General features: G+C 51.8%; 54 protein-coding genes and 1 pseudogene (1 of these 55 running past the window's edge). 33 read left to right on the top strand and 22 right to left on the bottom strand.

The genetic code is table 11. The features are described from left to right. From JK216_RS11510 to flgL, 5 genes are all read left to right on the top strand, one after another. Positions 1–502: the 3' portion of a flagellar basal body L-ring protein FlgH gene (locus JK216_RS11510; protein WP_212711649.1), read on the top strand. 197 nt of this gene lie to the left of the window's left edge; 502 of the gene's 699 nt are visible here — the last part of the coding sequence; the start codon falls outside the window, past its left edge; the stop codon is at positions 500–502. Between the two features lie 12 nt (positions 503–514). Next, the gene (locus tag JK216_RS11505; RefSeq protein ID WP_249213102.1) at positions 515–1,624 is read left to right on the top strand and encodes a flagellar basal body P-ring protein FlgI; all 1,110 of its coding nucleotides are present in this window, start codon (positions 515–517) and stop codon (positions 1,622–1,624) included. Beyond that, complete coding sequence (flgJ, locus tag JK216_RS11500; protein ID WP_212708721.1) at positions 1,624–2,544, top strand: flagellar assembly peptidoglycan hydrolase FlgJ; 921 nt, start codon at positions 1,624–1,626, stop codon at positions 2,542–2,544. The genes JK216_RS11505 and flgJ overlap by 1 nt, the downstream gene beginning before the upstream one ends. A gap of 101 nt (positions 2,545–2,645) precedes the next feature. Beyond that, positions 2,646–4,286, top strand: a complete 1,641-nt coding sequence (gene flgK, locus JK216_RS11495; RefSeq protein WP_212711648.1) for a flagellar hook-associated protein FlgK — start codon at positions 2,646–2,648, stop codon at positions 4,284–4,286. 30 nt (positions 4,287–4,316) lie between these two features. Further along, positions 4,317–5,279: a flagellar hook-associated protein FlgL gene (flgL, locus tag JK216_RS11490; RefSeq protein ID WP_212708723.1), complete on the top strand. Its 963-nt coding sequence runs from the start codon at positions 4,317–4,319 to the stop codon at positions 5,277–5,279. A gap of 114 nt (positions 5,280–5,393) precedes the next feature. On the opposite strand, the gene rne is transcribed toward flgL, so the two are convergent. Further along, on the bottom strand, positions 5,394–8,795 hold the full coding sequence (gene rne, locus JK216_RS11485) for a ribonuclease E (protein ID WP_212715381.1): 3,402 nt from the start codon (positions 8,793–8,795) through the stop codon (positions 5,394–5,396). Between the two features lie 562 nt (positions 8,796–9,357). Here rne and rluC point away from each other — a divergent pair. Continuing rightward, a complete protein-coding gene (rluC, locus tag JK216_RS11480) occupies positions 9,358–10,314 on the top strand; it encodes a 23S rRNA pseudouridine(955/2504/2580) synthase RluC (RefSeq protein WP_212711646.1) in 957 nt (318 codons plus the stop codon). A 77-nt stretch (positions 10,315–10,391) separates the two neighbouring features. Here rluC and JK216_RS11475 read toward each other — a convergent pair whose 3' ends face one another. Continuing rightward, a complete protein-coding gene (locus tag JK216_RS11475; protein WP_212711645.1) occupies positions 10,392–10,982 on the bottom strand; it encodes a nucleoside triphosphate pyrophosphatase in 591 nt (196 codons plus the stop codon). A gap of 141 nt (positions 10,983–11,123) precedes the next feature. Between JK216_RS11475 and yceD the strand changes: the two genes are divergently transcribed. The 20 genes from yceD to JK216_RS11375 all read left to right on the top strand — a co-directional run bounded on the left by yceD (position 11,124) and on the right by JK216_RS11375 (position 27,578). Continuing rightward, entirely contained in the window at positions 11,124–11,645 is a 522-nt protein-coding gene (gene yceD, locus JK216_RS11470; RefSeq protein WP_212708727.1) for a 23S rRNA accumulation protein YceD, read from the top strand. 14 nt (positions 11,646–11,659) lie between these two features. Beyond that, positions 11,660–11,830 carry a 50S ribosomal protein L32 gene (gene rpmF / locus JK216_RS11465; RefSeq protein WP_025901766.1) on the top strand — a complete coding sequence of 57 codons (171 nt, stop codon included), beginning with the start codon at positions 11,660–11,662 and terminating at the stop codon, positions 11,828–11,830. A gap of 27 nt (positions 11,831–11,857) precedes the next feature. Further along, entirely contained in the window at positions 11,858–12,898 is a 1,041-nt protein-coding gene (plsX, locus tag JK216_RS11460) for a phosphate acyltransferase PlsX (protein WP_212708728.1), read from the top strand. Next, on the top strand, positions 12,899–13,852 hold the full coding sequence (locus JK216_RS11455) for a beta-ketoacyl-ACP synthase III (protein WP_212708729.1): 954 nt from the start codon (positions 12,899–12,901) through the stop codon (positions 13,850–13,852). It begins immediately after the preceding gene. A gap of 16 nt (positions 13,853–13,868) precedes the next feature. Then, complete coding sequence (gene fabD / locus JK216_RS11450) at positions 13,869–14,801, top strand: ACP S-malonyltransferase (protein ID WP_212711644.1); 933 nt, start codon at positions 13,869–13,871, stop codon at positions 14,799–14,801. A gap of 10 nt (positions 14,802–14,811) precedes the next feature. Beyond that, positions 14,812–15,546 carry a 3-oxoacyl-ACP reductase FabG gene (fabG, locus tag JK216_RS11445; protein ID WP_212708731.1) on the top strand — a complete coding sequence of 245 codons (735 nt, stop codon included), beginning with the start codon at positions 14,812–14,814 and terminating at the stop codon, positions 15,544–15,546. 153 nt (positions 15,547–15,699) lie between these two features. Continuing rightward, positions 15,700–15,936 (top strand): acyl carrier protein, encoded by a 237-nt coding sequence (gene acpP / locus JK216_RS11440; RefSeq protein ID WP_028685983.1) that lies wholly within the window; start codon positions 15,700–15,702, stop codon positions 15,934–15,936. 88 nt (positions 15,937–16,024) lie between these two features. Beyond that, positions 16,025–17,266: a beta-ketoacyl-ACP synthase II gene (gene fabF / locus JK216_RS11435; RefSeq protein WP_212708732.1), complete on the top strand. Its 1,242-nt coding sequence runs from the start codon at positions 16,025–16,027 to the stop codon at positions 17,264–17,266. Positions 17,267–17,376: 110 nt separating this feature from the next. Beyond that, positions 17,377–18,186, top strand: coding sequence for an aminodeoxychorismate lyase (gene pabC / locus JK216_RS11430; RefSeq protein WP_212711643.1), 810 nt, complete (start codon positions 17,377–17,379; stop codon positions 18,184–18,186). 2 nt (positions 18,187–18,188) lie between these two features. Further along, on the top strand, positions 18,189–19,253 hold the full coding sequence (gene mltG / locus JK216_RS11425) for an endolytic transglycosylase MltG (RefSeq protein ID WP_212711642.1): 1,065 nt from the start codon (positions 18,189–18,191) through the stop codon (positions 19,251–19,253). Continuing rightward, positions 19,243–19,875: a dTMP kinase gene (tmk, locus tag JK216_RS11420; protein ID WP_212708735.1), complete on the top strand. Its 633-nt coding sequence runs from the start codon at positions 19,243–19,245 to the stop codon at positions 19,873–19,875. The genes mltG and tmk overlap by 11 nt, the downstream gene beginning before the upstream one ends. Next, on the top strand, positions 19,875–20,855 hold the full coding sequence (gene holB / locus JK216_RS11415) for a DNA polymerase III subunit delta' (RefSeq protein WP_212711641.1): 981 nt from the start codon (positions 19,875–19,877) through the stop codon (positions 20,853–20,855). Before tmk ends, holB begins: the two co-directional genes overlap by 1 nt. Before the next feature lie 29 nt (positions 20,856–20,884). Then, complete coding sequence (locus JK216_RS11410; RefSeq protein WP_212708737.1) at positions 20,885–21,682, top strand: metal-dependent hydrolase; 798 nt, start codon at positions 20,885–20,887, stop codon at positions 21,680–21,682. Between the two features lie 292 nt (positions 21,683–21,974). Beyond that, complete coding sequence (hinT, locus tag JK216_RS11405; protein ID WP_212708738.1) at positions 21,975–22,325, top strand: purine nucleoside phosphoramidase; 351 nt, start codon at positions 21,975–21,977, stop codon at positions 22,323–22,325. A gap of 17 nt (positions 22,326–22,342) precedes the next feature. After that, positions 22,343–22,711: a DUF1425 domain-containing protein gene (locus JK216_RS11400; RefSeq protein WP_212708739.1), complete on the top strand. Its 369-nt coding sequence runs from the start codon at positions 22,343–22,345 to the stop codon at positions 22,709–22,711. Positions 22,712–22,721: 10 nt separating this feature from the next. After that, the gene (gene lpoB / locus JK216_RS11395; RefSeq protein ID WP_212710621.1) at positions 22,722–23,333 is read left to right on the top strand and encodes a penicillin-binding protein activator LpoB; all 612 of its coding nucleotides are present in this window, start codon (positions 22,722–22,724) and stop codon (positions 23,331–23,333) included. Beyond that, on the top strand, positions 23,314–24,135 hold the full coding sequence (gene thiK, locus JK216_RS11390) for a thiamine kinase (RefSeq protein WP_343876814.1): 822 nt from the start codon (positions 23,314–23,316) through the stop codon (positions 24,133–24,135). Before lpoB ends, thiK begins: the two co-directional genes overlap by 20 nt. A gap of 43 nt (positions 24,136–24,178) precedes the next feature. Then, complete coding sequence (gene nagZ / locus JK216_RS11385; RefSeq protein WP_212711640.1) at positions 24,179–25,222, top strand: beta-N-acetylhexosaminidase; 1,044 nt, start codon at positions 24,179–24,181, stop codon at positions 25,220–25,222. Between the two features lie 286 nt (positions 25,223–25,508). After that, positions 25,509–26,813 (top strand): NAD(P)/FAD-dependent oxidoreductase, encoded by a 1,305-nt coding sequence (locus JK216_RS11380; RefSeq protein WP_212708742.1) that lies wholly within the window; start codon positions 25,509–25,511, stop codon positions 26,811–26,813. Between the two features lie 222 nt (positions 26,814–27,035). Next, entirely contained in the window at positions 27,036–27,578 is a 543-nt protein-coding gene (locus tag JK216_RS11375) for a glycine zipper 2TM domain-containing protein (protein WP_212708743.1), read from the top strand. 41 nt (positions 27,579–27,619) lie between these two features. Here JK216_RS11375 and mfd read toward each other — a convergent pair whose 3' ends face one another. Next, a complete protein-coding gene (gene mfd, locus JK216_RS11370; protein ID WP_212711639.1) occupies positions 27,620–31,063 on the bottom strand; it encodes a transcription-repair coupling factor in 3,444 nt (1,147 codons plus the stop codon). Positions 31,064–31,361: 298 nt separating this feature from the next. On the opposite strand from mfd, the gene lolC reads away from it, so the two are divergent. The 4 genes from lolC (at position 31,362) to cobB (ending at position 35,713) form a co-directional block, all read left to right on the top strand. Further along, positions 31,362–32,561, top strand: coding sequence for a lipoprotein-releasing ABC transporter permease subunit LolC (lolC, locus tag JK216_RS11365; protein ID WP_212711638.1), 1,200 nt, complete (start codon positions 31,362–31,364; stop codon positions 32,559–32,561). Beyond that, positions 32,554–33,258 (top strand): lipoprotein-releasing ABC transporter ATP-binding protein LolD, encoded by a 705-nt coding sequence (gene lolD / locus JK216_RS11360; protein ID WP_212708746.1) that lies wholly within the window; start codon positions 32,554–32,556, stop codon positions 33,256–33,258. Before lolC ends, lolD begins: the two co-directional genes overlap by 8 nt. Further along, positions 33,258–34,502: a lipoprotein-releasing ABC transporter permease subunit LolE gene (gene lolE / locus JK216_RS11355; RefSeq protein WP_212711637.1), complete on the top strand. Its 1,245-nt coding sequence runs from the start codon at positions 33,258–33,260 to the stop codon at positions 34,500–34,502. Before lolD ends, lolE begins: the two co-directional genes overlap by 1 nt. Before the next feature lie 374 nt (positions 34,503–34,876). After that, the gene (gene cobB, locus JK216_RS11350; protein ID WP_212708748.1) at positions 34,877–35,713 is read left to right on the top strand and encodes a Sir2 family NAD+-dependent deacetylase; all 837 of its coding nucleotides are present in this window, start codon (positions 34,877–34,879) and stop codon (positions 35,711–35,713) included. 32 nt (positions 35,714–35,745) lie between these two features. Here the strand turns inward: cobB and potD are convergent, their stop codons facing one another. From potD to potA, 5 genes are all read right to left on the bottom strand, one after another. Then, on the bottom strand, positions 35,746–36,789 hold the full coding sequence (potD, locus tag JK216_RS11345) for a spermidine/putrescine ABC transporter substrate-binding protein PotD (protein WP_212708749.1): 1,044 nt from the start codon (positions 36,787–36,789) through the stop codon (positions 35,746–35,748). A gap of 18 nt (positions 36,790–36,807) precedes the next feature. After that, entirely contained in the window at positions 36,808–37,578 is a 771-nt protein-coding gene (gene potC / locus JK216_RS11340; protein ID WP_212708750.1) for a spermidine/putrescine ABC transporter permease PotC, read from the bottom strand. A gap of 222 nt (positions 37,579–37,800) precedes the next feature. Beyond that, on the bottom strand, positions 37,801–38,475 hold the full coding sequence (locus tag JK216_RS11335) for a class I SAM-dependent methyltransferase (RefSeq protein ID WP_212710624.1): 675 nt from the start codon (positions 38,473–38,475) through the stop codon (positions 37,801–37,803). Between the two features lie 113 nt (positions 38,476–38,588). Next, a complete protein-coding gene (potB, locus tag JK216_RS11330; protein WP_212708752.1) occupies positions 38,589–39,455 on the bottom strand; it encodes a spermidine/putrescine ABC transporter permease PotB in 867 nt (288 codons plus the stop codon). Next, positions 39,439–40,554 carry a spermidine/putrescine ABC transporter ATP-binding protein PotA gene (potA, locus tag JK216_RS11325; protein ID WP_212711636.1) on the bottom strand — a complete coding sequence of 372 codons (1,116 nt, stop codon included), beginning with the start codon at positions 40,552–40,554 and terminating at the stop codon, positions 39,439–39,441. The genes potB and potA overlap by 17 nt, the downstream gene beginning before the upstream one ends. 290 nt (positions 40,555–40,844) lie before the next feature. On the opposite strand from potA, the gene pepT reads away from it, so the two are divergent. Further along, positions 40,845–42,083, top strand: coding sequence for a peptidase T (gene pepT, locus JK216_RS11320; RefSeq protein ID WP_212711635.1), 1,239 nt, complete (start codon positions 40,845–40,847; stop codon positions 42,081–42,083). 53 nt (positions 42,084–42,136) lie between these two features. On the opposite strand, the gene JK216_RS11315 is transcribed toward pepT, so the two are convergent. From JK216_RS11315 to rluE, 8 genes are all read right to left on the bottom strand, one after another. Next, positions 42,137–43,264 carry a cupin domain-containing protein gene (locus JK216_RS11315; RefSeq protein ID WP_212710627.1) on the bottom strand — a complete coding sequence of 376 codons (1,128 nt, stop codon included), beginning with the start codon at positions 43,262–43,264 and terminating at the stop codon, positions 42,137–42,139. Positions 43,265–43,334: 70 nt separating this feature from the next. After that, on the bottom strand, positions 43,335–44,795 hold the full coding sequence (phoQ, locus tag JK216_RS11310; protein WP_283092719.1) for a two-component system sensor histidine kinase PhoQ: 1,461 nt from the start codon (positions 44,793–44,795) through the stop codon (positions 43,335–43,337). Further along, the gene (gene phoP, locus JK216_RS11305; RefSeq protein WP_212708756.1) at positions 44,782–45,453 is read right to left on the bottom strand and encodes a two-component system response regulator PhoP; all 672 of its coding nucleotides are present in this window, start codon (positions 45,451–45,453) and stop codon (positions 44,782–44,784) included. The genes phoQ and phoP overlap by 14 nt, the downstream gene beginning before the upstream one ends. A 106-nt stretch (positions 45,454–45,559) precedes the next feature. Then, entirely contained in the window at positions 45,560–46,930 is a 1,371-nt protein-coding gene (gene purB / locus JK216_RS11300) for an adenylosuccinate lyase (protein ID WP_212708757.1), read from the bottom strand. Positions 46,931–46,976: 46 nt separating this feature from the next. Beyond that, complete coding sequence (gene hflD, locus JK216_RS11295; protein WP_212711634.1) at positions 46,977–47,618, bottom strand: high frequency lysogenization protein HflD; 642 nt, start codon at positions 47,616–47,618, stop codon at positions 46,977–46,979. Between the two features lie 13 nt (positions 47,619–47,631). Beyond that, a complete protein-coding gene (mnmA, locus tag JK216_RS11290; RefSeq protein ID WP_212711633.1) occupies positions 47,632–48,747 on the bottom strand; it encodes a tRNA 2-thiouridine(34) synthase MnmA in 1,116 nt (371 codons plus the stop codon). 63 nt (positions 48,748–48,810) lie between these two features. After that, complete coding sequence (locus JK216_RS11285) at positions 48,811–49,269, bottom strand: NUDIX hydrolase (protein ID WP_212711632.1); 459 nt, start codon at positions 49,267–49,269, stop codon at positions 48,811–48,813. Positions 49,270–49,302: 33 nt separating this feature from the next. After that, entirely contained in the window at positions 49,303–49,911 is a 609-nt protein-coding gene (gene rluE, locus JK216_RS11280) for a 23S rRNA pseudouridine(2457) synthase RluE (protein WP_212711631.1), read from the bottom strand. Positions 49,912–50,244: 333 nt separating this feature from the next. On the opposite strand from rluE, the gene icd reads away from it, so the two are divergent. Continuing rightward, positions 50,245–51,495 carry an NADP-dependent isocitrate dehydrogenase gene (gene icd, locus JK216_RS11275; protein WP_212711630.1) on the top strand — a complete coding sequence of 417 codons (1,251 nt, stop codon included), beginning with the start codon at positions 50,245–50,247 and terminating at the stop codon, positions 51,493–51,495. A gap of 123 nt (positions 51,496–51,618) precedes the next feature. Here icd and JK216_RS11270 read toward each other — a convergent pair whose 3' ends face one another. From JK216_RS11270 to JK216_RS11250, 6 genes are all read right to left on the bottom strand, one after another. Continuing rightward, complete coding sequence (locus JK216_RS11270; RefSeq protein ID WP_212711629.1) at positions 51,619–52,743, bottom strand: site-specific integrase; 1,125 nt, start codon at positions 52,741–52,743, stop codon at positions 51,619–51,621. After that, complete coding sequence (locus tag JK216_RS11265) at positions 52,715–52,966, bottom strand: excisionase (RefSeq protein WP_212711628.1); 252 nt, start codon at positions 52,964–52,966, stop codon at positions 52,715–52,717. The genes JK216_RS11270 and JK216_RS11265 overlap by 29 nt, the downstream gene beginning before the upstream one ends. A gap of 66 nt (positions 52,967–53,032) precedes the next feature. After that, positions 53,033–54,142, bottom strand: a complete 1,110-nt coding sequence (locus JK216_RS11260; protein ID WP_212711627.1) for a RecT family recombinase — start codon at positions 54,140–54,142, stop codon at positions 53,033–53,035. Positions 54,143–54,153: 11 nt separating this feature from the next. Then, positions 54,154–56,571, bottom strand: a complete 2,418-nt coding sequence (locus tag JK216_RS11255; RefSeq protein WP_212711626.1) for a RecE family exodeoxyribonuclease — start codon at positions 56,569–56,571, stop codon at positions 54,154–54,156. 136 nt (positions 56,572–56,707) lie between these two features. Continuing rightward, positions 56,708–56,809, bottom strand: coding sequence for a hypothetical protein (locus JK216_RS17155; RefSeq protein ID WP_283092854.1), 102 nt, complete (start codon positions 56,807–56,809; stop codon positions 56,708–56,710). Positions 56,810–56,880: 71 nt separating this feature from the next. Next, positions 56,881–57,075, bottom strand: a complete 195-nt coding sequence (locus JK216_RS11250) for a hypothetical protein (protein ID WP_212711625.1) — start codon at positions 57,073–57,075, stop codon at positions 56,881–56,883. A gap of 321 nt (positions 57,076–57,396) precedes the next feature. Here JK216_RS11250 and JK216_RS11245 point away from each other — a divergent pair. Continuing rightward, a pseudogene (locus JK216_RS11245) lies at positions 57,397–57,657 on the top strand (transposase); the annotation flags it as partial. Positions 57,658–57,671: the final 14 nt, after the last annotated feature.

The following is a 57,671-nucleotide window of genomic DNA, read 5'->3' as shown; positions in this document are numbered from 1 at the left end:
TGAAGACCGGCGGCCGCGCAATATTGGCGATACCCTGACCATTGTGTTGCAGGAAAACGTCAGTGCCAGCAAAAGTTCGTCCAGCAATGCCAGCCGTAAAGCGAGCAGTAACTTTGGTCTGGCGACCACTCCGCGTTTTCTTAACGGATTACTGGGCGGCGATAAAACCAGCTTTGATGGCACCGGTGGCAATGATTTTAACGGTAAAGGCGGAGCCAGCGCGAATAACACCTTTACGGGCACCATCACTGTGACGGTGGATAAGGTGCTGACCAATGGCAACCTTAAAGTGGTGGGTGAAAAACAAATTGCGATTAATCAGGGGACCGAATTTATCCGTTTCTCCGGAGTGGTTAATCCCCGCACAATCAATGCCAGTAACTCCGTTATCTCCACCTCGGTGGCTGATGCCCGTATTGAGTATGTCGGAAACGGTTATATCAACGAAACACAGCAAATGGGCTGGTTACAACGGTTCTTTCTGAATATTTCCCCTATGTAAGAGGCAAGACAAATGTCAGTCATATTTCGCTGGATCAGCGGCGGGTTAATTCTGGTCGCGCTTTGCCTGCCCGCCAGTGCGGAAAGGATACGTGACCTGACCTCAGTGCAGGGTGTGCGGGCGAACCAGCTGATTGGTTACGGGCTGGCCGTCGGACTGGATGGCACAGGGGACCAGACCACGCAGACGCCGTTTACCACCCAGACCATGAGCAATATGTTGTCACAGCTGGGGATCACTGTGCCCGGCGGAACCAATATTCAGCTAAAAAATGTCGCGGCGGTAATGGTGACCGCGACCCTGCCGCCTTTTGCCCGCCAGGGGAAAACCATTGATGTGGTGGTTTCGTCAATGGGGAATGCCAAAAGCCTGCGGGGCGGGACCTTATTACTGACCCCCCTGAAAGGCGCTGACAATCAGGTGTATGCCCTGGCCCAGGGGAATATTCTGGTTGGCGGCGCGGGGGCCCAGGCCGGGGGCAGCAGTGTACAGGTCAATCAGCTGAACGGCGGGCGCATCAGTGGCGGGGGGATTGTCGAACGTGAGTTACCGGATGATTTTGGTACCCGCAATCAGCTGGTATTGCAGCTTAATCAGCAGGACTTTACCACCGCTCAGCGTATTGCCGATGCGATTAACCGCTTTACGGGTTACCCGGCCGCCGCACCTCAGGACAGCAGCTCGGTCCGGATAAAAGTTTCCCCGTCCCAGACATCACAGGTACAGCTGCTGGCGGCGATCCAGAATCTGGATGTGACCGTGCCTGTCGAAGATGCGCGGGTAATTATTAATTCGCGTACCGGTTCGGTAGTGATGAACCGTGAGGTTGAACTGAGTACCTGTGCAGTGGCTCAGGGGAGTTTGTCGGTCACTATTAATCAACAGCAACAGGTCAGTCAGCCAAATACGCCACTGACTGGCGGACAAACGGTGGTTACTAACCAGACACAGATTGATATGCGGCAACAGGGGGGGGCACTACAGCATGTACAGGCCAGTGCCAGCCTGAACAGTGTGATCCACGCACTGAACACCCTCGGGGCGAGGCCCACCGAACTGATGTCGATACTGCAGGCGATGCAGTCTGCCGGTTGTTTACGGGCACGGCTGGAGATTATCTGATGCGGGTCAGGGATCCTCTGAACGAACTGGCCTATGACAGCAATGCGCTGGATAAGCTAAAACGTGCCGCCGCCGCCCACCCCCGCCAGCAGGCGATGGCAGTTGCCCGCCAGGTGGAAAGTCTGTTTATGCAACTGATGCTGAAAAGCATGCGTGAGGCTTTACCAAAAGATCCGTTATTTGGCAGTGAACAGAGCCGGTTATTTACGTCTTTATACGATCAGCAAATCGCCCAAATGGCGGGAAACCGTGGTCTGGGCATGGCTGAACTTATCGCACAACAAATACAGCCAGCACCTGCGGTGGATCAGCGGGCGGGAACGGTCCCTATGCCTCTGGGGAGCGAACGGGTGGCTGCGCTGCTCCGGGGGACGGCACTCCGGCAGCAGGCAGGTCAGGCACTTGCCGTATTGCCTGCACCTTCGGCATCGATGGGGGCGTTTTTACAACGCTTATCACAGCCTGCCAGTCAGGTGAGCCTGCGCAGCGGTATACCGCATCATCTGATTCTTGCCCAGGCGGCTCTGGAAACCGGCTGGGGACGGCGAGAGATACTGCGCAGTAACGGGCTGCCGAGTTTTAATCTGTTCGGTATTAAAGCGGGGGCTGACTGGGGCGGTGAAACGACGCCGGTGGTGACCACCGAATACCAGCAGGGACGTGCCGAAAGGCGCACTGATAACTTCAGGGTATATCACTCTTACCGGGAAGCCCTGGAAGACTATGCACGGTTACTGACGGAAAACCCGCGTTATCGCCAGGTCACGGCCGCGCCTTCGGCAGAATCAGGCGCACAGGCTTTACAGACAGCGGGTTATGCCACAGACCCGGCTTATGCCGCGAAACTGATTACCGTAATCCGTCAGTTGAAAGAGATTGCTGATAAAACAGCCGCTCACGATCTGAGTCATTTATTTTAAATCATCGTCAAGTTCCCCGCCGGATAACCGATAACTCAGACAGATACTCACAGATAAGGCCGGTTAACGGCCTGAGATGAAACCAGCTTGCGGAGAGAAATATGTCAGCTCTGATTAATTCAGCCATGAGCGGACTGAGTGCTGCTCAGTCTGCGCTCAATATAACCAGTGTCAATATCAGTAACTACACGGTACCCGGCTATAACCGGCAACAGGTGTTACTGGCGCAGGCAAACAGTACGCTGAGTGGTAATGGCTGGTATGGGAATGGTGTCAGGGTGGATGGTGTGCAACGACAATATGATGAGCTGGTCAGCCAGCAGTTACGTCAGGCCAGTGCGCAAAACAGTGCGGCTAACAGCCAGTTTACTCAGATCTCCGGGATCGATAATTTAATGACGATGGATGGTAACGATCTGTCTGACTCATTTCAGGCTTTTTTTAAAAACGTCCAGAATGTTATCGACAGTGCCGAAGATCCTGCGGCACGCCAGGCAATGTTCAGCGGTGCACAGTCACTGGCCGGACAACTGAGAACCCTGCAACAATATCTGGATAATCTGCAATCGGCGACCAATAACCAGATCAGTGATTCGATCAGTGCCATTAACAATGATGCCCGCCAGATTGCGGCACTGAATAAACAAATTGGCCGCCTTTCTGCCAGCGGAGAAGCACCGAATAATTTACTTGATCAGCGCGATCAACTGGTCAGTGATCTGAATAATATCACTGCGGTAAATGTATCAATGCAGGACGGCAATATGGTGGTCTCGCTGCCGAACGGACTGAGCCTGGTGAATGGTGATCAGTCCACGGAGATGAAAGCCATAGCTTCGGCCGCCGATCCTACACTGCGGGTGCCGGGATATACGGATAAAATGGCGGGAGATGTTGAACTGCCGGATAAACTTTTTACCGGCGGGTCGCTGGCCGGGCTGCTGAAATTTCGCAGTGAAGACCTGGAAACAGTTAAGAACCGGTTAGGACAGATCAGTGTCACCTTTGCCAGCCGAATGAATCAGGTACAGCATCAGGGATTCGATAGTGAAGGTAATGAAGGCGGTGACTTTTTTTCCGTCGGTTCACCGGTGGTATTCAGTAACAGTAAAAATACGTCACAGGCGACACTCAGCGCCAGCTATTCGGACACTACTGCGCTGCAGGCCTCCGATTATCGTGTCGCTTATTCGCGGGGACAATGGACCGTCACCCGGTTGTCGGACAACCAGGTCATAACGCCGAAAGTCAGCACTGACAACGGGACGCAGCATCTGTCATTCGACGGGCTGGATGTTGCGGTCAGCGGCTCTCCGGCAGAAAAAGACAGTTTTTTGCTCAAACCGGTCAGTGAAGCGACCCATGACTTTGCGGTGGCTATTGATGACGGTTCGCAGATAGCGGCAGCCTCAGAGCCCGGAGGGGCCAGTGATAACCGGAATGCCAGTGCCATGCTGGCACTGCAGGATGAACAAATGGTCGGAGGCAGAGAAACGCTGACCCGGGCGTACGCATCGATGGTCAGCTATGTGGGCAATAAAACCGGCAGCCTGCAGAGCAGCTGTACAACCCGGCAGCTGGTGGTTGATCAACTGACTCAGCGACAGCAGTCGGTTTCCGGGGTCAATCTTGATGAAGAATACGCCATGCTGACCCAGTACCAGCAATACTACATTGCTAATACCAAAGTACTGCAAACGGCCGATACCTTATTTAATTCATTAATGAGTATTACTAACTGATAGCGAATTCAGCGGCGGGGGAGACAGAATATGAGGCTGAGTACCGGTTTAATTTTTTCTCAACAAATTAATGGGATCAGTAATGCTCAGAACCGCTGGCTGGCCAGCGGAATGCGGGTATCCAGCGGAAAACGGGTCACAAGACCGTCTGACGATCCGATTGCAGCAGCACAGGCTGTTAATCTGTCCCAGACACAGAATAAAGATGCCCAGTACGGTCTGGCCCAGTCATTTGCCAGCCAGTCTCTGACGTATGAAGATAATATCCTCGGCAGTGTCAGCAGCAGCATTCAGTCGGCTCTGACTCAGGTGGTGTACGGGTCAACCGGCACCCTGAATGATGATGACCGCGCATCAATTGCCACCCAGTTACAGGGGATTCGTGACCAACTGGTGAATCTGGCGAACAGCCAGGACAGTAACGGGCGTTATATTTTTGCCGGATATAAAACCGGGCAGCCTCCGTTTATCAGTGGCAGTAACGGGGTGCTGTATCAGGGGGGAGAACAGGCAATCAGCCAGCAGGTCAGTGGTCAGCGCACAATGACAATCGCCCATACGGGGGACAGTGTATTTATGTCTCTGACAGATAATGCGACACCGGAACCAGACGGTTCGGCCAGTGAAACCAGTGTGTTCGCTATGCTGGATTCAGCGATCAGTGCACTGAAAGTCCCGCAAAAAGGGGCGGATGACAGCACCATGCAGCAGTTCTCTGACAGTATGGAAAAAGCCAATCGCGGGTTAAATAATGCTCTGAATAATGTCCTGAAGGTACGTTCAGAAACCGGCACAGAACTGGCAGAACTGGATACCCTCAATAACCAGGGACAGGACCGGCAGGTAATACTGAGTGACCAGATGAGCCAGTTAACTGATGCTGATATTACCCGTTCGATTTCTGATTATGTGATGCAGGAAACGGCACTACAGGCCAGTTATAAAGTGTTCAGTGAAATGTCGCAGCTTTCTCTGTTCCGGATGAACAGTTAATCAGCGTCGTGCGGGTATAAAAAAACCTGACCAGAAACGGTCAGGTTTTTTTATGGAGTCTGGTATTGCGGACTATTTCTCCGGGCAATTTATTGCCCGGAAGCAAATGTCAGCTCACAGTTCTGAGGTTTTAGTCACCGGTGCGGTGGCCTGGTGAGTGGCTGTGTGTCCTCCGGCCGCACCTTTACCTGCAAAGACGTAAACATTACGTACCCAGTCACTGTGTCTCACAGGCTCAGAAACCCACTCCGGTGCCGGTGCCCGGGTCATGGGCGCGGTTGCATGGAAGCGCTGGTACGCGGAAGCGGTAGTCACGTTCTCTGCACTGTCTTTAGCCGGGGGTACTGATTCCGTGTCAGACAGAGTGTCTGTTGCAGCCTCAGTTTCCGCGACCGCAGCAACCGGCGCTTCGGCGATGATTTCAGCCGGTGCAACAGCTTCACTGCCCGCAGTCTCTTCTGCAGCGTTGACCGGTTCGGCTGGCTGTGCTTCTGCAACCGTGTCGGTGGTGTCAGCTACTGCTTCTGCAACCGCTTCGGTGGTGTCAGCCACGGTAGTTTGTGGCTCTGCGACAACTGGGGTGTCTGTCGCTACCGGCCCGGCGATAGCCTGCTGAACATGGGTACTCAGAGCGTTTTCGGCCAGCAGTGTATTTTCCGGCTGAGACGGGACTTCCGCAACCGGGGGAACTTCCCGGTGCTCAGCTGGTTCAGCTACAGTCTGTGGCTGCTGTTCGTGGAACTCAGGTTGCTGATATCCGTCTTCCGCACGGGTGACCGGCGCAGGGTAACGGACCCATACTTTACCGGAAGCCATCTCCGGCGAAGCAGCTGCGGTTTCCAGAGGCATCGAGGACTGCTGCGGATAACGTTCGTCACGATAACGACGACGACGCTGTCCGCTAACCCGCAGGTGGCGAGGTGAACGGCGTGAACGGCGCGGGATATTACCGTTACTGTCACGGTTATCCTGATATTCTTCACGGGTTGTTTCACTGACCACCGCTTCATCACGGGCCACCGGAGCTTCTGTAATCGCAGGTTCAGCAGTGATCTGCTCAGCCACAGCCTCTTCACCATAGCGGATTTTTTGTGTCAGAGTCCGCTGTTTACGGCGCACACTGGTGCGGGTCTGTTCTTCTTCTGCTGCAACACTACTGGCTGGTGCTTCCTGTAGCGCGACAGGTTGTTCAGCAACAGTTTCTTCCTGTTGCTGACGACGCTCCTCCTGACGGCGACGCTGACGCTCAGCCCGTTGTTCGCGGCGTTGCTGTTCACGTTGCTGACGGGCTTCCTCGGTCAGAGGCGTATGCTGACGTGTTGCCCGGGTCTCTTCACGGTTTTCCGCACCGGCAGAATTACGGCGATTATTGCGACGATTTTCCTGTGCATTACCATTTTCGGTATTACGCTCGTTACGCTCGTTACGGTCATTACGCTCGTTGCGGTCATTACGCTCGTTGCGGCCATTACGCTCGTTGCGGTCATTACGCTCATTGCGGTCATTACGCTCATTGCGGTCATTACGCTCATTGCGGTCATTACGCTCATTGCGGTCATTACGCTCGTTGCGGTCATTACGCTCGTTACGGTCATTACGCTCGTTGCGGTCATTACGCTCGTTACGGTCATTACGCTCGTTGCGGTTATTACGCTCGTTACGATTATTCCGGCGGTTATTGGAACGTTCATTACGGTTACCCGCCGTCCCGTTTTCCCGTGAACGGGCTGGTGCTTCGGTCTTTTCTGCGGTCTCAGTAACAGCCTGCTGGCTGTTGCTGCCGAACAGATTCTTAATACCGCTGACTAAACGGCTAAAGAAGCAGTTGCCTTTGGCGGCCGGGGCTGTCGCGTCCGCCGGAGTGACAGAAACTGCAGTGGCAGTGGCTTCACTGGTCGCTGGCGGTGCTTCAGCAATCGCAAATGCTGCCAGTGCCGGCTGTTCCGGACGGCGGCGTTCTGCCGGTTCTTCGTCAGAAATCGTCGCCATTTCAATCTCATGCATCTTCGGCAGATGATAGCTGAGTGTCTTGGTTTCTTCGCCTTTGCGCACACGTAATACCGAGTAGTGTGGTGTCTCCATACGATCATCAGGAACGATGATGGCACGCACGCCGCCCTGGCGTGTTTCGATGGCGTTGACGGCTTCACGTTTCTCGTTCAGAAGGTACGAGGCAATCTGCACCGGAACAATGGCATGTACTTCTTTGGTATTTTCTTTCAGCGCTTCTTCTTCAATCAGACGCAGAATCGATAGCGACAGTGATTCATTATCACGGATTGTGCCTGTGCCGCTGCAACGCGGGCAGACATGATGGCTTGACTCGCCAAGGGAAGGGCTGAGGCGCTGACGGGACATTTCCAACAGGCCAAACCGTGAAATATGGCTGATTTGTATCCGCGCACGGTCCTGACGGACGGCTTCACGCAGACGGTTTTCCACCGCACGCTGGTGACGTACCGGAGTCATATCGATAAAGTCGATAACAATCAGGCCACCGAGGTCACGCAGACGTAACTGGCGGGCTATCTCATCGGCCGCTTCCAGGTTGGTATTAAAGGCTGTTTCTTCGATATCACCGCCACGGGTGGCCCGTGCGGAGTTAATATCAATGGCTGTCAGGGCTTCGGTGCTGTCAATAACAATCGAGCCGCCGGATGGCAAACGCACTTCACGCTGGAAGGCAGACTCAATCTGTGACTCAATCTGATAATGGCTGAACAGCGGGATTTCACCGGTGTACAGTTTAATCTTACTGGTAAAGTCAGGGCGTCCCAGGGCAGCAATATGCTGGCGGGCCAGTTCCAGAACTTTCGGGTTATCAATCAGAATTTCGCCAATGTCCTGACGCAGGTAATCGCGGAAAGCGCGGACAATCACATTACTTTCCTGATGGATCAGGAAAGGGGCAGGGCGGTTTTCAGCCGCTTTGCGGATAGCTTCCCAGTGTTTCAGGCGAAAGCTAAGATCCCATTGTAAAGCTTCGGCAGATTTACCTACCCCGGCGGTACGGACAATCAGCCCCATACCTTCCGGTAACTGCAGGGAAGAGAGTGCTTCTTTCAGCTCTGTGCGGTCATCCCCTTCGATGCGGCGTGAAATACCGCCTGCCCGAGGGTTGTTTGGCATTAATACCAGATAGCTGCCGGCCAGGCTGATAAACGTGGTCAGTGCTGCACCTTTATTTCCGCGCTCTTCTTTATCTATCTGTACGATAACTTCCTGACCTTCACGTAATACCTCTTTGATATTAGGGCGGCCATGCATGGAATAATTAGCAGGGAAGTATTCGCGGGAGATTTCTTTCAGAGGGAGGAAACCGTGTCTTTCGGCACCGTAATCAACAAAAGCAGCTTCGAGGCTTGGTTCAATACGGGTGATTTTACCTTTATAAATATTTGCTTTTTTCTGTTCATGACCGGGACTTTCAATATCCAAATCATACAGACGCTGTCCATCTACAAGGGCGACGCGCAACTCTTCCTGCTGAGTTGCGTTAATTAACATTCTTTTCATTTATAGGTACTCGTCATTTTTTCATAAGTGACTCAGCTGCGGGCATCATTGCCCTGGACGACGATTAACCGATGGCTCCGTGGCTTATTGCAATCACGTCAGCCTCACGGCTGTCGATCGCTAAAGGAGCGCAAAAAATGTCGGAGGTGAGATTTCAAAACGAAACCGCGACCAGATGAGGAGAAACCCACTATAAAGGCAGTGATATGAACACCCCACTACGTCCAGGCTACAACCCGCAGCCCGCTATGTGCCTGATATAACATTACGTCTTATGCCATTGCTGCGTGTCTGTTTAATCCGGCAAAAATTCTTGTTACACGATCTTGTCCCGGGCGTTCCCGGCAAAGATACCCGAGCATTATTCCATTGCTCGCCTTAATATAGCAAGGTGACTTTCACTGCTACGATCACTTTATTTGTTATTTATTTGATCTTCCGGATGACCACCACCAGAGATTGTTTAAAAAGACTGCGCTTTGCTGGCTTCGCCACCAGTAAGAGGCAGGGGAAATGACAAATAGGTGGCACCGGGTGATAACTCTCTATTACAATCAGCGCCATGAAAAATGAGAATCCCGGCGTACAGTTTGTCGCCATCACGGCGGAAAACGCCGGACAACGTATTGATAACTTTTTGCGCACCTTCCTGAAAGGTGTGCCGAAGAGCATGATTTACCGTATTTTGCGTAAGGGCGAGGTGCGGGTAAATAAGAAACGCATTAAACCCGAATATAAACTGCTGGACGGCGATGAAATCCGTGTCCCGCCGGTGCGTGTTTCTGAACGTGAAGTGGCAGAAGTTTCACCGAAACTGGACAAAGTGGCTGAACTGGAACGGGCGGTTATCTATGAAGATGATGCCATCCTGGTGCTTAACAAGCCTTCCGGTACCGCGGTGCATGGTGGCAGCGGCCTGAGCTTTGGTGTTATTGAGGGGCTGAGAGCATTACGACCTGAAGCCCGCTTTCTCGAACTGGTACACCGTCTGGACAGGGATACTTCGGGAGTCTTGCTGGTTGCCAAAAAGCGGTCTGCTCTGCGCTCACTGCATGAACAGTTACGTGAAAAAGGGATGCAGAAAGACTATCTGGCTCTGGTCCGGGGCCAGTGGCCATCGCACGTTAAATCAGTCAAAGCACCATTACTGAAAAATATTTTACAAAGCGGTGAGCGGGTAGTGCGGGTCAGTGCCGAGGGTAAGCCATCAGAAACCCGCTTCAAAGTTGAAGAACGCTATGCCTTTGCCAGCCTGGTCAAAGCCAGTCCTGTCACGGGCCGCACCCATCAGATACGTGTGCACACCCTGCATGCCGACCATCCGATTGCTTTTGATGACCGTTATGGTGACAGGGCGTTTGATCAGCAACTGACCGGCAGCGGACTGGACCGGTTATTTCTGCATGCTGCGGCGATCACCTTTACCCATCCCGGCACCGGAGAAACGCTGCGTCTGGAGGCACCGATGGATGAGAAACTGCGTCGTTGCCTGACCCGTCTTCGTCAGCAAAAAAGCTGATCCTGGCGGCTGACAGAAACAGCGCCGGGGGGGAGTGCCGCAGTGACTCCCCCCTTTATCCGCGACTGGCCGGTGATTCAGTCGTCGATCAGCGGGTCAGCACCGGCTTCCCGCAGGAAATCACACAGAGCAATTAACGGCAGACCAACCAGTGTATTCGGGTCACGGCCCTGCAATGATTCAAACAGCGTAATGCCCAGCCCCTCAGATTTAAAACTGCCGGCGCAATTGAGAGGCCGCTCTTTTTCCAGGTATGCGTTGATTTCCTGGTCCGATAAGTGACGAAAGCTGACGTCGAACGTTTCGCAGCAGGACCAGAATTTCTGACGGCGGGCACAGTACAGCGCCAGACCGGTATAAAACACCACCCGGTTGCCACTGGCCGCACGTAACTGCTGTCGCGCGCGCGCCATCGTATGAGGCTTACCTGTTAAGCAGTTGTTCAGTACACATACCTGATCCGAACCGATAATTAAGCTGTGCGGGTACTGTCCGGCCAGTGCCAGTGCTTTCTGTTTTGCCAGTCTGACCACCAGTTGCGCCGCGGTTTCGGCGGGCAGGGCCGATTCATCAATTTCCGGGGCAACCGCATCGAAGGGCAGCTTCAGTCTGGAAAGCAGTGACTGGCGAAACGGAGAAGATGATGCCAGTAGTAAATGTTGTTTCATATTTTTTTCATAATCTATAGCGAATTGAACGCAGTCATTTTAAACTATCCCCCGCTACAGATGCGAATATTGGGTGAAAGATGCCGTAATCCGGCCTTTTTCTTTGACTCTCTGAGATTACAAAGTTAATATGCGCGCCCTATGCAAAAGGTAAAATTACCCCTGACACTGGATCTGCTTCGTTCTGCCCAGAAACGCCTTGATTATCATGGTGTGTATACTCCTGAGCTTACAGAACGGATTGCGGCCTCAGTTGTGAGTGTGGACAGTGATGTAGAATGTGAAATGTCGTTTGCAATTGACAGTCAGCGCCTTGCGGTGCTGAAGGGGACGGCCAGTGTTCAGGTCACCCTGCGCTGTCAGCGTTGCAATCAGCCTTTCCCGCATGCTGTACACGTAAGCTATATCTTCAGTCCTGTGCGTAATGACGAGCAGGCGGAGGCGCTACCGGAAGGTTACGAGCCAGTTGAAGTCGATGAGTATGGCGAAGTTGATTTGCTTGCAGTAATTGAGGATGAAATTATCCTCGCGTTACCTGTCGTTCCGGTGCATGATTCTGAACACTGTGAAGTGTCCGACGCGGATATGGTGTTTGGTGAACTGCCTGCAGAGGCCGAGAAACCAAACCCGTTTGCCGTATTAGCCAGTTTAAAGCGTAAGTAATAGGAGTAAGGTCCATGGCCGTACAACAGAATAAACCCACCCGTTCTAAGCGTGGTATGCGCCGTTCTCACGATGCGCTGACCACGACCACCCTGTCAGTAGATAAAGTTTCTGGTGAAACTCATCTGCGTCACCACATGACTGCCGACGGTTACTACCGTGGTCGTAAGGTCATTACTAAGTAATTTCTTGCTGCGACGCAAGGCGTTACTTTGACACGTTTGACCCTGGCAGTTGATGCTATGGGCGGGGATTTCGGTCCCTCCGTGACGGTGCCTGCTGCATTGCAGGCACTGGCCTCACATTCGCAACTTGAACTTCTTTTAGTCGGCTATCCCGACGAAATTCAGCCATTACTAGCCAGAGCGGACTCCTCATTATATAAGCGGGTAACCATTATTCCTGCTGAGTCAGTTATTGCCAGTGATGCAGTGCCTTCCGGGGCGATTCGTCATAGCCAGGGTTCTTCGATGCGGATTGCCCTCGAACTGTTAAAAGAAGGCCGCGCATCGGCCTGCGTGAGCGCCGGTAATACCGGTGTGCTGATGGGGCTGGCGACATTATTGTTACGACCGCTGGACGGTATTAAACGTCCGGCACTGGTTTCAGCGGTACCCCATATTCATCGCGGGCATACTTTGTTACTTGATTTAGGTGCAAATGCCAGCGCTGACACTACAATGTTAGTGCAGTTTGCGTTAATGGGTGCGGTGATGGCGGAAGAAGTGCTGGGAATATCCGCCCCCCGTGTTGCTTTACTCAACATTGGTCAGGAAGCCTGTAAAGGCCCGGAACATGTTCGTGATGCTGCAAAAATATTGCAATCCACTGAACAGATAAATTACACGGGGTTCCTTGAAGGCAGTGACTTACTGACCGGTAAGACAGATGTATTAGTCTGTGATGGCTTCGCAGGAAATGTCTCATTAAAAACCATGGAAGGCGTTATAAACACATTTCTGAACCTGATGACAGGGCCGGAAAAGACAATGAAGCGATCATGGTGGCGTCACCTGGTTGTTCGCAGTATGAAAGGACGTCTGATGAAGCGTTTTGGCGAAATCGACCCCGATCAGTATAACGGTGCATCCCTGCTGGGATTGCCGGGAATTGTCATTAAGAGTCATGGTGCCGCAAGTGAGCGAGCCTTCGCAGTTGCCATCGAACACGCGATTCAGGCGGTAGTCCGTAATATCCCTGAAAAAATTTCGGTTCGGCTTGATACAGTACTAGCCAGGAGTGACATAGCCTAGATGTTTAGCAAAATAATTGGTACCGGCAGCTATCTGCCTGAACAGATCCGCAGTAATGCCGATCTGGAAAAAATGGTAGACACCTCCGACGAGTGGATTGTCACCCGGACAGGCATTCATCAGCGTCGTATTGCGGCAGCGGATGAAACAGTTGCCACCATGGGATTCACTGCGGCGAAAAATGCACTGGAGATGGCAGGTATTGCGGCGACAGACATCGGTCTGATTATTGTCGCAACGACGTCTTCCTCACATGCGTTCCCAAGCTCAGCCTGTATGATCCAGCAACAGCTGGGTATTAAAGACTGTGCTGCATTTGATCTGGCTGCGGCTTGTGCGGGGTTTACCTACGCACTGAGCGTTGCTGATCAATATGTTAAAAGTGGAGCGGTCAGACATGCGCTGGTGATCGGGTCTGATACCCTGTCTCGCACCCTTGATCCGGAAGACCGCGGCACACTGATTTTATTCGGTGACGGCGCGGGGGCAGTGGTTATCGGACAAAGCGAGCAACCGGGGATTATTTCTACCCATCTGCATGCCGACGGAAGTTATGGACAGTTGCTGAGCCTGCCTTACCAGGATCGTGCTCATCAGGAAAGTGCAGCTTATCTCACCATGGCCGGTAACGAAGTTTTTAAAGTGGCAGTGACTGAACTGGCCCATATTGTTGATGAAACGCTGACGGCGAATAATATTGACCGTCAGGAACTTGACTGGCTGGTGCCACATCAGGCGAATTTACGGATCATCAATGCCACCGCCAGAAAGCTGGGGATGGGTATGGATAAAGTGGTTGTTACGCTGGATCGTCACGGAAATACCTCAGCGGCATCAGTACCGACAGCCCTGGATGAAGCAGTACGTGATGGCCGTATTCAGCCAGGACACTTAGTGCTGCTGGAAGCTTTTGGTGGTGGTTTCACCTGGGGTTCGGCGTTAGTTCGTTTTTGATTGACAGGAACTGGAAATGACACAATTTGCAATTGTATTCCCTGGTCAGGGTTCACAGACCGTTGGCATGCTGGCTGACCTGGCGGAACACTTTCCGTTAGTGCAGGAGACGTTTGCTGAGGCCTCCGCTGCACTGGGTTATGACTTATGGCAATTGGTCCAGCAGGGACCTGCTGAGGAACTGAATAAAACCTGGCAGACACAGCCGGCATTGCTGGCCGCGTCAGTGGCTATTTATCGTGTCTGGATACAGCAGGGCGGTAAAACACCTGAACTGCTGGCAGGACACAGCCTGGGTGAATATTCCGCACTGGTCTGTGCCGGCGTGCTGGATTTTGCTGACGCCGTACGTCTGGTCGAATTACGCGGTAAACTGATGCAGGAAGCCGTTCCTGAGGGAACCGGCGCCATGCAGGCGATCATTGGCCTGGATGATGATGCTATCCGTAAAGCCTGTGAAGAAAGTGCTCAGGGCCAGGTTGTTTCTCCGGTAAACTTTAATTCACCCGGCCAGGTAGTTATTGCCGGTAATAAAGAAGCGGTTGAACGTGCCGGTGCTGCCTGTAAAGCTGCCGGTGCAAAACGTGCACTGCCCCTGCCGGTCAGCGTACCGTCACACTGTGCTCTAATGAAGCCGGCCGCCGATAAACTGGCAGTTGCGCTGGAAGAACTGACATTTAATACCCCGCAACTGCCGGTAGTTAATAATGTCGATGTACAATGTGAACAACAACCAGCGGCTATCCGTGATGCGCTGGTTCGTCAGCTTTACAGCCCGGTCCGCTGGACCGAGAGCGTGCAATTTATTGCTTCCCGTGGCGTCAGCCAGTTGGTGGAAGCGGGGCCTGGTAAAGTACTGACCGGGCTGACTAAGCGCATTGCCGACTCATTGACTGCGGTAGCAGTGAATGATGCAGCGTCGTTAAATGCGGCCCTGACACAAGAATAAGAGGATAATCATGGACTTCAATGGTAAAATTGCGCTGGTCACCGGTGCGAGCCGTGGAATTGGTAAAGCAATCGCTGAGAAACTGGCTGCCCATGGTGCAACAGTTATCGGTACCGCCACCAGTGATAAAGGTGCTGCTGATATCAGTGCTTATCTCGGAACCCACGGTAAGGGTATGGCCCTGAACGTGACTGATGTCGATTCTGTCGAGTCAGTATTAAAAAACATCCGTGCAGAATTTGGCGAAATTGATATTTTGGTGAATAATGCCGGGGTTACCCGTGATAATCTGTTAATGCGTATGAAAGATGACGAATGGCAGGATATCATGGAGACTAATCTGACCTCTGTGTTCAGACTGTCTAAAGCCGTATTGCGTGCTATGATGAAAAAACGCAGCGGAAGGATCATTACCATTGGTTCAGTTGTTGGAACAATGGGTAATGCGGGCCAGGCAAACTACGCGGCAGCAAAAGCGGGTTTGATTGGTTTTAGCAAATCACTGGCGCGCGAAGTTGCGTCACGTGGTATTACGGTAAACGTTGTGGCTCCGGGCTTTATTGAGACGGACATGACGCGAGCACTAAATGAAGAGCAGCGTGCCGGTATATTAGCAGAAGTTCCTGCGGGCCGTCTGGGTGGCCCCGGGGATATTGCTAATGCGGTTGCATTTTTGTCCTCTGATGAGGCGGGTTACATCACTGGTGAAACCCTCCATGTCAATGGCGGAATGTACATGGTCTGATAACTGCGAAATTTATTTGCTTTTTTTGTGCAATAAAATGCAAAATATAGCAAATCGTGGTTAGACCAGACTGGTTTTAGTTGCATCTTTTTCAACATTTTATACACTACGAAAACCGTCGCGAAAGCGAGTTTTGATAGGAAATTAAATAGTATGAGCGATATCGAACAACGCGTTAAGAAAATCATTGCTGAGCAGCTGGGTGTTAAAGAAGATGAAGTGATCAACTCTGCTTCTTTCGTAGAAGACCTGGGTGCCGATTCTCTTGACACCGTTGAGCTGGTGATGGCTCTGGAAGAAGAGTTTGATACTGAGATTCCAGACGAAGAAGCTGAAAAAATCACTACCGTTCAGGCAGCGATCGACTACATCAATAGCCACCAGGGCTAATGAATATTATCAGGCGGTCATTCGACCGCCTGAGTTTTATGTCCGCCCCACTTAGTGTTGTTTTTATCCCCCTCCCTGGAGGAGTAACGTGTCTAAGCGTCGTGTAGTTGTGACTGGTCTTGGCATGCTGTCTCCTGTCGGCAATACCGTAGAGTCTACCTGGAGTGCTCTCCTTGCCGGTCAGAGCGGCATCAGCATGATTGACCACTTTGATGCCAGTGCCTATGCAACACAGTTTGCCGGTCTGGTCAAAGATTTTAATTGTGACGATATCATCTCGCGTAAAGAACAACGCAAAATGGATATCTTCATTCAGTATGGAATAGCGGCGGGCGCTCAGGCGATGCAGGACTCAGGTCTGGTTGTCACTGAAGAAAATGCCCCGCGTATCGGCGCAGCTATCGGTTCCGGTATTGGCGGTCTGGGCTTAATTGAAGACAACTATGCTTCGTTAGCCAAAGGCGGTCCGCGTAAAATTAGTCCTTTTTTCGTCCCGTCGACCATTGTAAATATGGTGGCCGGACATCTGACCATTATGTATGGCCTGAAAGGTCCGAGTATCAGTATTGCCACTGCCTGTACTTCAGGGGTGCACAATATTGGTCATGCGGCCCGAATGATTGCCTATGATGATGCAGATGTCATGCTGGCGGGCGGCGCAGAAAAAGCCAGTACCCCGCTGGGTGTCGGTGGCTTTGGTGCTGCCAGGGCGCTTTCGACCCGTAACGATGACCCGCAGGGTGCAAGCCGCCCGTGGGATAAAGGTCGTGACGGTTTTGTACTGGGTGATGGCGCCGGGATCGTGGTGCTTGAAGAGTACGAACATGCGAAAAAGCGTGGCGCAAAAATCTATGCTGAATTAGTTGGTTTTGGTATGAGCAGCGATGCCTACCACATGACTTCACCACCGGAAAACGGTGCCGGGGCTGCTCAGGCAATGGTTAATGCCTTGCGTGATGCCGGACTGGCAGCAGAGCAGATTAGTTATATCAATGCACACGGTACTTCTACCCCGGCAGGTGATAAAGCTGAAGCTCAGGCTGTGAAGTCAGTGTTTGGTTCCGTGGCTGACAATGTGATGGTAAGTTCCACTAAGTCGATGACTGGTCACCTGTTGGGTGCCGCCGGGGCTGTGGAATCAATTTTCTCGGTCCTTGCTTTGCGGGATCAGGCAATACCACCGACCATCAATCTGGATAATCCGGATGAAGGCTGCGATCTGGACTTCGTGCCTCATACTGCCCGCCAGGTGAAGGGAATGGAATACGTATTATGTAATTCATTCGGTTTCGGTGGCACCAACGGCTCGGTGATTTTCCGTAAAATCTGATCCGTCGGTTATTCAGTCAGGCCCGCTAAGCGGGCCTTTTTTTTACCCGTGTGGGACGGGGTAATCTGTTCAGTCATCCCCCGGCGGCCGCTAAGCATAAGGAGAGGAAGATGATGCTGATTAATGGTACGCAATCTGACAGCGTACCGGCAAATGACCGCGGGCTACAGTTCGGTGACGGCTGTTTTACTACGGCACTGATCAGCCATGGTCAGGTGCTGCGCCTCGGGGATCACCTGCAAAGACTGCGTGAGGCCTGTGAACGGCTGGCTATTCCCTGCACAGACTGGCAGCAAATGGCACAGGAAATGTCGGTGCTGGCGCGGGATAAAAAACGCGCTGTGCTGAAAGTTGTTATCAGCCGGGGGTCGGGCGGGCGGGGGTATTCTGCTGCCGGCTGTCAGCAGCCACGACGTATTATTTCTGTGACTGATTACCCGCTGCATTATGACGACTGGCGTATTAATGGCATTACGCTGGCGACTTCGCCGTTACGTTTAGGACTTAATCCGGCACTGGCTGGTATTAAACATCTTAACCGTCTGGAGCAGGTAATGATCCGCCAGTTTATTGACCGTGCCGGTGTCGATGAAGCACTGGTGCTGGATTATCAGGGAAGGATTGTTGAATGCTGTACGGCCAATATTTTCTGGCGCTGTGGCGAAGAATTATTTACCCCGCGGGTGGACGCTGCCGGTGTGGACGGTACAATGCGGCGTTATCTTATTCGTATTCTGGCAGAGCAGGGATATGCTTGTCAGACGGTAGCCGAAGATACCAGCATATTGCAGGCTGCTGACGAAATATTTATCTGTAATTCGTTAATGCCGGTGGTTCCGGTTATCAGGATTGATGACCGTACTTATCATGCCGGGGCACTGACGCGCAGACTTTCAGACATCTGTAACACACCAGGTTAAGCATGCAGAAAAAAATAAAATTTATACTGTCTTTAGCGGTTATCAGCGCTGCTGTCATTGGCGGAGGGCTCTGGAAGACCCGGCAACTGGCAGAATCACCGCTGCTGATTTCACAGCAAACGATTTATACCCTGCCTGCGGGTACCGGACGGCTGGGGCTGGAACAGCAGTTACAGCAACAACATATTATGCGTGACAGCGTCTGGTTTAGCTGGTTACTGAAAGCCGAACCGCAGCTGGCCAGCTTTAAAGCCGGTACCTACCGGCTGGAACCGGGAATGACGGTCCGCGGATTACTCGAGCTACTGGCCAGCGGTAAGGAAGCACAATTTCCGGTTCGTTTTATTGATGGTCAGCGGCTGAGTGAATGGCTGAACGTGCTGCGCAATGCCCCTTACCTGCGCCATGAACTGACTGATGACCAGCTTTCCAGCGTGGCTGCAGCCCTGAAATTGCCGGAGAAAGATCCTGAAGGCTGGTTTTATCCGGATACTTACCTGTATACCGCCCATATGAGCGATATTTCTTTACTGACCCGTGCTCATCAGCGGATGGTAAAACTGGTTGATCAGGTATGGGAAAGTCGTGCGACGGATCTGCCTTACAAGGACAAGAATCAGCTGCTGACGATGGCTTCAATTATCGAAAAAGAGACAGCATTAAGCGATGAGCGGGAAAAAATCGCGTCTGTGTTCGTTAACCGCCTGCGGCTGGGAATGAAATTACAGACTGACCCGACGGTGATTTATGGTATGGGTGATCTTTATCGCGGAACACTGACTCGCAAGGATCTTGAAACCCCCACGGCTTATAATACATATGTGATCCCGGCACTGCCGCCGGGGCCGATTGCTATCCCCGGTAAAGCATCATTACTGGCTGCCGCGCATCCGGTTACCAGTAACTATTTGTATTTTGTAGCCAATGGCAGTGGCGGGCATACCTTCAGTAGTACGCTGGCTGCCCATAACCGTGCAGTACAGGCGTGGCGCACCCTGCAAGATAAAGCGCCAGACAGCCGTCAGGCCAGGGAAGTACAGGAAAAGAAAACGACCAATGAAAAGTAAATTTATTGTTATTGAAGGGCTGGAAGGAGCGGGGAAAACCACCGCCCGTGAACGACTGCTGGAGGTCCTGCAACAACAGGGGATTACTGATGTCGTATTTACCCGAGAGCCGGGCGGTACGCCGCTGGCTGAAAAACTGCGGACCCTGATAAAACAGGGCGTCAGTGGTGAGCAGGTCACGGACAAAGCCGAATTACTGATGCTGTACGCCGCCAGAGTTCAGTTAGTCGACACAGTGATCAAACCGGCACTCAGCCGCGGGGCATGGGTGATAGGCGACCGGCATGATCTCTCTTCACGCGCTTATCAGGGGGGCGGGCGCGGCTTTGATGACCAGCTGATGAATACGTTACGTCAGGCGGTACTGGGTGATTTTAAACCTGATCTTACCCTGTATCTTGATGTTGCGCCGGAGACGGGTCTGGCCCGTGCCCGCAGTCGTGGCGAGCTTGATCGTATTGAACAGGAGTCACTGGATTTTTTCCATCGTACCCGTGCCCGTTATCTGCAAATTGCCGCTGAAGATTCGACAATCCTGACGATTGATGCCAACGGCACACCACAACAGGTCAGTGCGGCGCTGACGGAAACTCTCGGTCGCTGGCTGGCGGAAAACCGCTGATGGAATGGTATCCGTGGCTGAACAGCACTTATAAAAATATCATCAGTCAGCACCAGGCTGGCCGCGGACATCATGCGCTGCTGATTCAGGCCTTGCCGGGAATGGGTGACAGCGCGCTGGTATGGGGCGTTTCTCGCTGGCTGATGTGCAGCCAGCCGGCAGGTGTAAAAAGCTGTGGTCAGTGCCACGGCTGTCAGTTAATGACTGCTCATAATCACCCTGACTGGTATTCGTTAACTGCCGAGAAAGGTAAGTCTTCCCTGGGGGTGGACGCTATCCGCCAGGTGACGGATAAGCTTTATCATTTTGCTCAGCAGGGAGGCGCAAAGGTTATTTATATTCCGTATGCCGAACAACTGACCGAAGCCGCAGCCAATGCCCTGTTGAAAACACTGGAAGAGCCGCCGGAGGATTGCTGGTTTTTCCTGTGTTCCCGGCAGCCTTCAGCATTACCGGCCACGCTGCGCAGCCGATGTATGACCCTGACGCTACCGGTGCCCGCTGAACAGCACAGTCTGCAATGGCTGGCTGCGCAAACTTCACAACCGCAGGATAATTTGCTGACAGCCTTACGGTTGGCGGGGGGTGCCCCTGCGGCGGCTCTGGAGATGTTTACCGGAAATCAGTGGGAGCAACGCAGTAAATTGTGCCAGGGGCTGGGGACTTCACTGCCGGATAACTGCCTGGCATTACTGCCGCTGCTAAACCATGAGGACGTGGCGTTACGGATCCACTGGCTGATGGCACTGCTGCTGGACAGTGTGAAATATCACCAACAGAACCTGCGCTGGATAACCAATATTGATCAACAGCCACTGGTCGCCAGGCTGGCAGAAATAATCAGCTTACCGGCCTTACATCAAAGCCTTTCACGGTGGATGCAGTGCCGTCACCATCTCCTGGAAACCCCCGCCGTAAATCATGAATTGTTAGTCACCGAAGCTTTGCTCGACTGGGAACAGATGTTCCGGGCGGGCTGACTGAGTTTTGAATAAGCAGAGAGTAAATTATGTTTTTAGTCGATTCCCATTGTCACCTTGATTGTCTGGATTATGAAAATGAGCACCGTAATCTGGACGATGTTATCAATAAAGCCGCCGGGCGTGATGTCCGGTTTATGCTGGCCGTGGCAACGACTCTGCAGGGTTTTAGCGGGCTAAAAGCACTGGTCAGTGATCGCCCGGAGATAGCGCTGTCATGCGGCGTACATCCGTTAAATATGGAACAGCCTTATGAACAGGCAACGTTGCTGGAACTGGCATCTGACCCGCGTGTTGTGGCACTCGGGGAAACCGGACTGGACTATTTTTACCAGAAAGAAGCTGCACAGCAGCAGCAACAGCAGCAGTCTTTCCGGCAGCATATCCGCGTTGGCCGGCAGTTAAATAAACCGGTTATCGTTCATACCCGTGATGCGCGGGAAGATACCCTGGCGCTGTTACGTGAAGAAAAAGTCGAAGAGTGTGGCGGTGTGCTGCATTGCTTCACGGAAGACAAAGAAACTGCAGCCAGATTACTGGATATGGGCTTCTTTATTTCATTTTCCGGGATTGTGACTTTCCGCAATGCGGAACAGTTACGTGAAGCTGCGCGTTATGTGCCACTGGACCGGATTCTGGTTGAGACGGATTCGCCTTACCTTGCCCCTGTACCGCACCGCGGCAAACAAAATCAGCCGGCATTTACCCGCGATGTCGCCGATTTTATTGCGGAACTGAAAGGGGTCGATATTGAAACCCTGGCACAACAGACCACCGCTAACTTCTGTCAACTATTTCATATTCCGATGGAACAACTGGGTGCCTGATGTTTAAGCGCGGCCGGAAACCGCAGGGATGCTGTGTGCGGAAATAATCCGGCGGTTCAGGGGGGGAAATCGTCGCCGGCACAGGCCGGGCCGAAGATAACATCCCCCGTGACCCGGGATAAAGCACCAGAAAAGCCCGGGCCGGCAGTCAGGTCATCACATTTTGATGGCCTTCTGCTGAATGAATAATGTAAAGTCACACAATTACTTATCCCGGATTCTGTGGCACCTTATGGTTAAGCCGCGAACCCGCAGTCTGATACGGCACCAAAAACAATCAGGAATTTAGCGTATGGCCGAAGAAACTATTTTCAGTAAAATCATCCGTCGGGAAATCCCTGCAGATATCGTCTACCAGGACGAACTGGTCACAGCATTTCGTGATATTTCGCCACAGGCACCTGCCCATATTCTGATTATCCCTAACCAGTTAATCCCCACGGTTAACGACCTGAGTGCCGAACATGAACCGGCACTGGGCAGGATGATGACAGTGGCAGCGAAGATTGCCAAGCAGGAAGGTATTGATGAAGACGGTTATCGTTTAATCATTAACTGCAACCGGCATGGCGGGCAGGAAGTTTATCATATCCATATGCATCTGGTCGGTGGCCGTGCGCTGGGGCCGATGTTATCCCGGTAATGTTGCGGAGAGCTCAGATGCGCCTTGCTGTATTGTCTATTCCTTTGTTGTTGTTACTGTCCGCCTGTAGCAGCAGCCAGCCACAGATCAGTATTTCACAGCCTCTGGTCATGGAATCCGATGTGTTGTCTGCCGGTATTACTACCGACGGACCGGTGGTCAGAAGTGACAGTGGTCAGCAAAAAGCCACCGTTATTTTGTATAATGATCGTGACGTCCCGGTAACGCTGCACTATCGTTATTTTTGGTATGATGACAAAGGACTGGAAATTCTGCCGGAACAGACAGCTGAAACCGTGGTTGTGCCTGCACACCAGAGCCGTGAGGCAGTGTCCTGGTCAGGAAATCTGAGTGCAAGTCAGGTACGTGTGTCCCTTTATCTCTGAGGATGTTCAAGTGATTCGCAGCATAAAATTCAGTATTCCGTTGTTTTTTGCGTTTGTTTTATCGGGTTGTATGGTTAATCAGTCACAGAAACCGGCTCCGGTGGAACAGGCTCCGCAACCGGCACAACCTGCGCCGATCGGAGCTCCTCAGCAGACAACGCCGCCGCCGATGAGCCAGCCTCAGCCGGTCCCTGAACCACCGAAACTCAAAACGATTGACTGGCAGGGCAGTATTCCGCCGCTGGTAAATAAAATGATGAATACTCCCGGAATCACCCCGGGCAGTGTTTTACTGGTGGACCGCCTGAAAAACAATACCAACGGCGCTATTCAGAGCGCTAATGCCGACCTTGCTATTCATAATGCATTGCAGAGCAACAGCAAGTTTACCCTGATTACAGCCGAACAACTCAGCCAGGCCAAACAGGCACTGGGGCTGTCCCCGCAAGACAGCCTTAATTCACGGGGTAAAGCGATAGGCCTGGCGCGTAATCTGAATGCACAGTATGTGTTGTACAGTACTGCCCGCGGAGATGCCAAAGCACCACAGTTACAAATGCAACTGATGCTGGTGCAGACCGGCGAAATCGTCTGGACCGGCAGTGCCAGCGTCACTGACTGATCCCTCGCTGTTACAGCTTGTCCGACAATACCAACCGGCAGAATTTTCTGCCGGTTGTTTTTTTCCGTTGCCCGGGCTGAGTGGCCATTCAGTAAAGGTGATTCTGCCTTCGGCAACGCTGGTGGCTCGTCAGCAGCCGTTACAGCCGCTGCCTTTCGTCAATCGCCGGCGTGAATACCGGATCCTTAAAAAACTGTCAGCCTCGGGGCTGGTGGCGGCCCCGCTGGGGGTGAATTCCCGCTGGTTATTATCAGCCTGGCAGCCGGGGGAAGTGTTCAGCCCGCAGCAGTTTTCGCAGCAATACCGGCAAATCTGCCGGACGCTGTTACATCTGCACCGGCAGCCACTGACCGGCTACCCGGTATCGGTATCGGTATTACTGGAGCAGTACTGGCAGCTGTGCCGGCAGCGGACCCACCACTGGCTGAAACACTGGCAGCGTTTACAGTTGCGGGGTGAGCCGGCACCATTACGGCTGGCACCGCTGCATATGGATATCCATGCGGGTAACCTGCTTTCGGACCGTGAAGGCTGCCATTTTATTGACTGGGAATATGCTGCAGATGGCGATATAGCCATTGATCTGGCAATTATTTGTCTGAATGATCCACAATATGAAATGCGCTGGATAACCGCCTATGCACAGGCTGCGGCTGTGGATCGGCAGCTGCTGCAACGTCAGGTACAGCGCTGGAAACCATGGCTGAAGTTACTGATGGCCTGCTGGTATCAGTTGCGTGCAGAACAAACGGCCAGCCCGCAGATGAACACACTTGCCCGTCAGAGCTGGCAAGATTTATAACTTTCTAACCCCTGCTGTCGAGCAGGGATACAGGGACTGCACTATGACAACATCTCTCCCCGGCCCGCTGATGCTGGATGTGGAAGGCTATGAGCTGGACAGCGAAGAACGCGAATTACTGCACCACCCTCTGACCGGTGGTGTGATCCTGTTCAGCCGTAACTATCATGATCCTTCACAACTGGCGGAACTGGTACGCCAGATTCGGGCTGCATCTCATACGCGGCTGGTGGTGGCAGTGGATCAGGAAGGGGGCAGGGTACAGCGCTTCAGGGACGGATTTACTGAACTGCCGGCGATGCAGTCATTTGCGGCACTGGCTGACAGCCTGCAGCAAGCCGGAGAATGGGCCAGAGAAGCTGGCTGGCAGATGGCTGCTGAAATGACCGCACTGGATATTGATATCAGTTTTGCCCCGGTACTGGATATCGGACATATCAGTGCAGCTATCGGTGATCGTTCTTTTCATGATAATCCGGGAATTGCCCTGCCGGTTGCCGCGCAGTTTATTGCCGGCATGCATGAAGCAGGGATGAAAACCACCGGCAAGCACTTCCCGGGACACGGTGCGGTTCAGGCTGATTCCCATAAAGAAACACCGATAGATTTACGTGATGCTGAAACCTTACGCGAACAGGATATGGCGATTTTCAGTCAGCTGATCCGCGAACAACAGCTGGATGCGGTAATGCCTGCCCATGTGGTCTATCCGGCACTGGATCCGTTACCCGCCAGCGGCTCTCCCTACTGGCTGAAAACTGTTTTACGTCAGGAACTGGGGTTCGGCGGGGTTATTTTTTCAGATGACCTGTCGATGGAAGGTGCAGCGATCATGGGCAGCTATACTGAACGTGCACAGCAGTCGTTATCTGCCGGGTGCGATGTCATTCTGGCATGTAACAACCGTGCAGGGGTGATCAGTATTCTGGATAATCTTCCGTTGTCGCAGGCAGAACGCCTGACCCGGCTGTATCATCATGGGCAGAAGGGATATTCCCGCCTGCAACAACATCGCCGCTGGAAAGACAATCAGCGTCAGTTACCGCAATTACAACAGGCCTGGCTGGAGAAAAAACGGGCAGGTTAATCACGCTCCCCTCTGCCAGAGCGTTCCGGCAGAGGGGCAGTAAATATTTAAATATCTTATTGGTTATAGTTTTTATACCACTCTACTGCTTATGGGTATTATGCCCGTATTGTTGATCGGAAATTTTCCCCGCCTGCTGCCAGTTTGATCCGGATCATTTTAATAGGAACAGATTACCCTGACGTGTTATTCTCAAATCAGTGACTCTTTATCGAGTATAACCCTATGTTAGCAAAGGTTATATTAACCTTTTGTTAACTATCAGCTCATAAATCAGGGGGTTTGGTTGACTACTTCTGTGCAAAAAATAATCATAGTGGGTGGCGGTGCTGGCGGTCTGGAACTGGCAACTCAACTGGGCAACAAACTTGGCAAACATAAGAAAGCTGAGATTACACTGGTGGATCGTAATCAGACTCACTTATGGAAGCCATTACTGCATGAAATTGCTGCCGGTTCGATGGATGAAGGTATTGATGCACTGAGTTATCTGGCTCATGCCCGCAATCACCATTTCCGGTTCCAGCTGGGGACCCTGACGGATATCGATCGTGATACCAAAACCCTGCGGCTGGCCGAAATCCGCGATGAACAGGGTAATCTGTTAGTCCCGGAACGCAGCCTTGGCTATGATACCTTGGTGATGGCGCTGGGCAGTTCTTCTAACGATTTCGGGACGCCTGGCGTAAAAGATAACTGTATTTTCCTCGATAATCCCCATCAGGCGCGGCGTTTCCATAACGAAATGCTCAATCTGTTCCTCAAATATACCTCCGGCCAGCAGCCACAGCAGAAAGTGAATATCGCGATTGTCGGTGGTGGCGCAACCGGGGTCGAACTGTCGGCAGAGCTGTATAATGCCGTAAAAGAATTGCACAGTTATGGCTACGAATCACTGAATAATGATGCCCTGAATGTGACACTGGTGGAAGCCGGGGAACGTATCCTGCCGGCGTTACCGGCCCGTATTTCAGCGGCTGCCGAGCTGGAGCTGACCAAACTGGGTGTCAGGGTTCTGACCCGCACCATGGTGACCAGTGCTGATCCTGAAGGGTTACACACTAAATCCGGTGAACTGATCAATGCCGACCTGATGGTATGGGCTGCAGGTATCAAAGCCCCGGACTTTATCAAAGATATTGGCGGGCTGGAAACCAACCGGATTAACCAGCTGGTGGTAACCCCTGAACTGCAGACCACCCGCGATCAGGATATTTATGCGATCGGTGACTGTGCATCCTGCGCGTTACCGGAAGGCGGTTTTGTGCCTCCGCGCGCCCAGTCAGCCCATCAGATGGCTTCCTGTGTACTGCACAATATTCTGGCCCGCCGTAAAGGTAAAGCACAGCAAGCTTATATCTATAAAGATCACGGTTCTCTGGTTTCTCTGTCACGTTTTTCCACGGTCGGCAGCCTGATGGGGAACCTGATGCGTGGCTCGATGATGGTGGAAGGGCGGATTGCGCGGATGGTGTATATTTCACTGTATCGTATGCACCAGATTGCCCTGCATGGCTATTTCAAAACCTTACTGATGATGCTGTCCGGCAGTATTAATCGTGTTATCAGACCCAAACTGAAACTACACTGAGTTTTTGTCCCCGTCCCCGGCGATGATCCTGCCGGGGATTTCTAAGAAGCTTCTCAAAATACCCTTCAGGATCATGTTCAGTGTTTTTTTTCCATTTGTCTGATAGTCCCTGAAACCGGCTTTTGCGACACTGCCGCCACCAAACGAGGCACGCATGCCATCAGTCAGTCACTGGCTGGCAATGGCTGGTGCGTGGTTATCAGATCAATCAGGAGGAAACCTGTGAATAAATCATTAGTAGCAGGCGTAGGTATAGGGATTGTTGCGGCACTGGGTATTGCGTCAGTGGCAGGGGTGAATGTATTGCACCGCGGGCCGGAATACGCGCAAGTGCTTTCTGCTACGCCGATCCGTGAAGTGACTAAAAATCCGCGTCAGGAGTGTCATGATGTCAGTGTGGTCCATCGCCGTGCGGTTCAGGATGAAAACCGGCTGACAGGTTCATTACTCGGCGCTGTCGCCGGTGGTGTGCTGGGGCATCAGTTTGGTGGCGGACGCGGGCGCAGCGTGGCTACGGTCGCCGGGGCGCTGGCGGGGGGCTATGCCGGTAACCAGGCACAGGAAGGGTTACAGAACCGTGATACTTACACCACCACTCATCAGCAGTGTAAAACGGTGTATGACAAACAGGAAAAAACGCTCGGTTATGATGTTACCTATAAAATAGGCGATCAACAGGGGAAAATCCGGATGGATAAAGCCCCCGGCGAACGTATTCCGCTGGATAATAATGGTCAGCTGGTTATCGGTACTGCCGGCAGCTGATATTCAGCAGACCTCCCCCGCATCTGCGAGGGAGGTCTGGTTCAGACCCGGTGCTCCTGCATCTGTTGCAGCAGCCGGGTGACCCATTCAATACGCTGTTTCCTTTCTGCCAAATCCACACTGAAGCGCAGTTTTACCGGGCCTTCCAGCTTCCAGTGCTGAGGATCACTCTGTAATAAGCCGATCAGCCACAGGGGATCGACGTGATTCTTTTCGGCAAACTCAATATAGCCGCCTTTCTCACTGGCTTCGATTTTCCGGATACCGATACTGCCGGCCTGCAGACGCAGCAGGGCGATATCCAGTAAATTTCGGGCCGGATCCGGCAACAGTCCGAAACGGTCGATTAACTCCACCCTGAGTTCCTCGATTTCGCTTTCGCTGGCAGCACTGGCGATCCTTTTATAGAAAGAGAGGCGCGTATTGACGTCCGGCATATAATCATCCGGCAGCAATGACGGCATACGTAATTCGACCTCCGTTTGCTGGCTGGTTAAATCTTCCAGAGAAGGTTCACGGCCTGCTTTTAATGCTTCGACGGCATTTTCCAGCAGTTCCATATACAGGGTAAAACCAAGGGTCTCCATCTGACCGCTCTGACCTTCACCCAGCAGCTCCCCGGCACCGCGAATTTCCAGATCATGGGTTGCCAGTGCAAATCCGGCTCCCAGATCTTCCAGAGAAGCGATGGCCTCCAGCCGTTTAGCGGCGTCGGTCGTCATGGCTTTCGGGTGCGGGGTCAGTAACCAGGCATAGGCCTGATGATGGGAGCGTCCGACACGTCCGCGTAACTGGTGCAACTGTGCCAGACCGAAATGGTCAGCGCGTTCAATAATAATAGTATTGGCACTTGGGATATCGATTCCGGTTTCAATGATGGTGGTACAGACCAGCACATTAAAACGCTGATGATGGAAATCATTCATCACCCGCTCCAGTTCCCGCTCGCGCATTTGTCCGTGGCCTATGCCGATTCTGGCCTCAGGGACCAGGGTTGCCAGACGTTCTGCGGCTTTGCTGATATTCTCGACGTCGTTATAGAGATAATAGACCTGTCCGCCCCGCAGAGTTTCCCTGAGAATGGCCTCACGAACCACCAGCTCATCATATTCGCGGACAAAGGTTTTCACCGCCAGCCGCCGGGCGGGCGGGGTGGCAATAATGGACAAATCACGCATGCCGCTCATCGCCATATTCAGCGTTCGCGGGATCGGGGTAGCGGTTAATGTCAGAATATCAACATCGGCCCGCATTGATTTGATCCGTTCTTTATGCCGTACCCCGAAGCGGTGTTCTTCATCAACGATCAGCAGCCCCAGATCATGCCATTGCAGGTCACTCATCAGTAACTTATGGGTACCGATCAGAATATCCACTTTGCCCTCTGCGGCTTCGCGCAGGACCTGATTTTGCTCTTTGGTGGTACGGAACCGGGACAGCATTTCAATACGAACAGGCCAGTCGGCAAAGCGGTCACGGAAATTATCGAAATGCTGTTGTGCCAGCAGAGTGGTCGGCACCAGCACGGCGACCTGTTTGTGGTTTTCTACCGCCAGAAAAGCCGCACGCATTGCCACTTCAGTTTTACCGAAGCCGACATCACCACACACCAGACGATCCATGGCTAACGGCTGGCACATATCACTCAGCACAGCATTAATTGCCTGTGCCTGGTCCGGGGTCGTATCGTAGGGGAAACTCTCACAAAACTTCTGATACATATCACGGTTATGCTGAAAGGCGTAACCGTGTTTTGCCGCCCGCTGGGCATAGATATCCAGCAACTCTGCGGCGACATCACGTACTTTTTCTGCGGCTTTTTGTCGTGCCCGGTTCCAGCTGTCGCTGCCCAGACGGTGCAGCGGAGCATTTTCTTCGGCTCCGCCGGCATAACGGCTGATCAGGTGCAGAGAAGACACCGGGACATACAGGCTGGCATCACCGGCGTAGGTGAGCATCAGATATTCGGCTTTGACACCGCCGGTTTCCAGGGTGGTCAGCCCGGCATACCGGCCAACACCGTGTTCCAGGTGCACTACCGGCTGGCCCGGGTGCAGCTCGGCAAGGTTGCGGATCAGTACGTCCGGGTTGATCGTTTTACGGTTATCCTGACGTCGACGGGCCACCCGTTCGCCGAGTAAGTCCGTTTCACAAATCAGTGCCAGCCCGCGGGCATGGTCGATAAAACCGTGTTCGGCAGGGCCGGTCATCAGAAAGTAGCCACTCTCCCCGGCCTGACTGAGTTTGGTGATTTCTGCCGGACGAATTTTAATTTTACTCAGCTGTTCCTGCAGTCGTTCGCGACGGCCCTGGCTTTCCACGGAGAAGACAATCGCCCCCTCGAATGTTTCGCAAAACTTGCGCAATGCCTCCAGCGGATTTTTCGCCTGTGACTGCAGCCGGATATCCGGTAACGGGCGGTAACTGAGATTAGTATTCGCCGCTTTTTCGGGTAATTCCGTGGCAGATAAACGGATCAGCGGCCAGTTTTTCAGTGCAGACATCAGGGGGTCCGGTGCCAGCCACAGGCTGTCCGGAGGCAGCAGGGGCCGCAAAGGGTCGACCCGCCGGTTTTGATAGCGTTGCTGTGTATCCTGCCAGAAACGATCACCGGCAGTTTTGATATCACAGCTGCTCAGCAGCAGGGTATTGACCGGAAGATAGTCGAACAGTGGCTGTAGCGGCGTCGAAAAAAACAGTGGCTGCCAGTATTCAATACCCGTCGGTAACGACCCTTTACTGACCTGCTGGTAGATATGGCCGGGGTCACGTAACACATCAAAATGTTCACGCCACTGGCTGCGGAACAGTTCAATCGACTGTTTATCGGTGGGGAATTCATGGGCCGGCAACAGACTGATGGCCGCGACAGCATCCAGTGTCCGCTGGCTGTCAACATCAAACAAACGCAGGCTGTCAATTTCGTCATCAAAAAAGTCTATCCGGTAAGGCTGCTCACTGCCCATCGGGAACAGGTCAAGTAAGGCACCGCGGATAGCATATTCCCCGTGCTCCATCACCTGATCAACATGACGGTAGCCTGCCTGGTCAAGCTGTTCACGTAACAGGTCGCGGGATACTTTCTGACCACGTTTCATTAACAACGCGTGGCCTTGCAGAAACGGATGAGGGCAGACCCGTTGCATCAGTGTATTGACCGGCAGGATCAGTATCCCGCGCTCCATTGATGGCAAGTGGTACAGGGTTGATAACCTGGCCGAAATAATATCCTGATGAGGAGAGAAACTGTCATAGGGAAGGGTTTCCCAGTCAGGCAAATGACTGACAGGCAGGGCCGTAAACTGGCGGATTTCATCCTGTAAATGCAGAGCTGACTGCATATCACTGGTAATTAAAAGTAACGGACCTGAATGGCGTTCTGCAATCTCTGCGCATCCGGCAGCCATCGCGGCACCTGTCAGCTGGCCCAGTTGGCGGTGGTCGCCGGCATTGACTGGCAGGGAGTAATTTGTCTTATCTGACATGGGGGATGATCATTCTCTCCGAATTTTCCAGACGGCTATGATTTCACATAAATACTTATGGATCATCTGCCGTGACGAATTTTCCTTTTTATTAAAGGATTAAAGCAAATTATGTTCATGGCGGCCTTTTTTCAACCCGGCGCGGCGAAAAAACAGGCACTGCCGGCTGTTTTTTCGCCATTACCTGCTGTTATCAGATAACTTTACCCGTCAATCATCTGCGCAAAGGTTTCCTTCACCGGCTGGCTCCTTTATCATCCGGTTACTGAATTTCAGGCAACCGTCCGGGACCGATTTCATGTACCAACCCGTAGCTCTGTTTATTGGTCTGCGTTATATGCGTGGCCGTGCATCTGACCGTTTTGGTCGTTTTGTTTCCTGGCTCTCTGCGATTGGCATTACGCTGGGGGTACTGGCATTAGTGACTGTACTGTCGGTAATGAATGGTTTTGAGCGGCAACTGGAGGGAAATATTCTCGGGCTTATGCCTCAGGCGCTGGTGACCAGTGACAGCGGCAGTATTAACCCGCAACAAATACCGGCAGACAGCCTTGATCTGCAAGGGGTAGCACGGATAGCCCCTCTGACCACCGCGGATGTCGTGCTGCAAAGTGCCCGCAGTGTATCGGTGGCCGTTATGCTGGGAATTAATCCTGATGAAAAAGATCCGCTGTTGCCTTATCTGATTAACGGATCCGCCAGCCAGCTTCAGCCCGGCAGTTACCGCGTTATCCTGGGCGAACAACTGGCCAGCCAGCTGGGGGTGCATACGGGGGATACCCTGCGTCTGATGGTACCCTCCGTCAGCCAGTTTACCCCGGTTGGCCGTGTGCCGAGTGAACGTATTTTCACCGTGGCCGGAACCTATGCGGCAGACAGTGAAGTGGACAGTTATCAGATTCTGGTCAACCAGCAGGATGCATCCCGCGTGATGCATTATCCGCAGGGCAATATTACCGGCTGGCGTTTATGGCTGGATCACCCGCTGGATGTTGACAGCCTCAGCCAGCAAACCCTCGCCCCGGGGTTACAGTGGAAAGACTGGCGTGAACGCAAAGGCGACTTATTCCAGGCCGTCCGGATGGAAAAAAATATGATGGGTCTGTTGCTGAGCCTGATCGTTGCCGTTGCTGCATTTAATATCGTGACGTCTCTCGGGCTGCTGATTATGGAAAAACAGGGCGAAGTCGCGATTCTGCAAACCCTGGGACTGACCCGTGGTCAGATTATGGCCGTATTTATGGTTCAGGGAGCCAGTGCCGGTATGGCCGGTGCTTTACTGGGGACTTTGGGCGGTGTAGTACTGGCCAGCCAGCTGAACCATTTGTTGCCGGTGCTGGGTCTGTTTCTGGACGGGGCCGCATTGCCGGTAGATATTAATCCGCTGCAGGTGGTGTCAATTGCGGTTATCGCAATGATTGTTGCATTACTGGCGACCCTCTATCCTTCATGGCGCGCTGCCGCCGTTCAACCCGCCGAGGCATTACGTTATGAATAATCCGTTACTTCTGCAATGTGAGCAGCTATGCAAACGCTATCAGGAAGGCAGCGTACAGACCGATGTATTGAAAAATGTCTCTTTCACCCTGCAACCCGGCGAAATGACGGCAATTGTCGGCAGTTCCGGTTCAGGAAAGAGTACTCTGCTGCATTTACTGGGCGGTCTGGACTCGCCAACTTCCGGTGATGTGCTGTTTAAAGGGCAGTCACTGAATCAGATGTCATCGGCGGCGAAAGCTGAACTGCGTAACCGTGAACTGGGTTTTATTTACCAGTTTCACCATCTGTTACCGGACTTCTCCGCCCTGGAGAATGTGGCGATGCCGTTGCTGATTGGCAAAAGAAATAGCCGTGAAGCGTTACAACAGGCCGGCGAAATGCTTGATGCTGTTGGTCTGAAGGCCAGAGCGGCCCACCGTCCTGCTGAATTATCCGGTGGTGAACGTCAGCGGGTCGCTATTGCACGGGCACTGGTTAACCGGCCGAGTCTGGTGATGGCCGATGAACCGACAGGAAATCTGGATGCACGGAATGCTGATGCGATTTTTAAACTGCTGGGAGAGCTGAATCAGATGCAGGGCACGGCGTTTCTGGTGGTCACCCACGACCTGGCACTGGCAAAACGTCTGAACCGGCAGATGGAAATGCGTGACGGACAGTTAACGGCGGAAGTGACACTGACAGGAGCGTTGTGATGATGGGTCCGTTATCCCTGCAGCTGGCGTTGCGTTTTAGCCGCGGGCGTCGTCGTGGCGGTATGGTGTCGCTGATTTCGGTGATTTCGACGGTGGGTATTGCACTCGGGGTCGCGGTACTGATCATCGGACTGAGTGCGATGAACGGTTTTGAGCGTCAGCTGAATGAGCGGATCCTCAGTGTTGTCCCCCACGGGGAGATTGAACCGGTTAACCAGCCGTTCAGCCAGTGGCAACAGCTGATCACTCCGATAGAAAAAGTCCCCGGAGTAGCCGCCGCCGCACCTTATATCAATTTCACCGGGCTGGTGGAAAGTGCCAGCAAACTGCAGGCACTGACAGTTAAAGGGGTCGACCCGCAGCAGGAGCCCCGTCTGAGTGCACTGCCACACTTTGTACAGGATAATGCCTGGGCTGAGTTTGGTGCCGGAAAACAACAGATTATCCTCGGCGGCGGCATTGCTAAAAGCCTGTCGGTGAAAAAGGGCGACTGGATAACCATCATGATCCCGAACAATGATGGTCAGAACCGGCTGCTGCAACCGCGGCGTATTCGTCTGCAGGTTGAGGGAATCCTGCAACTCAGCGGTATGCTTGATCATAGTCTGGCGCTGGTACCGCTGGCCGATGCACAGCAGTATCTGGGTATGGGAAGCAGTGTGACAGGGATTGCGCTGAAAATGACAGACCCGTTCCGCGCCGTAAAAGTTGTCAGGGCGGCCGGGGAAGTGACCCACAGTTATGTCTATATTCGTAACTGGATCAGTACTTATGGCTATATGTACCACGATATTCAGATGATCCGTGCCATTATGTATCTGGCGATGATCCTGGTGATAGGTGTAGCCTGCTTCAATATTGTTTCAACCCTGGTGATGGCGGTGAAAGACAAGAGCAGTGATATTGCAGTGCTGCGAACCCTCGGTGCGGACGATAAACTGATCCGCACTGTTTTTGTCTGGTATGGCCTGCTGGCGGGTATGGCGGGCAGTATTCTCGGCGTGATTGCGGGGGGGCTGGGGGCTCTTAATCTGACCGCGATTATCCGCAGCATCGAAAAAATGACCGGTCATCACTTTCTGTCGGGAGATATCTATTTTATTGATTTTCTGCCGTCAGAACTGCACTGGCTGGATGTCTGGTCGGTACTGGCTACCGCAATAGTACTCACTCTGCTGGCCAGCTGGTACCCTGCCCGTCGAGCCAGCCGGATAGACCCTGCCCGGGTGCTGAGCGGACAGTAATCTGCTGACACCGGCCGGTCGGAGCTTTCCGGCCTGCCGGTTAATTTCTGCCCCAGACCGGGCGATTGATGTCCTTCTGTTTCATCCGCGATAGCCGTCATTTTCCCTGCGGGGTTATGCTTTCTGCTGCACAGGGCAGAGTTGCCGGCTGCGGATCGCGTCGCTAAAAATCATGCTATGTAAAGCTCTGTCATGGATGGGTGGTTCAGAGTCATAAAGAAAACTGTTATCCTTTCCCCGGTAAGTGAGTAGTGCCGGGCACAGGCAGATCCCGCCCGGCCGGAGTTTTGCCGGCTCATGCTGCGTCTGGTATATGAAATTACCGGCCAGACTGACGCCGTAAATTATCAGTAAAGAGTACCAGAGGGATTTTTATGCGCACACCGCGGCGTCGTGTCCGGATTGCCCGTTACAGGAAACATAAACGCAAACTGCATCAGCGTCACCGGCAGTCTATCTTTGAATGTGATCGGGAGCAGCAGAACATGGCGAAGAACCGCTTGCCTAAAGTGGTTATCCTGACCGGGGCGGGAATTTCCGCCGAGTCAGGGATCCAGACTTTCCGTGCCAGCGACGGTCTGTGGGAAAATCATAAGGTTGAAGATGTGGCGACACCCGAAGGGTTCCGTCGCGCGCCCCGCCAGGTTCAGGAATTTTATAATCAGCGAAGGCAACAATTACATGCCCCGGAAATCGCCCCGAATAATGCCCATCTGGCCCTTGCCAGACTGGAAGCTGTGCTCGGGGATAATCTGCTGCTGGTGACTCAGAACATTGATAATCTGCATGAACGAGCAGGCAGCCAGCGTATTATACATATGCATGGTGAACTGTTGAAAGTACGCTGCCAGGAGAGCGGCCAGGTGGTTACCCGTACCGGTGATATCGGCGCTGACGAACGCTGTACCTGTTGCCAGTTTCCTTCACCCCTGCGTCCGCATATTGTCTGGTTCGGTGAAATGCCTCTCGACATGGAAAGAATTTACCAGGCGATTGCCGAAGCGAATATCTTTATAGCAATAGGCACTTCCGGGCATGTGTATCCGGCGGCCGGTTTTGTCCATGAAGCGACATTACAGGGGGCGCATACGGTTGAACTCAACCTTGAGCCAAGCCAGGTAAATAACGAATTTGCGGAGTGTCATTACGGACCGGCGACCAGACTGGTTCCGGAGTATATCAATGAATTACTGAGTCATCTGCATCAGTAAACAACCCCGGCGGTGGCCGGGGTTATGGTCCGTTACTGACCGGCTTTCAGTTTCTGAAACAGGGTTTCATAAAGCCGGCTGGTATCACCGACATCATCCTGCCATTCTCCCTGTTGCAGTACACTGGCTGGCGGGTACAGGGAGGGGTCATTGGCCACTGCAGCAGGCAACAACTTACGGGCGGCGAGGTTCGGGGTCGGGTAACCGATAGTCGTTGCCACTTTAGCTGCAATATCCGGACGCAGCAGGAAATTAATCAGTTTCATTGCCGCGGCTTTATGTCTGGCATTGACAGGGATAGATAAATTATCCATCCAGAAAATACCGCCTTCTTTTGGCCAGATAACCTGCAACGGGGTACCTGCCTGGCGTGCGACATAGGCAGAACCATTCCATACCATGCCGAGATTAACCTCGCCTTCCATAAACGGGTTACCGGGATTGTCTGAATTAAATGCCAGTACATTGGGCATCAGCTGTCGCAGTTGCTGATAGGCGGCTTCAATCTGCTGCGGGTCACGGCTATTTCCTGAGTATCCCAGCTTACGCAGTGCAATCTGGAACACTTCACGGGCATCATCAGTCAGTAAAAGACTTTGCCGGTACTGAGGCTTCCATAAATCGGCCCATGAAGTCACAGTGGCAGGGTTGATAGCATCAGAATTTACACCGATCGCTGTGGCTCCCCAGATATAGGGAATCGAATACTCGTTCTGCGGGTCGAAAGGTTTATTCAGCAGCGCCGGGTCGAGGTTAACAAAGTTTGACAGCTGCGAGTGGTCTATCTTTGCCAGCATCCCTTCTTTACGCATTTTGGCGACATAATAGGAAGAGGGGACAATCAGATCATAAGCGCCGTCTTTCCAGGTTTTTAGCTTGGCGTACATACTTTCGTTAGAATCGTAGGTCGAATAGATGACTTTAATCCCGGTTTCTTTGGTGAATTGCTCCAGCAAACCCTCCGGCACATATTCGGTCCAGTTATAGAAGTACAGTGTGTTGCTGTCATCGGCGCTGGCGGCTGACAGGCTGAATACTGCGGTGACAGCGGCCAGTAAAAAGGCTGACTTTTTCATATTATTCCCGAAACTGTATTAGTGTTTTTTTCTTGTCAGCCACTGGCTGCAGGCAACCAGAAGAAATGACATTCCAAGCAACAGAGTTGCCAGCGCATTCACTTCCGGAGAGATACCGACTTTAACCATCGAATATATTTTGAGTGGCAGAATTTCGAAGGCAGGGCCGGTGACAAAGGATGAAACCACCACATCGTCCATCGACAGGGTAAAGCTCAGCAGCCAGCCTGCGGCAATCGCCGGCAGAGCGATAGGAAAGATGATGCGCCTTAAGATTGTCAGCTCACTGGCACCCAAATCTTTCGCCGCTTCAAGCATACGAATATCAAAGCCCTGTAACCGTGAAAATACCGTAATCACCACAAACGGCAGACAGAAGGTAATATGTGAGATCAGCAGAGTCCAGAAACCGAGGGAAATTCCCAGCAGCATAAATAAGATCAGCAGAGAAATCGCCATCACAATATCCGGCGACATCATCACTATAAACAGCATACCGTTAACCAGTGGTTTGCCGCGAAACCGGTACTGGTAAAGAGCAACGGCGGTCAGACTGCCGAGCAGTGTGGCACAGGTGGCGGAAATGCCCCCCAGTAATAGTGAGTGCTGTGCTGCCTGCAACAGACTGTCGTTATTCAGCAGAGTCTGATACCAGAGGGTTGTCCATCCCTGCCAGTGAATACCAAACCTGGACTGATTAAAGGAATTGATGACTAAAATGGCAATCGGGATATAAAACCAGGCATAGATCACCGACATAAAGCCGTTACGAAGCCAGCGCATCAGCATATTGCACTCCCGTAACCGGCGTTATCAGCGTGAAAATGGCGGAGGGAAAGCCCCGTTATCAGATATGTTTTAACCACTCGTGTATTGCCTCACCTGCCTTGATACAGTGCGTATATTCATCTGTGTATTTAATAAGGCCGCGAATTCTACACGATTTCAGCGTAAAGCACGATCAGTACCGGCAGATACGCCTGCAAATAAACTTTGCAGGACGTATAGGGGTCAGTGATCGGTTATCCGGGGAACAGGATAGGGAAAACGGGCGGTAAACATAATCACGGCACCTGTTTCTGTCAGAGTGACGTCACGGAACAGTTGTCTGAGCTGACCTTCAAGGACACTGGCAGAATCCTGGTAATTAGTGAAAATACCTTTACGGTTCATTATGTTCATCAGTAACCGGCCAAACAGATTATGTCGCTGGCGTTCACCGCTAATGGTGGTGCCGAACAGAATACCGTCAGCGCTGAGCGCGCGGGTGACATTTTTCAGGGCAGTAAATTTATCGTCAGCTGAGCCGTTAAGACAATGCAGCACGTAGTACAGTGCCACCGAATTAAATTTGTGCTGCAGCTTTTCCGGTAAGGGCAGGAATATATCATGTTGTACTGTCGCCGTGACACGGGCAGGGCCAATACGGCGTTCAGCCTGTTTCAGACATTCAGGGTTGAGGTCCAGCAGAGTCAGCTGACTGATGTTCATACAATGACGCGGGTAATAACCGGTGCCGGTACCGATATCGAGATGTCTGGAAGAAAGATGACGACGGTAAAACGGTAATTGTATTTCCGGGGTGGAGCAACGCCAGGCAAAGCGATTGGCGACCGACATTACCCACCAGTTATATAAGCGCAGTGATACGCTGTTATAGACTCGAATTCCGGGCTGGCTATCCATGTTAATCACTCCCTGTGATCCGGTAATAAGATAAATACTGATTTAAATTATATGAAAGGAAAAACAGGCCAGGGTTATCTCCTGACAGCCGTGGCCTGTCAACTTTAGCAGTATTAATCACCAATCCCAATCATTTTCTTGTTTATAATCCGCGCAGAACGCCGGTAAAACAGCAGCATAAGTCCCATCAGTACCGTCATAATCACACTGGTCGCTGCGCCGAATGGCCAGTCACGCAGTGACAGGAACTGGGTTTTAATAATATTACCGATCAGTAAGTTTTTTGCCCCGCCCATCAGGTCTGAAACATAGAACATCCCCATTGCCGGAATAAAAACCAGCAGACAGCCGGCAATAATTCCCGGCAGGGTCAGGGGCAGAATAATCCGCCAGAATCTTTGCCATTTGCCGGCACCCAGATCACGTGCGGCTTCGAGGCAGGGTTTATCCAGTTTCTCCAGACTGGAATACACCGGCATAACCATAAAAGGCAGTAAAATATACACCAGACCGAGGATCACCGCTTCCGGGGTATACATAATACGCAACGGCTTATCGGTGATACCCGACCAGAGCAGCGCATTGTTTAACCAGCCACGGGTACTGAGGAATATCTTCAGGCCATAAATCCTGATAAGTGAATTGGTCCAGAACGGTACAATCAACAGAAATAACATCACCGGCCGCCAGCGCTGTGGCAGAAGAGTCAGACACCAGGCAAACGGATAGCCGAGCAACAGACTGCACAGGGTGGCAATAAACGCCATATTCAGCGAGTGCAGTAACACGTCCAGATATAACGGGTCTGCCAGCCGGCGATAGTTATCCAGTGTCAGTACCGCGCTGATAAAATGATTATCATCACGGGTCAGGAAACTGGCGGCGATGATCATCAGGTTAGGGGCCAGCACAAACAGTACCAGCCAGCCGCTGATCAGACCGACCACCAGCGTCTGAAAGGGATTACGCATCAGCTTCATAGGGTAATACTACCTCCCGCTGTGCTATCCAGCGGACAGATACTTTCTGGTTCAGGGCAAAGTCCGTCGTCGGGTCATTACTGTTAAAAAACTCGCTGACAGTGACCGGCTGACCATTCTCCAGTATAACCACCGACTCCAGGGTACTGCCTTTGTAATTCAGCTCACGGATAACCCCCGGCATGACGTCTGCACTGTCATTATTGCCCGGAGTACTGAGCTGCAGGTCTTCCGGACGCAGCAATACATGGACCTGATCGCCTGCTGAAACCGGAAACGGACAGTCCACAGAATAGGGATGTCCGGCGATAGTGACGGTGGTTTTACCGTCAGCCTGTACCGACTGTACATGGCCGTTAAAGATATTAATTTCGCCAATAAACTGTGCCACAAACAGGCTGGCCGGTGCTTCATAGATTTCCCGCGGAGTCCCGTCCTGCTCTATATGACCGTCTTTCAACACCACAATTCTGTCAGACATGGTCAGTGCTTCTTCCTGATCGTGAGTGACAAAAATAAACGTGATGCCCAGTTTACGCTGCAGCGCTTTCAGCTCATTCTGCATTTGTTTACGTAATTTATAGTCAAGGGCAGACAGGGGTTCATCCAGTAGCAGCACGGCAGGCCGGTTGATCACTGCCCGTGCTATGGCGACACGTTGCTGCTGACCTCCTGATAACTGTGCCGGACGACGGGCAGAAAAATCCTGCAACTGCACCATTGCCAGCGCTTCTTCTGTGCGCCGTTTAATTTCAGCGGCGGGTGTTTTTTGCATCCGCAGACCGAAGGCGACGTTATCAAACACGCTCATATGGGGGAACAATGCATAGCTCTGAAACACGGTATTGACCGGGCGTTGTTCGGCTGGCAGAGCAGTAATATTCCGGCCATCGAGGATAATATCGCCGCGGTCTGTCGTTTCGAGACCGGCAATCAGCCGCAGGATGGTCGTTTTTCCGCAGCCTGAAGGTCCCAGCAGGGTAATAAATTCGCCATGACCGAGGGTCAGGTCAAAGCCGGAAATCACCGGCTTCCCGTCAAAAGCTTTACTGATGCCAGAAAGCGTAACCAGCGCCTGTTGCGCGCATGTTTGCGTCATTTTAGTCACTCAGTTAATAAAAAGGGAGGGAAGGTCAGCCGCTGATGCAGGCCAGCCAGTTTACTAAGCGCGGGATGATACCTGAATTATCCCTGATTACCAGAGAAACAGCCGGATCAAAAGCGCTGTCAGCGGAACAACGATTTTTTTGCCTGCAGCTATACCGCGCGGCAGAAAATACAGTATCGATTAATTAATTAAATAATATAAACGAATGCTTTATGACTTCGGACAAAATAATGCGCCTTTGATGCGTCAATAATACCAGACGCATGATTGAGGAGCCTGAGATGGAAATGTTACTGGATAGATTTTTAACGTATGTTCAGGTGGATACACAATCCAGGGTGCAATGCCGTAATGCCCGGGTCCCGAGCAGTGAAGGGCAATGGCAACTGGCAAAAATACTGGCGGAAGAGCTGGAAGCGCTGGGGTGTGTTGATATTAGCTTAAGTAATAATTGCTGTCTGATGGCGACGTTACCCGCGACCGTCAGTGAGCCGCTGCCGGTTATCGGTTTTGTTGCGCACCTGGATACTGCACCGGACTATAGCGGTAAAAACGTGCGCCCCCAGCTGGTAGAAAATTACCGTGGCGGGGATATTGCCCTCGGAATAGGTGATGAAATCCTTTCCCCGGTGCTGATTCCGGTACTGCATCAGTTACACGGGCATACACTGATTACCACAGAAGGTAAAACCTTACTGGGCGCAGATGATAAGGCCGGCATTGCTGAAATTATGACCGCCCTGGCAAGATTAAAACAACAGCAACGGCCACACGGTACAATCCGTGTAGCCTTTACGCCGGATGAAGAAACAGGGACGGGTTCTGCTTTGTTTGATATTGAAGCCTTTGGTGCTGACTGGGCTTATACCGTCGACGGCGGCGGCTGTGGTGAATTTGAGTATGAAAATTTTAATGCCGGGAGCGCTGTCGTAAAAATTACCGGTAACAGTGCCCATACGGGGGAGGCGAAAGGGAAACTGGTCAATGCCCTGGAGCTGGCATGGGAATTTCACCGCCAGCTGCCGGCAGATGAAAAACCGGAGAATACAGAAGGCTATCAGGGCTTCTATCATCTTGAGTCACTGAAGGGTAATGCTGCGCGCGCGGAACTGCATTATATGATCCGTGACTTTAACTGGCAGGATTTTCAGTGTCGTCAGCAACAGTTGCAGGCACTGGCAGAGCAAATCAACCAGCAATATGCAGGTAAAGCCATGCTGATGGTTTCTTTCTGCGACAGTTATCGCAATATGCGAGAAAAAATAGAAGCACAGCCACAGGTTATCAGCCTGGCATTACAGGCCATGAAACAGTGCGGTATTGAGCCGAAAATCAAGCCGGTACGCGGAGGAACCGACGGTGCCGTTCTTTCCTGGCGTGGTTTGCCTTGCCCCAATCTGTTTACCGGTGGGTTCAATTTTCATGGAAAACATGAGTTTGCTTCACTGAATATTATGGATCAGAGTGTTCAGGTGATTATGAAAATAGCGGAACTGGCTGTCAGTGGCGGGGAAAGGTAACGTCCGCAGAATTGCCCCGCCACGGGACAACTCTGCGATTATTACTGTAACTGTTACTGCTCGTCGCTGAAATACCAGTAACCACTGTTGATTAGCCCGGCCAGCTGGCTAAGGAAAGCCGGATCCTCCAGTGCATCGGCAAAATCGCTGGCGATAAGCAATGTTTTATTTGCCAGCGCGTGCAGGGCCTGCGGGTGGGCGCAGTGCAGACTTTCACCGTTAATAAACACCCCGTCTCCCGACATCAGCACCCGCAGTCCGCCAAGGCGGCTAAGCGTATCCCCTTGCTGCAGGGCATCCAGAATTTCATCCGGCTGGTAAGGGGGTTCCGGCGGCGCTACATCCAGTTCATGACGTGACTGAGAAATAAACTCACCGAACCATTGATTAAATTGCTGCGGTTCACGGATCAGCGCCAGCATCATGTCGCGGACAGCTTCCGTTTCTGCGGGCAAGATATCCGCCGGGTTTTCACGCATCTGTAGCTGCGGGTCACTGTAACGATGGGTACCGATATCATTAGCCAGTGCATAGTCAGCAAAACTGCTCAGCAGTTCTTTACCCGAAGGAGCGCGAAAACCCACCGAATAGTTCAGGGCGTTTTCCAGCGAATAACCGTCATGGGGGAAGCCGGGCGGAATATAAATAATATCGCCCGGCGCAAGCACCTCATCAATAATGGCGTCGAAGGGTTCCACCTGTAACAGATCAGGATGCGGGCAATGTTGTTTGATATGCACATTATTACCCACCCGCCAGCGACGACGGCCACTGCCCTGGATAATAAAGACATCGTATTGATCGAGATGCGGACCGACACCACCGCCGGGGACCGAAAACGAGACCATCAAATCGTCCATCCGCCAGTCCGGCAAAGCGCGGAAAGGCTGCATCAGTGCGGCTGACGGGGAGTGCCAATGATCAACGGCCTGCACCAGTAAAGACCAGTGTGTTTCACCGAGGTGATCGAAACTTTCAAAAGGTCCGTGGCTGACGTGCCATTTATCGTTATTCTGGCTGACCAGCCGGCTGTCGGTCTCATTTTCCATCGCCAGACCGGCAAGTTCATCGGGAGTAATAGGATCGACAAAATCCGTGAATCCCTGTTTAATGACTACCGGCTTTTTCTGCCAGTAAGTTGCCAGAAATTCCGGCCAGTTGATGGAAAGTTGATAGTCCATAGAAACCTTCAGTTGTACGGGGAGTATTGCCTGAGTATACCAGTCCGGCACCGCACCAGCCTGACAAAATTTACATCTGCTGCTGGCGAAATATTACCTGCATTCTGGTGCCACCCAGTGGCCCTGAATAAGCAATAATGTCTCCCTGGTACAATTCGACAATTTCGCGTGCCACCGCCAGGCCGATCCCCTGACCGGGCCTTAATGTATCCGCCCGCTGTCCGCGGAGAAAAATCAGGTCACGTTTACTCACCGGGATGCCGGGACCATCATCATCAATAAAAATATGTAATTCACTTTCTGTCTGCCGGGCAGTGACTTCAATAAACTCAAGACAGTATTTACAGGCATTATCCAGAATATTACCCATCACTTCCATAAAATCGTTCTGATCGCCACAGAAGGTAATTTCCGGCGAAATATCCAGTGACAGATCAATACCTTTCCGCTGATAGACCTTATTTAATGCCGAACAGAGGCTGTCTGACAGAGCGGATACTGAATGTAAATCACGCTGCAACGGATTATGGTCGGCCTGTAAACTGGCGCGGTGCAGATAATAACCAATCTGTTGTGAAATACGGCTGATCTGCTCCAGCATGACCGGCTCGGCCTGTTCCACGGTTAACGGATTTCCGCCACGCAGGGAGCGCAGGGTACTCTGCAATACAGCCAGTGGTGTTTTCAGGCTATGGGTTAAATCAGACAAGGTAGTGTGATAACGCATACCGCGCTGCCGCTCATTATTCAGCAACAGGTTCAGGTTACGTACCAGACTGCGCAGTTCACGAGGCGGAGTGGGATCCAGACTGTCCCGCTGGCTGGTTTCGAGCTGCTGGACCTGAGCCGCCAGATGACCGATAGGTTTCAGGCTCCAGCGTGCGGCCAGCCACAGCAGAGGGATCACCAGTAACAGATTAGCGGCCAGTACATAACTGAACCACAGCCAGACCACATCAGAATGCTGTAACTCCTGGGGGATAGAGTCTACCACCACAATTGTCAGGGCCGGCAAACTGGGGGTGGCATCATAACGGTTAACCGCGACTGAATGGGTGAAAGTATCATCACTGTCCAGCTGGCTCATTTTTCGCCGCGCTTCACGGTCATCCCCGATAGCTTCAAGGCTGGTATGATTATTGGTATCTATTTCGTAAAAGTCGCTTTTCAGCAGCCAGCTGGGATGGATCTCGGAACGTATTTCCGGGACATCGCGCAGTTGCCATAACAGGCGCCCATGTTCATCATAAATAAACACCAGCGTCGGAAAGTTAAGTTTTATCCGTTCGGGTTCGGCAATCGTCAGTTTATTATCCTGCCACTGGGCAAGGGTGAAAAACAGATTACTTTCACCACGCATCACCCGGTAAGTATTATTATCAAAGCCGATAACATAACCAATAACGGCCACCACCCCGTAAGACAGGGATAAGAATAATACCAGTACCGACGCAGCCAGCAAAAAACGCACCCGTAATGATAGCGGACCCCGCGGGGAGAAAAACCGCCACAGGCGTTTAGTTGTGCTCAAAGCGATATCCCTGACTGCGTACGGTGGTGATCACATCACCGTCATGCAGCTGCAGTATTTTCTTCCTCAGACGGCCCATCAGGACATCAATGGTATGGCTTTCACGCAGTTCTGCATCCGGATACAATTGCAGCATCAGTGATTCTTTGCTGACCACTTTTCCGGCATTACGGATCAGGGTTTCGACAATGGTATATTCGAACACTGTCAGTTTCACCGCCTGCTGGTGGATGGTTAATTCCTTGCGGGACAAGTCGACCTGAAAAGGCCCGGACTCTATGACCTGTGAGGCATGCCCGCTGTTACGGCGCATCAGGGCCTGTAGTCTGGCAGCCACTTCTTCAATATGAAAAGGTTTAGTGACATAGTCATCGGCACCGGCTTCCAGTGCTTCCACTTTTGCCTGCCAGCCTTCGCGGGCGGTCAGCACCAGAATCGGTTGCTTTACGGCGCGGGCACGCCAGCGGCGGATCAGTGTCATACCATCTTCGCCTGGCAGACCGAGATCAATCAGAGCAACATCCGGTTCATGTTCTGACAGAAAATAATCGGCTTCTTTGGCATCTTCGGCGGCATCTACCTGATGGCCCATATCACGTAACTGGACAGCCAGGTGATGACGTAACAAAGCATTATCTTCAATAACCAGCACACGCATAATTGCAACCTCAGAAATCAGCAGGAGGGACTATCAGGTGATTATACGTGATTTGAGGTAAACAGGGGATTAACGCAGGCCGGAAGATCCGGCCTGCGCTGGCAGGTTATTTCAGTTCATCAACCATAGTGACTGCACGGCCGAGATAATTAGCCGGGGTCATTGCTTTCAGGCGGGTCTTTTCTTCTTCCGGCAAGGGCAGGTTATCAATAAAGGTTTTCATTCCTTCCGCATCGACGCGTTTACCGCGGGTCAGCTCCTTCAGTTTTTCATACGGCTTTTCGATACCGTAACGACGCATAACGGTCTGCACCGGCTCAGCCAGAACTTCCCAGTTGTGATCCAGTTCATCCAGCAGACGTTCGCGGTTCACTTCCAGCTTAGAGATACCTTTCAGGGTAGACTGGTAGGCAATGACGGCATAGCCGATACCGACACCCAGGTTACGCAATACGGTGGAGTCGGTCAGATCACGCTGCCAGCGGGATACCGGCAGTTTGGCTGCCAGATGCTGTAACACGGCGTTAGCCAGTCCCAGGTTACCCTCTGAATTTTCGAAATCAATCGGGTTGACTTTATGGGGCATCGTGGAAGATCCAATCTCACCGGCGATGGTTTTCTGTTTGAAGTGATTCAGGGCAATATAACCCCAGATATCACGGTCAAAGTCGATCAGGATAGTGTTAAACCGGGCAATGCAGTCAAACAGTTCGGCAATATAATCGTGCGGTTCAATCTGCGTGGTGTACGGGTTCCAGCGGATCCCCAGTGAAGTAACAAACTCTTCGCTGATACGGTGCCAGTCGGCTTCCGGATAAGCGGCAATGTGAGCGTTATAGTTACCCACCGCGCCGTTAATTTTACCCAGGATTTCAACCTGTTCTAACTGACGGACCTGGCGTGCCATACGGTAAGCTACGTTTGCCATCTCTTTACCCAGGGTTGACGGCGTGGCCGGTTGTCCATGGGTACGGGACAACAGTGGCAGATCACGGTATTCCGTTGCCAGGGTCTGCAGTGCTTCGGTCAGCTGTTTCCAGTAAGGCAGAATAACCTCACGGCGGGCCGTCTCCAGCATTAATGCATGGGACAGGTTATTAATATCTTCAGAGGTACAGGCAAAGTGGATAAACTCAGAAACCGCCTGCAAAGCAGGAACAGTGGCCACTTTTTCTTTCAGGAAATACTCTACTGCTTTCACATCATGGTTAGTGGTACGTTCGATTGTTTTGATCCGCGCGGCATCTTGCTGGTTAAAACCGGCGACAATCTGGTCAAGGAAAGCGTTTGCGTCGGCATCAAATGCAGGAACTTCCCTGATTTCTGCGGTTGATGCCAGTTTCTGTAACCAGCGGACTTCAACCTGAACACGAAATTTCAGTAAACCAAATTCACTGAAAATCGCGCGCAGCGGGCTGACTTTTTCCCCATAGCGTCCATCAACAGGGGAAACGGCGGTCAGTGCGGATAATTCCATCAGTGCAACTCCTGAATCATTGTAAAAGCAGTCATGCTGTCGCCAGTTAAAATCCGGGCGACAAACGGGATAAAATTGATTTCGCTTCCCCGATAATCCGGGTGCGGCTGAACATTAAATGCAGGCGGCTGCCGCCAACCTGCTGCCACAGTACTGCGGCACGGATACCTGTCAGTAATGCGGCGCGGACTTTACTCTGTACCAGCGAATTTTGCAGTATTGCCGGATCACCGGTGACCTGAATACGCGGCCCTATCGGACTGATAACATCCACATAAATTGATGCAATAGCGGCAATCACTGTATCGGATTCCAGTGCGTAGTGCTGCAGCTGGCGATCGAGCTGAGAAATTCGTTGTGTCAGCTGCTGCAATGCCTGGCGGTTTTTATACAGTTTACGCTCCAGCATCAGCAGGCTCAGGGTATAGCGGGTAAGCTCAGCGCTGGCCCCCTGACGTGACGGACTGTGGAGTACGGCAATCAGAGTTTCCAGGCCAAAGCGCAGGGCAGACTCATCACCGCCATACACCGCCAGAGTATCCGGCGGGTTCAGATCGATCAGGCTGCGCAGGGACACACTGAATGTGTCGGCAGGACAGTTGCCCTGGTGTGCAAGTTGCCGGGCCAGATGTGCTGCCTGACAGACACCGGCCAGCGCCAGGGTAATTTCGCGGATATTTTTCGCCACAGGCTCCCCGTGATTATTCAGTGACCGGCAGAGGCAGGCGTTGTTCTATCACACCGCCGCCCAGACAGACATCGCCCAGATAAAATACAGCCGATTGTCCCGGAGTTACAGCAGCCACGGGCTCGTCAAAACGAACTTCAATACGCTCGTCAGACAGGGGAATCACGTCACAGGGAATATCCGTCTGGCGATAACGGGTTTTTACTGTGCAACGGAACGGGGCTGTTACCGGCTGGCGATCAACCCAGTCCAGTTGCTGTGCAACCAGCCCGACAGACATCAGCCGGGGATGTTCGGCGCCCTGGGCGACGATCAGCCGGTTTCCGGTCAGATCTTTATCAACCACATACCATGGGTCATCATTACTGTCTTTCAGGCCACCGATACCGAGGCCTTTACGCTGACCCAGAGTGTGATACATCAGCCCCTGGTGCTGGCCTAAGATCTGTCCGTCAGTGCTTTCGATCGGCCCCGGCCGCGCCGGCAAATAACGTCCGAGGAAATCACGGAATTTACGCTCGCCAATAAAACAGATCCCGGTAGAGTCTTTTTTACGGGCAGTGATCAGATCCAGCTGCTCTGCAATGCGGCGTACTTCCGGCTTCTCCAGCTCACCGACCGGGAACAGACTCTGGGCTATTTGCTGGTGGCTCAGGGCATACAAAAAGTAGCTCTGATCTTTATTGGTATCCAGACCGCGCAGTAACTGGCTTTTACCGTTGACATCCTGACGGCGGACATAGTGCCCTGTGGCTATCAGGTCTGCCCCCAGGTCTTCGGCGGCGAATTCCAGGAAGGCTTTAAATTTGATCTCTTTATTACAGAGAATATCCGGGTTAGGGGTACGACCGGCTTTATATTCGCCGAGGAAATGTTCGAACACATTGTCCCAGTATTCTGCCGCAAAATTGATTTTATGCAGGGGGATGCCGAGTTTGTCACATACGGCTTGTGCATCAGCCAGATCTTCTGCGGCGGTGCAGTATTCTTCACCGTCGTCTTCTTCCCAGTTCTTCATAAACAGACCTTCGACCTGATATCCTTGCTGTAACAGCAACCAGGCAGAAACGGAAGAATCAACCCCGCCGGACATACCGACGATTACTTTTTTTTGACTATTGTCAGACATGACCTACTCACACAAGACGTATTTATAAAAAACCGGCGGCATACTTTACCATGACACGGGGTATTACGCACCCCTGGCAGCAGGCCAATTGAAGGCGCTCACCAGACTCAGGGGGTAACGTGCCGGCTGTTGCCACAGACGGACGCTTTCGGCGACCAGCGGGGAACGCAGATTATCCGCGTGCAGAATCGCTTCAGGCGTCAGCCAGTGGCAGCAATCAATATCACTGTCCTGCGGGCTGGTTTGCGCACAAAAGGTGAGGTCCAGCCCGAACAGGAAACGGATAAAAGGCGTATTATCCGCAGCGATCCATTGCTGCACCCCGAGAAAATATTGCGGGCTGGCCTGCAAGCCCGTCTCTTCATATAACTCACGGCTGGCGGCGTCGGCTAAGGTTTCTGCGGCTTCCAGGTGGCCAGCCGGCTGGTTCAGTACTGGCCGGCCATTCACCTGTTCTTCAACCACCAGTAATTTTCCCGCCGCATGGACAATACAGGCGACAGTGATATGCGGAGTAAACATAACATCCCCTCTGCTCAGTAGAAAACAACAGCACTATGCCGCTGATACAGGAGCTTCGCGCCATTCACCACAGGCCAAATCCCCCAGCGTATAACTGCCAATCGCATAGCGTATCAGCCGCAACGTTGGAAAACCGATAGCCGCGGTCATCCGCCGGACCTGACGGTTGCGGCCTTCATACACAATAATTTTCAGCCAGCAGGTCGGTATTGATTTACGTTCGCGGATGGGTGGCTGACGTGGCCATAACCATTCCGGCTCTGAAACCTGTTCAACTACCGCCGGCAAGGCAGGGCCATCTTTCAGGACGATCCCGTTGCGCAGTTTCTGCAAATCCTCATCTGCCGGCTGCCCCTCTACCTGCACAAAATAGGTTTTCGCGGTGCGTTTGCCGGGCTGTGTCAGTCTGGCCTGCAACTTGCCATCATTGGTCAGCAGCAACAGTCCTTCGCTGTCACGGTCAAGCCGCCCGGCAGCATAGACACCACTCAGCGGAATAAACTCTTTCAGGGTTCGCCGTCCGCCATCATCAGTAAACTGTGGCAGAACATCGAAAGGCTTATTAAACAGGATCACCCGGCGGGGTTGATTGTCTGCCACAGGGTGGGCAGGGCGTCGCTGATTTCTGGGTTTCTTAAACATAATGTCTTTTTTTGGTCAGTATCGTCACAGTATAACTGCTGCGGGCTGTTTTGGCTGTAATAGAAACTACGCCACAGGCGGTGCTGAAGGGTAACTGACTATTTTACGTGCAGTTATTACCCGATGCCAACAAACTGAAGCTGTGCCACAAATCTTATCCTGTAAAAATAAAATGCTTATCACCGGCAATATTTTGCGGTAATACTCTTAGTCACAGTTTTGCCAGCGCCGGCTATTCGGGTTCATTTTTTTTATGCTATTGCCCGGGGATTCGGGTAGTATTGCGCGGCATCTTACAAATCATTAACATAAAATCGCTCGAAGGAGAGGTTGATGGAAAGCAAAGTTGTTGTTCCGACAGAAGGTCAGAAAATTACTGTTAGTCAGGGAAAACTCGTTGTACCAGATAACCCGGTGATCCCTTATATCGAGGGGGATGGGATTGGTGTTGATGTCTCTCCTGTGATGCTGAAAGTGGTCGATGCTGCGGTTAACAAGGCCTACCATGGCAAACGTAAAATTTCCTGGATGGAGATTTATACGGGTGAAAAATCAACTGAACTCTACGGCCCGGATGTCTGGCTGCCGCAGGAAACTCTTGACCTGATCAAAGAATACCGTGTTGCTATTAAAGGCCCATTAACCACCCCGGTTGGCGGCGGCATCCGTTCTCTGAACGTTGCCCTGCGTCAGCAGCTCGATTTATACATCTGCCTGCGTCCTGTCCGCTACTATACCGGTACTCCGAGCCCGCTGAAACGCCCGGAAGATACAGACATGGTCATCTTCCGTGAGAACTCCGAAGATATTTATGCCGGTATCGAATGGAAAGCCGGCAGTGCGGAAGCCGATAAAGTGATTAAATTCCTGCGGGATGAAATGGGTGTTAAAAAAATCCGTTTCCCTGAACACTGTGGTATCGGCGTAAAACCGTGTTCGGAAGAAGGAACCAAACGTCTGGTGCGTGCGGCAGTGGAATATACTATCGCTAATGATCGCGATAGTCTGACACTGGTCCACAAAGGCAACATTATGAAATTTACCGAAGGCGCTTTCAAAGACTGGGGTTACCAGTTAGTGAAAGACGAATTCGGCGGGGAACTGCTGGACGGTGGTCCATGGATGAAGTTCAAAAACCCAAAAAATGGTAAAGACATTATTGTTAAAGATGTCATTGCCGATGCTTTCCTGCAGCAAATCCTGTTACGTCCGGCAGAATACGATGTTATTGCCTGTATGAACCTGAACGGTGACTACATTTCTGATGCTCTGGCAGCCCAGGTGGGTGGTATTGGTATCGCCCCTGGCGCCAACATCGGTGACGAATGTGCACTGTTTGAAGCGACCCACGGCACCGCACCAAAATATGCCGGTCAGGACAAAGTGAACCCGGGTTCCGTTATCCTGTCCGCCGAAATGATGCTGCGTCATATGGGCTGGACCGAAGCAGCTGATTTAATCATTAAAGGTATGGAAGGCGCTATCGCCGCTAAAACCGTCACCTACGATTTCGAACGCCTGATGGACGGCGCTAAGCTGCTGAAATCCTCAGAGTTTGGTGATGCGATTATCAAGAATATGTAATTGCTGATGTAACTATAACCCCGGGTTAATAATGTTAATTCGGGGTGTTTTTTTCCCTTCAAAATTCTTCTGCAAAACTCCTGCAAAATTCTTCTGCAAAACTGATTAATAAACAACCTAAAATCAGACCGCAATAACACTCCATTCTTTGCCACGATCATCATGATATTTATCCGTCTGAGCCTGGTTTTTATGGCCGAGCAACTTCTGAGTATCGATCCCCTGTTCCCGGTATAGCCGTTCTGATAAAGAACGTTGTTCATGGAAAGTAGGAGGGGTTCCGTTACTCCATTCAAGCCCTGTTTTGTCACGCGCTGCCGAAAAGGCTGACGTGATTGTGTTATCCCGAACCCGGTCGCCCCTGACGCATTGTGATGAACCATGGAAATGATGGACGAGGTATTTGCTTAACACTCTGTCTCTGCATCTGTTCACAACATCTTCCAGGCTCAGATTTAAAGCGTCGCATCTTAGTTTCAGGGGAATGGCCAGCTTTGCCCCTGTTTTGCTTTGAACGACATGAAGCATCCCGTCCCAGATATCTTTAAACTGCATATTCGCCACGTCACCCAGTCTCTGGCCAGTGATGAGGGCTAACAGCATCGAATTTTGTACATAACGCGGCATGTCAGCGGCTACAGAAAATATTTCCTGCCATTCATCCAGGGTAAGTCTTTCACGCTGAACTTTGTTTTTCGGCATCCTGGTGGCCTCTGCCGGGTTGAAGCCTGGCGGAACTTCACCGGCATGCTGTGCCTCTTTGTAGAGGTCAATTAAGACCATCCGCACAATCTGAGCCATACGGTTTTGCCCACGCTCCTTGTACTCATCCAGAAGGGTAGCGACATCCCGTACAGAAACCTCATCTATATTTTTGGTGCCGAAGGCTGCGACAAAAGCTTTCAATGGCGCTGCTTTTTGTTTCAGGGTGTTTATCTTGATCTCCCCTGAGTTGAGTCGCTCAAGCTGATAGGCGTCATAACGCTCGACCCAGGATAGGACACTGATACCTTTACTACGTGACTTATTAATTTCATCCCTGACTTTCAGCAGTTGGTGGATCTGCTGTTCTTCCAGGCGAATATTTGCTTCGGAGGCAATAGCTTTAGCCTCTGCCTCATCCGTTCCCAGCCCATGAAACTTACCCGTGATCGGATGCTTATACCGCCAGTAAACCTTTTTGGTACGAGCATCCGTGTAGCAGGAAAGCCCGGGGATGTTAACGTTGTACTTCCTCGGTCTGGCCATCTTCCAAGATCCTCCTGAGGATAGGATTATCACTTTCTTTTGTCACTGGCTTAACAAACCCGATGAACCGGGCATTGCTTTCAACTCGCCAGGTCCTGCCGACTTTTCGCGCAGGCGGGGATATCATGCCATTCTTTGCAAATTTATGAAGAGTAGCTTTCCCTGGCACGGGAGCGCCAAATTCTTGTCTGGCCCAATCTTCAAGGACGATCCAGTTAGCCATTATCTTCCTCCGACTTTATTCAGCTTTTAGAAAGTGGCAATCCGTTGCCTCTATCTTCATTGCTCTTTAGCTCACATATTCAGGTTTCATATCGTCGAGAGTGATACGAAACTTATCATACAGTTCATCCCCTACGTGCCTGCGGGCCGCATTTAGAGCACGGTCAGCTTTTAAAAACAGTTCAGTTGCTTCAGGCTCACCAGCTGGTGGTATTGAATTAATTGCAGCCTCAACACCATTGCGATGCTTAATAAAGTGATAGCGGCGTGTCGCTTTATTTTTAAGCTCTGTGTGCAATGCCGCACCGAGCAGACTTTTCGAATCATTGATGCTATTGCCTACACCTGTTGCAGCATCCAGAGTCTCAGCAGCATCAATTTTTTCGCGGAATTCATCAGCCAGCTGATCAATATTTGATGTTGACTCCTGAGCGCTATTTGTCGATTCCGCGGCATTGGTGATTTCTTCAACGGTTACACGTCTTGCTGGCTCAGGATTAATTTCCCGTTCTGTACGCGCCTCAACTTCATCAGGGCTGTAAACACCCAAAATGACCTCAGGGCAGTAAAGGCGACCCCAGTATTTGACGCCCAGATAAGCAATCTGCTGTTTAGGATTTGAGACCCATAGCGGGGAATTACGCGTCACGATACCGGACAGATAAATAGGCTCTCCCCAGGTAACTTCACTTTCTCCGCGCAGTATTGCGCCAACTTCGACATACAAACCGATCTCGTCTTCATCGGTCCAATCGCGAACACGCTCGGTGACCTGGTATTTTCCGTTCTTACCATTTTTTTCCCTGGTAACTTCCCGCGTACGTGTGCAGAGTTCCCAGTTACCGCCGTAACGGTAGTGGAAGCGCCCACGGATGGCGCTGGAACTGGCAATTACCGCATTGATTAACTGGGCTTCATAGCCGAGAACACCGTTTACCAGATGGGTTTTCTGAGCAACAGCGTACGGGTTCATTCCCCATTGCATGGCCTGCATCACGATAGCCATACAATCAGCTGGCTTACCTGCAAGGTGAGCCGGCACGGTGACTGAGGAATCAGCCATCAGGTTAGCAAACGCTGTTAACTGGCCCAGAGCCTGGACATTGAAAATCGCATTGCTGGCCGAGATTGTGTTTGGTGTCTGCTGCTCAGCAGTAATGATGTTTGTGTTTTCCATCGTTGGTCTCCTTAAGCCTGTGTACGCAGCATTTCGAGGCGGCGAATATCAAAATCATTAAGCTCATCTGCATAATCGTTGGTGATTGGTGCTGGCCACACTCCGGTATCAAACCCGTTGGCAATCCCACGCATTACTTTTCGATACTCCAGTCGGCCTAATTCAAGCAATTCCTCGGTTGCTTCAACGATGGCAATCCAGTGATAGTTCTCGTCCTTATTTACAAAAATCCAGTAGAACTGGTCCAGCCCGGCAACATCACAGTACATAGCAGCGCTTAAGTGGTAGTCACGGTCGATAATTTCCCGGTGAAGTCTGGCGCGTAGAAAGTCCTGCTTAACGTTCCACATGCTGATGGTTTTCAGATCACCACCGATACGCAGACCATCCATATCGATTTCAAGATCCGGACGTACGCGGACTTCCAACCCGGTTTCATCATCAATACCGAAGTAGCTCACTTCAACCGAACGGTTATGGTGTGTCAGTAACTTGCCGGCGGTTGGGTGGCTCAATAGTGCCTGCTGGATTAACTTAGCCTGCATTAGTTGTTTATCGCTGATGATGGTCTTATCCTGATTATCTTCAATCCATTGCTTCTCAAATTCGTCAGCAAAAACTGCATCAGGTTTGACGGCGAGAATGGATTCCTGAAGTTCCTCTTTTTTGCCGGTAAGCTTTAGCTGATCGGCTTTGGGCTTATCAGTGTTGTACTCTCGAATGAACGCCTTTAGCGTGTCAGTGTTAGTAAATGCGTCATCAGGAACGCCAGGGAATACCGCGAATTCTTCATCAAATTTTTCTGGCTCTAAACCTAGCGTATGAACCAGGTTACCAAACGTTAGCGCGTCGGTGCTTTCGCGAGAGATAGTATTGGTTACGTGACGAGCACAGAAATACGACAGTGAAACCCTGGCATCTTTAATCTGCGTGCTGCTGATACCGTTCGCTGCGTGATAAACATCGTTTGGCAAACCTTTATACCGGCCAGGTTCGAAGTATTCCGGCCAGACAGGTGCCGGTTCATACAGGTGCTGCTCTGTGCTTTCAAAAACAGGCTCAACAATGGCGGCTGGTTCGGAATCTACTGTATTTGCTTTCGTATCATCTGCATCAGCACTTTTGCCTGCTGGTATTTCAATATCAGTTTTGTTTTCGGATTGGTGAGTCTCTTCCATCTGCACATGTTCAGTCCCTTCTGGTTGAGTTGTTGTGTCCCCTGGCGCCACAAGCCCATCGATGGCGAACTTGCCATTACCGAGGTTTGAAACAACTGGTGTGTTAGTGGCCGCTGCTTCAAGTTCACCAGCCATCGCAACGCTATCGATATGACGGGCAGCAGCAAGGGTTTCTGCTTTTGGTTTTTCGTGCAGATACTCAGTCAGGTTACTGTTGATGTATTGCTGCAGATCACCCGGAGCTACATAGACATTTTCCGGGGCCGTACGGATGACCGCGAAGATCGCAGCGCGTGAGAAGTCCAGAATACCCGGGGTTTTACGCATAACGTTTGACCACAGGATAAAAGGCTTCTCTTTGGCGCTAACAATTTCCTTCGCACGACGCAGAATCGATGCAGGGAAGTTATAGATATCAAAATCCATTGGCAGGGTGGCCAGTGCAATCTCTAAATCCAGCGTATCCAGCGTGTGCACATAATCGGGGTTGCGATCAGTTTTAATTCCACCGCCAGCAGATGTCCCGGTGTCCGTGCGGCGCTGAGTACGATCGTATTTTTTCTGCCATTTGTCCGTGACATCCTGTCGCGTTGGTTTTTCGTCGCCGCGATTATCAATCCACTCATTAAAAAAGCTCACCAGGTCGGAAAGTGTTGGCGCTTTGCCATCCTCCGGCCAGACAGTTTTTGCTGAGCGGTATAAATCGACTAAAACTTTATGGAAAACGTGGCGTAACTGGATAACGCTACGGCTGGCCAGCAATACGTTCTGCACATAAGTGGCGTCCATATCCATTTCTGTGGCTGATACAGAAGACATCTGGTCATCGGTCAGTTCATCAAAATGACCGAAGAGCCAGGTACCGATTACGCGCTTTTCGAACGATAAATTTACAGGGTGGCGAGCATTGTTATCATCAACGGTACCAACCGCCCCCTGAATAGATAATTTGTTGCCTGACTCAGCATCAGGTTTCAGTTTCAGTTCCCACGTACGCTGATCATCAGCCAGCTGATATTTTTCGCACCAGGTTAAATCTATTTCACTCTCTTCCGGAAGATCGTCATAGACAGGGAAATCAGTACGGACTGGTTTCATATAGTCTTTACCACGCCCAGTTTCGATCCCCGCATCTTCAAGAATCACATCTAATTGCAGATTTGCACGTGACTCAGTTTTCGCAGAAAGCCATACAACAGCGTCAGGTTGTCCGGACTTTTGAGTTGCCCGTATCAGGTGAAAAAATTCCATAGGTTTGCCTCAATTTTGGATGTTAGAATCCCTGAGCCATTGTTAGCGCCCGTTGGGTGTTCATTGGTTTTGGTAATTCCGGTGTAACTTTGGTCGGTGGCACCGGTCGTGGATCCCGCCTTGCGCGGGCTTTACGTTATGCTTCGTTTTCCATCTGGTCACATTGCCCGCAACGAGTAGAGCAATAATTCCTTGTTTTGGGTTCTACGTGTCTTTCCTTCGCGATCAGAATGACCATTTTCACTTATTTGCCTTCAGTGATGGGTTTCCGGCAAAACGCACAATATTGTTTGCGGATGAACTCAGTCATTAATGCGTACCTGCAGGAACCAGATTGGGTTCAATTCTGTGTGAAGCGTACGGACGTCGGATATTACGTAAATTCCCCACTGGCTCATGCCAGTAAATACCCTCGATGTAATTGAAAGAAACCAGCCAGGCTGCGCCGGTATTAGCGTTACGCATTGGTACTGCGCGTCCGTTATTGGGTACAGAATGAGCCATAAATCACCTCTCATGTTTAGCAATTACGTTGCCAGCGGAACTTGAAACCTACTGCGCGTTGATTGGTCCACCTCATCCCGGTTTTCGTATGCGCCGGGCCGCTACTTCGTGGGCGTCCTGCCTGGGTGGTTCGTTGCGATGGATTCATATTAAGCCTATGACTTAATGTCAGTCAAGTCCTGGGCGAATTTAATATTAAGTTTTTGGCTTACTTCCAGTTTGTTAAGCCTCATTGATTGAGAAGATCGGCTGGTAATCCCCCCGAAAAACCGTTGTGTTCATAAGTAGAATTTTCTACTAACCTGAATCGGGGAGAAATCTATGAAGAAATCACGTTTTACTGACAGCCAGATTATGGCCATTCTCAAACAGGCCGAAGCCGGAACGCCGGTTTCTGAACTATGCCGCGAGCATGGTATGAGTAATGCCAGCTTCTATAAGTGGCGTTCACGCTTTGGTGGGATGGATGCCTCCATGATGGCCCGCCTGAAAGAGCTGGAAGACGAAAATCGTCGCCTGAAAAAGATGTATGCCGAAGAACGGCTTAAAGCCGAGATAATTCAGGAAGCCATGACAAAAAAGTGGTGAAACCATCG

The sequence above is a fragment of the Tatumella sp. JGM94 genome, assembly GCF_018257595.1.
Taxonomy (GTDB): Bacteria; Pseudomonadota; Gammaproteobacteria; order Enterobacterales; family Enterobacteriaceae; genus Tatumella; species Tatumella punctata.
Note: the sequence above shows the minus strand (reverse complement) of the source record. Positions and strands in the feature narration are given on the sequence as shown.

What these genes read in the sequence shown, in the direction of transcription:
- JK216_RS11505 (WP_249213102.1), top strand. Translation starts at nt 515, where the DNA reads ATGTCAGTCATATTTCGCTGGATCAGCGGCGGGTTAATTCTGGTCGCG.
- flgJ (WP_212708721.1), top strand. Translation starts at nt 1,624, where the DNA reads ATGCGGGTCAGGGATCCTCTGAACGAACTGGCCTATGACAGCAATGCG.
- flgK (WP_212711648.1), top strand. Translation starts at nt 2,646, where the DNA reads ATGTCAGCTCTGATTAATTCAGCCATGAGCGGACTGAGTGCTGCTCAG.
- flgL (WP_212708723.1), top strand. Translation starts at nt 4,317, where the DNA reads ATGAGGCTGAGTACCGGTTTAATTTTTTCTCAACAAATTAATGGGATC.
- rne (WP_212715381.1), bottom strand. Translation starts at nt 8,795, where the DNA reads ATGAAAAGAATGTTAATTAACGCAACTCAGCAGGAAGAGTTGCGCGTC.
- rluC (WP_212711646.1), top strand. Translation starts at nt 9,358, where the DNA reads ATGAAAAATGAGAATCCCGGCGTACAGTTTGTCGCCATCACGGCGGAA.
- JK216_RS11475 (WP_212711645.1), bottom strand. Translation starts at nt 10,982, where the DNA reads ATGAAACAACATTTACTACTGGCATCATCTTCTCCGTTTCGCCAGTCA.
- yceD (WP_212708727.1), top strand. Translation starts at nt 11,124, where the DNA reads ATGCAAAAGGTAAAATTACCCCTGACACTGGATCTGCTTCGTTCTGCC.
- rpmF (WP_025901766.1), top strand. Translation starts at nt 11,660, where the DNA reads ATGGCCGTACAACAGAATAAACCCACCCGTTCTAAGCGTGGTATGCGC.
- JK216_RS11455 (WP_212708729.1), top strand. Translation starts at nt 12,899, where the DNA reads ATGTTTAGCAAAATAATTGGTACCGGCAGCTATCTGCCTGAACAGATC.
- fabD (WP_212711644.1), top strand. Translation starts at nt 13,869, where the DNA reads ATGACACAATTTGCAATTGTATTCCCTGGTCAGGGTTCACAGACCGTT.
- fabG (WP_212708731.1), top strand. Translation starts at nt 14,812, where the DNA reads ATGGACTTCAATGGTAAAATTGCGCTGGTCACCGGTGCGAGCCGTGGA.
- acpP (WP_028685983.1), top strand. Translation starts at nt 15,700, where the DNA reads ATGAGCGATATCGAACAACGCGTTAAGAAAATCATTGCTGAGCAGCTG.
- pabC (WP_212711643.1), top strand. Translation starts at nt 17,377, where the DNA reads ATGATGCTGATTAATGGTACGCAATCTGACAGCGTACCGGCAAATGAC.
- mltG (WP_212711642.1), top strand. Translation starts at nt 18,189, where the DNA reads ATGCAGAAAAAAATAAAATTTATACTGTCTTTAGCGGTTATCAGCGCT.
- tmk (WP_212708735.1), top strand. Translation starts at nt 19,243, where the DNA reads ATGAAAAGTAAATTTATTGTTATTGAAGGGCTGGAAGGAGCGGGGAAA.
- holB (WP_212711641.1), top strand. Translation starts at nt 19,875, where the DNA reads ATGGAATGGTATCCGTGGCTGAACAGCACTTATAAAAATATCATCAGT.
- JK216_RS11410 (WP_212708737.1), top strand. Translation starts at nt 20,885, where the DNA reads ATGTTTTTAGTCGATTCCCATTGTCACCTTGATTGTCTGGATTATGAA.
- hinT (WP_212708738.1), top strand. Translation starts at nt 21,975, where the DNA reads ATGGCCGAAGAAACTATTTTCAGTAAAATCATCCGTCGGGAAATCCCT.
- JK216_RS11400 (WP_212708739.1), top strand. Translation starts at nt 22,343, where the DNA reads ATGCGCCTTGCTGTATTGTCTATTCCTTTGTTGTTGTTACTGTCCGCC.
- nagZ (WP_212711640.1), top strand. Translation starts at nt 24,179, where the DNA reads ATGACAACATCTCTCCCCGGCCCGCTGATGCTGGATGTGGAAGGCTAT.
- mfd (WP_212711639.1), bottom strand. Translation starts at nt 31,063, where the DNA reads ATGTCAGATAAGACAAATTACTCCCTGCCAGTCAATGCCGGCGACCAC.
- lolC (WP_212711638.1), top strand. Translation starts at nt 31,362, where the DNA reads ATGTACCAACCCGTAGCTCTGTTTATTGGTCTGCGTTATATGCGTGGC.
- lolD (WP_212708746.1), top strand. Translation starts at nt 32,554, where the DNA reads ATGAATAATCCGTTACTTCTGCAATGTGAGCAGCTATGCAAACGCTAT.
- lolE (WP_212711637.1), top strand. Translation starts at nt 33,258, where the DNA reads ATGATGGGTCCGTTATCCCTGCAGCTGGCGTTGCGTTTTAGCCGCGGG.
- cobB (WP_212708748.1), top strand. Translation starts at nt 34,877, where the DNA reads ATGCGCACACCGCGGCGTCGTGTCCGGATTGCCCGTTACAGGAAACAT.
- potD (WP_212708749.1), bottom strand. Translation starts at nt 36,789, where the DNA reads ATGAAAAAGTCAGCCTTTTTACTGGCCGCTGTCACCGCAGTATTCAGC.
- potC (WP_212708750.1), bottom strand. Translation starts at nt 37,578, where the DNA reads ATGCTGATGCGCTGGCTTCGTAACGGCTTTATGTCGGTGATCTATGCC.
- JK216_RS11335 (WP_212710624.1), bottom strand. Translation starts at nt 38,475, where the DNA reads ATGGATAGCCAGCCCGGAATTCGAGTCTATAACAGCGTATCACTGCGC.
- potB (WP_212708752.1), bottom strand. Translation starts at nt 39,455, where the DNA reads ATGAAGCTGATGCGTAATCCCTTTCAGACGCTGGTGGTCGGTCTGATC.
- potA (WP_212711636.1), bottom strand. Translation starts at nt 40,554, where the DNA reads ATGACGCAAACATGCGCGCAACAGGCGCTGGTTACGCTTTCTGGCATC.
- pepT (WP_212711635.1), top strand. Translation starts at nt 40,845, where the DNA reads ATGGAAATGTTACTGGATAGATTTTTAACGTATGTTCAGGTGGATACA.
- JK216_RS11315 (WP_212710627.1), bottom strand. Translation starts at nt 43,264, where the DNA reads ATGGACTATCAACTTTCCATCAACTGGCCGGAATTTCTGGCAACTTAC.
- phoP (WP_212708756.1), bottom strand. Translation starts at nt 45,453, where the DNA reads ATGCGTGTGCTGGTTATTGAAGATAATGCTTTGTTACGTCATCACCTG.
- purB (WP_212708757.1), bottom strand. Translation starts at nt 46,930, where the DNA reads ATGGAATTATCCGCACTGACCGCCGTTTCCCCTGTTGATGGACGCTAT.
- mnmA (WP_212711633.1), bottom strand. Translation starts at nt 48,747, where the DNA reads ATGTCTGACAATAGTCAAAAAAAAGTAATCGTCGGTATGTCCGGCGGG.
- JK216_RS11285 (WP_212711632.1), bottom strand. Translation starts at nt 49,269, where the DNA reads ATGTTTACTCCGCATATCACTGTCGCCTGTATTGTCCATGCGGCGGGA.
- rluE (WP_212711631.1), bottom strand. Translation starts at nt 49,911, where the DNA reads ATGTTTAAGAAACCCAGAAATCAGCGACGCCCTGCCCACCCTGTGGCA.
- icd (WP_212711630.1), top strand. Translation starts at nt 50,245, where the DNA reads ATGGAAAGCAAAGTTGTTGTTCCGACAGAAGGTCAGAAAATTACTGTT.
- JK216_RS11270 (WP_212711629.1), bottom strand. Translation starts at nt 52,743, where the DNA reads ATGGCCAGACCGAGGAAGTACAACGTTAACATCCCCGGGCTTTCCTGC.
- JK216_RS11265 (WP_212711628.1), bottom strand. Translation starts at nt 52,966, where the DNA reads ATGGCTAACTGGATCGTCCTTGAAGATTGGGCCAGACAAGAATTTGGC.
- JK216_RS11260 (WP_212711627.1), bottom strand. Translation starts at nt 54,142, where the DNA reads ATGGAAAACACAAACATCATTACTGCTGAGCAGCAGACACCAAACACA.
- JK216_RS11255 (WP_212711626.1), bottom strand. Translation starts at nt 56,571, where the DNA reads ATGGAATTTTTTCACCTGATACGGGCAACTCAAAAGTCCGGACAACCT.
- JK216_RS17155 (WP_283092854.1), bottom strand. Translation starts at nt 56,809, where the DNA reads ATGGTCATTCTGATCGCGAAGGAAAGACACGTAGAACCCAAAACAAGG.
- JK216_RS11250 (WP_212711625.1), bottom strand. Translation starts at nt 57,075, where the DNA reads ATGGCTCATTCTGTACCCAATAACGGACGCGCAGTACCAATGCGTAAC.